The organism is Kitasatospora sp. NPDC088351, assembly GCF_040685575.1.
GTDB lineage: Bacteria > Actinomycetota > Actinomycetes > Streptomycetales > Streptomycetaceae > Kitasatospora.
In genome coordinates, this window is record NZ_JBFBIL010000041.1 from 1 (window position 1) to 57,671 (window position 57,671).

At 73.4% G+C, this 57,671-nt stretch carries 21 protein-coding genes (1 of these 21 running past the window's edge); 12 read left to right on the forward strand and 9 right to left on the reverse strand.

Features of this window, described 5'->3' with window-relative positions; genetic code table 11:
- Nucleotides 1-709: 709 nt before the first annotated feature.
- Nucleotides 710-1,501, reverse strand: coding sequence for an IclR family transcriptional regulator (locus tag AB0P06_RS25385; RefSeq protein WP_363611069.1), 792 nt, complete (start codon nt 1,499-1,501; stop codon nt 710-712).
- Nucleotides 1,502-2,129: 628 nt separating this feature from the next.
- On the opposite strand from AB0P06_RS25385, the gene AB0P06_RS25390 reads away from it, so the two are divergent.
- From AB0P06_RS25390 to AB0P06_RS25415, 6 genes are all read left to right on the forward strand, one after another.
- Nucleotides 2,130-3,659 carry an ABC transporter substrate-binding protein gene (locus AB0P06_RS25390; RefSeq protein WP_363611072.1) on the forward strand — a complete coding sequence of 510 codons (1,530 nt, stop codon included), beginning with the start codon at nt 2,130-2,132 and terminating at the stop codon, nt 3,657-3,659.
- Complete coding sequence (locus AB0P06_RS25395; protein WP_363611074.1) at nt 3,652-4,527, forward strand: ABC transporter ATP-binding protein; 876 nt, start codon at nt 3,652-3,654, stop codon at nt 4,525-4,527. Before AB0P06_RS25390 ends, AB0P06_RS25395 begins: the two co-directional genes overlap by 8 nt.
- A complete protein-coding gene (locus tag AB0P06_RS25400) occupies nt 4,524-5,567 on the forward strand; it encodes an ABC transporter ATP-binding protein (protein WP_363611076.1) in 1,044 nt (347 codons plus the stop codon). The genes AB0P06_RS25395 and AB0P06_RS25400 overlap by 4 nt, the downstream gene beginning before the upstream one ends.
- Entirely contained in the window at nt 5,564-6,511 is a 948-nt protein-coding gene (locus AB0P06_RS25405) for an ABC transporter permease (RefSeq protein ID WP_363611078.1), read from the forward strand. The genes AB0P06_RS25400 and AB0P06_RS25405 overlap by 4 nt, the downstream gene beginning before the upstream one ends.
- A gap of 15 nt (nt 6,512-6,526) precedes the next feature.
- A complete protein-coding gene (locus AB0P06_RS25410) occupies nt 6,527-7,438 on the forward strand; it encodes an ABC transporter permease (RefSeq protein WP_363611080.1) in 912 nt (303 codons plus the stop codon).
- An 88-nt stretch (nt 7,439-7,526) separates the two neighbouring features.
- Complete coding sequence (locus AB0P06_RS25415; protein WP_363611082.1) at nt 7,527-8,882, forward strand: serine hydrolase domain-containing protein; 1,356 nt, start codon at nt 7,527-7,529, stop codon at nt 8,880-8,882.
- A gap of 274 nt (nt 8,883-9,156) precedes the next feature.
- Here AB0P06_RS25415 and AB0P06_RS25420 read toward each other — a convergent pair whose 3' ends face one another.
- Entirely contained in the window at nt 9,157-9,798 is a 642-nt protein-coding gene (locus AB0P06_RS25420) for a polysaccharide deacetylase family protein (protein WP_363611084.1), read from the reverse strand.
- Between the two features lie 781 nt (nt 9,799-10,579).
- Here AB0P06_RS25420 and AB0P06_RS25425 point away from each other — a divergent pair.
- The 3 genes from AB0P06_RS25425 to AB0P06_RS25435 all read left to right on the forward strand — a co-directional run bounded on the left by AB0P06_RS25425 (nt 10,580) and on the right by AB0P06_RS25435 (nt 14,408).
- Entirely contained in the window at nt 10,580-11,506 is a 927-nt protein-coding gene (locus AB0P06_RS25425; protein WP_363611086.1) for a methyltransferase domain-containing protein, read from the forward strand.
- 33 nt (nt 11,507-11,539) lie between these two features.
- A complete protein-coding gene (locus AB0P06_RS25430) occupies nt 11,540-12,649 on the forward strand; it encodes a hypothetical protein (RefSeq protein ID WP_363611088.1) in 1,110 nt (369 codons plus the stop codon).
- A 181-nt stretch (nt 12,650-12,830) separates the two neighbouring features.
- Nucleotides 12,831-14,408, forward strand: a complete 1,578-nt coding sequence (locus AB0P06_RS25435) for a CehA/McbA family metallohydrolase (RefSeq protein WP_363611090.1) — start codon at nt 12,831-12,833, stop codon at nt 14,406-14,408.
- A gap of 90 nt (nt 14,409-14,498) precedes the next feature.
- Here the strand turns inward: AB0P06_RS25435 and AB0P06_RS25440 are convergent, their stop codons facing one another.
- Nucleotides 14,499-15,758 carry a serine hydrolase domain-containing protein gene (locus tag AB0P06_RS25440; protein WP_363611092.1) on the reverse strand — a complete coding sequence of 420 codons (1,260 nt, stop codon included), beginning with the start codon at nt 15,756-15,758 and terminating at the stop codon, nt 14,499-14,501.
- 158 nt (nt 15,759-15,916) lie between these two features.
- Between AB0P06_RS25440 and AB0P06_RS25445 the strand changes: the two genes are divergently transcribed.
- The 3 genes from AB0P06_RS25445 to AB0P06_RS25455 all read left to right on the forward strand — a co-directional run bounded on the left by AB0P06_RS25445 (nt 15,917) and on the right by AB0P06_RS25455 (nt 18,574).
- Nucleotides 15,917-17,068 carry a histidine kinase gene (locus tag AB0P06_RS25445; RefSeq protein ID WP_363611094.1) on the forward strand — a complete coding sequence of 384 codons (1,152 nt, stop codon included), beginning with the start codon at nt 15,917-15,919 and terminating at the stop codon, nt 17,066-17,068.
- Nucleotides 17,059-17,742, forward strand: a complete 684-nt coding sequence (locus AB0P06_RS25450) for a response regulator transcription factor (protein ID WP_363611096.1) — start codon at nt 17,059-17,061, stop codon at nt 17,740-17,742. The genes AB0P06_RS25445 and AB0P06_RS25450 overlap by 10 nt, the downstream gene beginning before the upstream one ends.
- A 331-nt stretch (nt 17,743-18,073) precedes the next feature.
- Nucleotides 18,074-18,574 (forward strand): hypothetical protein, encoded by a 501-nt coding sequence (locus AB0P06_RS25455; protein WP_363611098.1) that lies wholly within the window; start codon nt 18,074-18,076, stop codon nt 18,572-18,574.
- A 56-nt stretch (nt 18,575-18,630) separates the two neighbouring features.
- Here AB0P06_RS25455 and AB0P06_RS25460 read toward each other — a convergent pair whose 3' ends face one another.
- The 6 genes from AB0P06_RS25460 to AB0P06_RS25485 all read right to left on the reverse strand — a co-directional run.
- Nucleotides 18,631-20,235 (reverse strand): glycosyl hydrolase family 18 protein, encoded by a 1,605-nt coding sequence (locus tag AB0P06_RS25460; RefSeq protein ID WP_363611100.1) that lies wholly within the window; start codon nt 20,233-20,235, stop codon nt 18,631-18,633.
- 415 nt (nt 20,236-20,650) lie between these two features.
- Nucleotides 20,651-21,229 (reverse strand): sigma-70 family RNA polymerase sigma factor, encoded by a 579-nt coding sequence (locus tag AB0P06_RS25465; protein ID WP_363611102.1) that lies wholly within the window; start codon nt 21,227-21,229, stop codon nt 20,651-20,653.
- A gap of 226 nt (nt 21,230-21,455) precedes the next feature.
- The gene (locus tag AB0P06_RS25470; protein ID WP_363611104.1) at nt 21,456-22,658 is read right to left on the reverse strand and encodes a S8 family serine peptidase; all 1,203 of its coding nucleotides are present in this window, start codon (nt 22,656-22,658) and stop codon (nt 21,456-21,458) included.
- 35 nt (nt 22,659-22,693) lie between these two features.
- A complete protein-coding gene (locus AB0P06_RS25475) occupies nt 22,694-26,128 on the reverse strand; it encodes a right-handed parallel beta-helix repeat-containing protein (protein ID WP_363611106.1) in 3,435 nt (1,144 codons plus the stop codon).
- A gap of 91 nt (nt 26,129-26,219) precedes the next feature.
- Nucleotides 26,220-27,674 carry a hypothetical protein gene (locus tag AB0P06_RS25480; RefSeq protein ID WP_363611108.1) on the reverse strand — a complete coding sequence of 485 codons (1,455 nt, stop codon included), beginning with the start codon at nt 27,672-27,674 and terminating at the stop codon, nt 26,220-26,222.
- A 145-nt stretch (nt 27,675-27,819) separates the two neighbouring features.
- Nucleotides 27,820-57,671, reverse strand: the 3' portion of a protein-coding gene (locus AB0P06_RS25485; RefSeq protein WP_363611110.1) for an EndoU domain-containing protein. The gene runs 5,749 nt beyond the window's last position; 29,852 of the gene's 35,601 nt are visible here — the last part of the coding sequence; its start codon lies off the right edge, out of view — the gene reads right to left on this strand; the stop codon is at nt 27,820-27,822.

The following is a 57,671-nucleotide window of genomic DNA, read 5'->3' on the forward strand; positions in this document are numbered from 1 at the left end:
CCGGGCCCTCGGCATGCCCAACATCCGACGGCAGCCCCGCGACCTTCGACACAGGGATCACCCCAGATCAGCCGACGCGAACCGAAACACGGAGGTTAAGCATGCGCCTAACTATTCGACGCCGGCAGCGAATAGTCAAGCATCTGGTTAACCTTTCTTCCGCCAGGGGTGCGCCGTTCCCTCGCACACGTCTCGTCCGGGAGTACGCGCCCGGGCCCCACTTCTCACACATGGTCACCTGTGAGAGTTCCGCGAGAGGCCCGGAAGCGGTCACGTTTCACCAGGTGGCCATTCGCAGAAGTCCTCTCGAAACCCGCACCCTGGAGGCGCCGCCCCTCCTGCCCGCCACCGGCACGTCGCGCTCCAACTCGCCCTCGGTGCCCAGGCGGTCGACGGCCCCCGCGCCTTCGCCGTGCACGCCCGCCGGGCCGATTCCGAGGGCTGGACCAGGCACCCCTCCGGCACCCTCGACACGACGACCGGCAGCACGCCCGCGCCCGATACCGCCCGTCCGCCGTCCTGGCCCGTCCGGCCCCGGCCGCCGCCGCGCCCACCGAGCTCGATCTGGCGGACGACGACGAACTCTTCCGCCTCGTCGACGGCCGGCTCGGACCGGAGGAGTAAGCCCCACCCGCCCCGCACCCGGCCGGGCCACCGCGGCACCCACGCCGCGGCGGCCCGGCCGTTTTCGACGCAGCCCGGGTGATGGTCACGGAACGGCACCCAGGCGAGTGGAGATCTCGTTCGCGGCGGCGATCACCAGGGGCGCCAGCTCCGGCACCCGCTCACGCGGCAGGCGGTCCGCGGGCGCCGAGACGCTGACCGCGCTGGTACAGGCTCTGGAGTGGTCGAAGACGGGCGCCGCCACACACCGGATGCCTTCCTCGTGTTCGATGTCGTCGATCGCGTAGCCCCGCTGCCTGATCTCGCTCAGCGCGGCCCGCAGATCCTCGGCCGTCGTGATCGTGCGAGGCGTGTGCCTGGGCATACCGCTCTCGATCACCAGGTCGACCGTCGCCGGTGCGGCGTGGGCCAGCATGGCCTTTCCGACGCTGGTGCAGTAGACGGGTGCGCTGTTTCCGATCCGGGAGAACATGCGGACCGAATGCGGGCTGTCCACCTTGTGGATGTACACGATGTTCGGAAAGTCGGCGACGACGAGGTGGACGGTCTCGCGGGTCTGTGCGGCGAGGTTCTGCATGACATCGTGCATGCTGCGCGGGAGGTCCAGGCCGGTCAGGTACACGTTGCCGAGCTGGGCGTTGCGCCGTCCCAGACGGTAGCGGCCCGAGGGAAGGTGCTCGACCAGACGGGCCTCCAGGAGCGGCTGGATGAGGCGGAACAGCGTGCTCTTGTTCAGGCCGAGCCGTTCGCAGAGCTCGGCGATCGAGTACCCGGTCCCGTCGGTCTCGTCTCCGAGCTGCAGCAGGATGGAGATCGCGCGGCGCAGCGAAGCCGAGTTGTTGCGAAGCCCCGGTGTGGGGCTCAGCTCCGAGCTCACTTTTGGTGCCCCTCTCTGCCTGGAGCGCGCTGGGCGCCCGTGTCAATGAATTGTCATTTCCGAGCACGAAATCGCTTTGAGCGAGCATGCGGATCCCGCCGGCCGTGCGGCTGTTGCGCAGGTCGGCACGGGCCACGCCCTATTCCGTCGGGCGGCTGGCTATCAGGGTGCTGTTCAACCCTCCTTTTGTCCAGACCGGTTCGGCCGCAATCGAATGTGTGCGGGTTTTCCGCCCGGGGCACCCGGCCGGCGCTTTCCCCTGCACCGGCCGTCCGCCGACCGCCGATGTAGCAGGTGGAACCGGCCGCGGGGGCGGACAGGTACACCCGCCCGTCGCTGACAGGTTCCGCTCATGAATTTCAGCGAGGGGGGGCTCGTGGGTACGGGCGACCGGTCGGCCGCGGCCGGTGTGGCCAGCGCCTTTCTTCCGCGTGCTCGGGTCTTGACAGCACTATGGCGCGTCGGTAAACATTCTGCAATGCATGGCGCTGAATTGCATTGCAAACATCCCAAAAAGTTGCAATGCAAACCTCGCGGGAAGTTGCATTGCAAATCCTTTCCCCCTTGCGGCCTGCCGGCTCCCTGAAGTCAGAGCAGGGAACGCCGGCCCACCCTCGAAGAGGTCCGAATGAAGAAGCAGAACGGCTTTTCCTTGCGGTCCGCCGCGGGCGCCGCGGCCTGTGCGATGGTCGCCGTCGCGGTGGGGTGCTCACCGCCCGGCAGCAGCACGTCCGCGACGGGCATCACCGTCGCCGAGACCTCGGCGCCCTCGACCCTCGACCCTCAGGGTTCGGCGCTCTACGCCGACCGGTTCGCCTGGCAGCTCTCCTACCAGTGCCTGATGACCACCACTCCCGGAGGGAAGGTCGAGCCGGAACTCGCCACCGGCTACCAGCGCTCCGACGACGGGCTCACCTACACCTTCGACCTCAGACCGGGCGTCAGGTTCCAGAACGGTGAGACGCTGACGGCCGAGGACGTCGCCTTCACCTTCGACCGGTTGAAGAGCAGTCCGGACGGGATATCCGAGGAGCTGTTCCCCACCTTCGAGAAGGCCGAGGCGACCAGCGCCTCGACCGTCGTGTTCCACCTCAAGCGCCCCGACGCCGGCTTCCTCAACAACATGGCGAACCCGCTGGTCTGGGGCTGCGCGGTGATGAGCAAGAAGGCCGCCGCCTCCGAGAACCTGGCCACCCGCATGGTCGGCACGGGCCCGTGGGTGCAGGAGTCGTACCGCCCCAACAGCGAGTTGAAGCTCAAGCGGTTCGACGACTACTGGGGCCAGAAGACCAAGTCGGAGCGGCTCAGCGTCCTCTATGTGCCCGGCTCCGCTACGCAGGTCAGCGATCTGCAGGCCGGTGCGGTCGACCTGATCTTCACCGGCACGTCGAGCGCCAGGACGCTGTCCGGCTCCGACGGGCTCGAGGTCGGGACCGTCCCCACCGACTCCACGATCTTCCTTCAGATCAACAACCTCACCGCACCGTTCGACAACCTGAAGGTCCGCCAGGCCCTCGCCCTGGCGCTCGACCGCGACAGCCTCGCGGAGCACGCCTACAGCGGTGGCGGCGCCCGTGCCAGCCTCTACATCCCCGACGGCGAGTCCTGGGCGCCCAAGCCGGCCGAGGTGCCGTTCTCGACCCAGGACACCGCCAAGGCCAAGGCGCTCCTCGCGGAGGCCGGCTACCCCGACGGCTTCTCCACCTCGTTGATGTACATCAGCGGGTACGACCCCGGGACGAACGACCTGGCCGCGGCCCTCCAGGACCAGCTCGCCAAGGTCGGCATCAAGGTCAAGCTCGACCCGCTCGAACGCGGCGCCTGGGTCGACAGGCTCACCAAGGCGCAGTACCCGCTCAGTTGGAACGCGCAGTCGTACTACTCGAACCCCTACCAGTACGTGCAGCCGGCCGAGGGCCGTCAGGGGGCCGTCCCGGCCGAGTTGCAGAAGCTGCTCGACGACGCGCTGCGCGCCGGTGACCAGGCGGCCTACCAGGCGGCGCTGATCGCCGTCGAGAAGTGGGAGGCCGAGAACGTGTACCCCACCGTCACCCTGCTCGCGACGAACACCGTCGTCGCGTACCGCAAGGGACTGACCGGGGTGGAGCTGCCGCCGAGCCAGAGCCGCACGTTCCTGGCCCAGGTGAGCCGTGGCTAGCGCCCCGGAGACGGACCGTGCCCCGGCCGGCGCGGTCCGGGCACCGCGCGATCCGGAGCCGCTGCTCACCGTCGACGGGCTCACCGTGCGCTACGGGTCCGCGGAGCGGCCCGCCGTGGAGGACGTCTCCTTCAGCATCGCGCGCGGTGACCGGGTCGGGCTGGTCGGGGAGTCCGGGTCGGGCAAGTCGACACTGGCGGCGGCCGTACTGCGGCTGCTTCCGCCCTCGGCCTCGGTCAGTGGTCACATCGGTCTGGCCGGCCGGGACCTGACGACCCTGGGGCCGTCGGAGCTGAGGGCCCTGCGCAGCACCCGGATGGCCCGCGTTCCGCAGGACCCGCTCGGGAACCTCAACCCCGTTCTCACGATCGGGCGCCAGCTCTCGGACGTACTCTCCGCGCACCGGCCGCTCGGCCGCCGCGAGCGCACGGCGACCGTCGAGGAGGCGCTGCGCCGGGTCGGCATCGGCGACGCCGCGGTCAAACGGCGCAGTTACCCGCACGAGCTGTCGGGAGGGATGCGGCAGCGCGTCATGATCGCCATGGCGCTGCTGAACCACCCCGATCTGCTGATCGCCGACGAGCCCACCACGGCGCTGGACGTCACCGTCCAGTCACAGGTCGTCGAGCTGTTGCGCGAACGGGTCGCCGACGCGGGGATGACGCTGCTGCTGATCTCGCACGACGTGGGCGTGGTCTCCGAGCTCTGCACGACCGTGCTGGTGATGTACCGCGGGCGGATCGTCGAGAACGGGGCGGCATCCGACGTCCTGACCCGCCCCACGCACCCCTACACCCGGTCGCTGCTCGCCGCAGCCCACGGCCGGCTCCTCGACGACGTGGACGGCCGCAAGGAGGAGGTGGCATGACCGGCGAGCAGACGCCGTCCGGGATCTCCGAGGAGCGCCGGCCCCTGGTGCTCGACGTCCGGGACTCGGTCAAGCACTTCCGCATGAGACGGACGAGCCTGACGGGCAAGCGGCCGCAGGTGCACGCCGTGGACGGCATCAGCGTCCGGCTCCGCGCGGGCCGTACCCTCGGCCTGGTCGGGGAGTCGGGATGCGGCAAGTCGACGCTGGGCCGGCTGATCACCGGGCTCGATGCCCCGACGTCCGGCTCGGTGCTGGTCGGCGCGGACCAGCACGACGTCACGGCGGGTGCGGGCGGGAAGGTGCAGGCCGTCTTCCAGGACCCGGCGAGCGCCCTGGACCCCCGTATGACGGTGCGCGCCGCCATCGCCGAGGCGCTGGGCGGCGTTGCGAGGCCCGAGCGGGAGAGGCGCGTCGACGAAGCCCTCGCGGCCGTCGGTCTGCCGCCCGAGCTCGGAGCCCGCTATCCGCACCAGCTGTCGGGCGGTCAGCAGCAGCGCGTCTGCATCGCCCGTGCCCTGGTCGCCGGGCCGGACCTCATCCTGCTCGACGAGGCGGTGAGCTCGCTGGACGCCTCGCTCCAGGCCCAGGTGCTGGACCTGCTGGAACGGCTGCAGCGCGAGACCGGGACCGCGTACGTGTTCATCTCGCACGACCTGCGGGCGGTACGCCGGATCAGCCACGCGATGGCAGTCATGTACCTGGGACAGATCGTCGAGGAGGCACCGGCCGAGGCCTTCGACCGGCGGCTGCTGCACCCGTACGCGGTCGCGCTCCGTTCCACCGAGCCCGGCATCTTCCAGGGCGGGTCGCGCATCGAACGGGTCGTGCTGCGCGGGGAGCCGCCGAGCGCGGTCGACCCGCCGGCCGGCTGCCGGTTCGCGCCCCGCTGCCCGATCGCCGACGACCACTGCCGCCGCGTCCCGCCCGAACTCGTGGACGTGACAACAGATCACCGCGTGCGCTGCCACAAGCCGGGCGGGCTCACGCTGACAACGGCCGCCACCACGACCGTCGCGGACCTGGGAGGAGAGTCTTGATCCTCTACCTGGCCAAGAAGCTGACCAGTGCCGTCGGCGTCCTGCTGGCCCTCTCCGCGCTGGTGTTCTTCGCCGGTCGCGGGCTGGTACCGGGCAACGCCGCGGCGGTGATCGCCGGCGCCAAGGCCTCACCCGAGACGCTTGCCGCCATCGAGCACAAGCTGGGACTGGACCAGCCGCTCTACCGCCAGTACCTCGACTGGCTGACGGGCGCCCTGCACGGCGACTTCGGGGTGTCGCCCCTCTCCGGGCAGGACAACCTCCAGGTGATCGCCCAACAGGCGCCGGTCTCCTTCGAACTGGCGCTCATGGGGCTGCTCATCGCGGTGGCGATCGGACTTCCGGTCGGCGTGATCGCGGCGACCCGCTCCGGCAAGGGCCTCGACTGGGGTATCCGCATTCCGCTGCTCGTGGTCTTCGCCTTCCCCGGGTTCGTGTCGGGCTCGGTCGCGCTGTACCTGTCGGCGCACTTCCTGACCAACCTGTACTCGGCGAGCTACATCCCGTTCTCCGACAACGGCATCGGCAACCTCCAGACCATGCTGATGCCGGCGCTGGCGGTCGGGATTCCCACCGCACCGCTCGTGGCCCAGATGACCCGGTCGTCGATGATCGAGGTCCTCGCCCAGCCCCACATCACCACGGCGCGGACGAACGGCATCGCGGAGTGGCGGATCAGGTACGTCTACGCCCTGCGCACCGCGCTGCCGCCGGTGCTGACCCTGATCGGGTTCATCTTCGGCTTCCTCGTCGGCGGCCTGTTCATCGTCGAGGAGATCTTCAGCCTGCCCGGACTCGGGCGCGGCGTACTCGCCTCGATCTCGAACCGGGACTTCTCCCAGCTCACCGGCCAGGCTCTCGTCATCGCCGCCGCGTTCATCCTCGGCAACCTGCTCGTAGACATCGCGCTGCCGTTCGTCGACCGGCGCATCATCAACCGATAGGACACGGGAGCCAGCGTGACCAACACCGTCGCCCGCCCATCCCCTCCGACCTCCCCGCCTCCTCCCGCCCCGCTGTCCCCCGGGCCGAAGCGCGCCCGCCGCCGGCCGGTGCGCGGGCTCGTCGCCAACACCGCCGTCCTCCTCATCGTCGGGTACGTCCTGCTGGCGGTGTTCGGCTCCTTCCTGGCGCCGTACGGCCCGAACGAGGTCGGCGCCGGCCCGCGGCTGTCCGCCCCCTCGGCCGAACACTGGCTGGGGACGGACGCGCTCGGACGTGACCAGCTCTCCCGCGTGATCGCCGCCACCCGGCCGGCCCTGCTGTCGGCGACGTACGCGGTGCTGTTCGCCCTGGTGATCGGAACGTCGATCGGCATCGCGGCCGGGTTCCTGGGCCGGCTGTGGGACGGAATCCTCTCCCGGCTCGTCGACCTGCTGTTCGCCGTCCCCGAGTACCTGCTGGCGATCCTCGTGATCGCGGTGATGGGCAGCGGCCTGCTCAACGCCTCGCTGGCCATCGGCATCGTGAGCATTCCGCGGTTCGCGCGCATCGCCCGGGGCTCCACGCTGGAGATCGCGCGGCGCAGCTTCGTCGACGCGGCGCGGCTCTGCGGGCGGGGCAGGTCGTGGATCATGTTCCGGCACATCCTGCCCAACATCGCCTCGCCGCTCGTGATCATGACGGCGATCAACCTGTCGACCGCCGAGGGGGCGTACGCCGCGCTGAGCTTCCTCGGGTTCGGTGTCCGACCGCCCGACGCGGACTACGGCAGCATGATCTCCTCGTCCCAGCAGTACCTGCTCACCGATCCCTGGGTGGTCGCGTTCCCCGCGATCGCGTTCGTCCTGCTGGTCCTCGCGTTCAACCTGCTCGGCGACATCCTGCGTGACCGGCTGGACCCGCACACCCGCACCGCGGCCGGCGCCTGACCTCGGCTCGCCTCCGCTGTCCCCGTCCCCTCCCTTCCCTCCCCTCGCCTCCCCTCGCCTCGCCTCGCCTCGCAGGAGGAACATCACCGTGTCCGACCTCACCGGCCTGCTCGACAGCCAGGTCCCCGAAATCCTCGCGCGCCACGGCGTTCCGGGCGTCGCCGTGGGCGTCCTGGCCGACGGCGGGACGACACTGCTCGGCTACGGTGTCACCAACGTGGCCCACAGCCTCCCGGTCGACCCCGACACGATCTTCCAGGTCGGCTCGATCTCCAAGACGCTGCTCGGGTTCGTCGTCGGCCGTCTGGTCGACCGGGGCCGCGTGGAACTGGACGCTCCCGTGGCTCCGCTCTTCCCGGCCGGAACCGGCATCGACGAGCGCATCACCCTGCGGCACGTGATCACGCACACCTCGGGCATCGACGCCCAGAACATGATCGCCGACGCCCCGCGGCTGCTCGCCGACCACGCGGACGACTCCATCCAGGCGTCGCTGGCCCATTTCGTCCGCCGTCCTCTGCTCTTCCCGCCGGGCACGGACTACTCCTACAGCGGCCCGGGCATCATGCTGGCCGCGGCGGTGGTGGAGCGCGTCACCGGCCGGCACTACGCGGACGTCCTCCAGGACGAGGTTCTCGACCCGGCCGGCATGGCGGGGACCTTCACGACCGCCGACCAGGTCGTGACCCGGCGGGTCGCCGCGCCGCACGGCCGCGACCCCGAGGGCCGGGCGACGCTGCTCACCGACCAGGGGTGGCAGCGGCACTGGCAGCTCCCGGGCTGGGACGTGCCGGGCGGCGGCGTGCTCAGCTCGGTGCGCGACCTCATCCGCTACGCGGCGTACGTCACCTCGCCGGAGGCACCCGGCGGCCTCTTCCGTCCGCAGGGGCACCGGGGCAGCCCGGGGCGCGATGTCGGGCTCGCCTGGATGCTGGAAGAGCGTGCGGGCAGCCCGGTGATGGCGCACGACGGGCTGACCATCGGTTACGCGGCGCGCCTGGTGCTCATGCCGTCGCGGGGCCTCTGCTACACCGTCCTGACCAACTCGATCGAGGGAGCCACCGTGGCCGAGGAGATCGAGCGGCTGATCCTCACCGCGGTGCTCGGCGAGCAGCCCTCGCGCGAGTTGCGTCCGATCGGTGACGAACTGGCCGATGCCCTGCTGGGCACCTATGACTGCGGGTTCTACGGCACCGTCACGCTGGTCCGGGGCGCGGCCGAGGGCGAGATGGGCGTCATCGCGGACCAGGCCCCGGTGGATCCGGACCAGTACCTTGTCGAGCTCGCCTCCCCGGGCCGGCTCGTCCTGGCCCCGCCGGACACCCTCGTCGCCCTGGCCGAGGACGGCAGCCCGCTGGGTGACGCGCTCTCCTTCGTCCGGGAGCCCGACGGCACCGTGTCGGCGCTGAGGTACCACGAGCGGATCGCCCACCGGGTGTCCTGACGGTCCGTCCGGTCGGTCCGGTCCCGCCGGTCGGCCCGCTCCGACTCGCACCGGCTCGGGGCGGCCGCACCGCGGGGGCAGGGCGTGGCAGGGGTGCCCAGCGCAGGCCGGGCCGGTCCGTCGGAAAGCGCCGCGCCTGCCCACCGGACGGGCTGCCGATTCACCGCACCCGGTGGCGGACGGTCACCCCGGCCCGGCCCGGCACCGCCCCCGGCTCCGGGGCGCCTTCCACGGGTCTCGCCGGGCGTGACCGCCCGGACGGCCCGCTCGGGCGTCAGCCGAGGGCTTCGGAGAGCCGGACGAAGCGCCGGCCCGAGGCCAGCAGCGCCGGGACGGCGGCGGCGATGCCGGGGGCGGTGCCGCCGCCCGGGTGGTTCATATGGGCGATCACGATGGCACCGGGCGGAGCGGTTGTGACCTCCCGACGGACCTCGCTCGCGCCGAGGGTCGCGCCGCCGTCGCCGTTGACGGTGAAGCCCGCGACGCGTTCGCCCAGGTCGGCGACGATGCGGGTGGCGATGTCGTCGTAGTGGGCGGTGCCGGACCGGAAGAAGCCCGGCGGGTGACCGAGCAGCCCGGTCAGCTTCTCGGCGTTGTCCGCCACCTCGTCGTAGACCTCGCCCACGTCGCGGGTGCCCGCGATCCCGTACGCGGAGCGGCCGCGGACCGACAGCGGGCGGTGGACGGAGCCGTGGTTGCCGATCTCGAACAGCGGGTCGGCGGCCAGCCGGTCGAACTCCGCCGGGTTGGCGTCGATCCAGCGGGCGTTGAGGAAGAGCGTCGCGGGGACGTCGTGGGCCCGCAGGAAGTCGATCAGGTCGGCGTCGTAACCGTTCCCGCCGGGGCCGCCGCAGGCGTCGAAGGTGAGGGCCGTCGTGCGCTCGCCGCCCGGCAGCCCGGTGATCACCCTGGACACCTCCAGCCCCCACTCCTCCGGCGCCACGCCGCCGTACCGGGCCACCACCTCGGCCCGGCCCGGCCTCGGCGCGGGGGCGGTGGGCGCCGGGGTCTCCGCGGGCTCCGGCGAGGCTGCGGATGTCGTGGGGGGTGCCGTAGCGGGGGCGGGTGTCACAGTGGCGGACGCCGGGCCGGACGGCACGGCCGGCGCCGTCCCCTGGCCTCTCTGGCACCCCGCCAGCGTGCCTCCGGCCGCCACCACCAGTAACGCCCGCCGACTCAATGACACACCCGCCTCCATGGATATCGGACAACCCGACCATCTGTATCCATGAACCGGCCGATCACCACCCGCCGCAACCCCGCCCTGGCCGCCGGGATCGGCTCGCCACCGCCCGCCCCTACCCGGCCGAGTCCGGCGAGACGATGTCCCAGGTCCCGAATCGGGTCAGGCCTGCCGATCGGGCCGCCGCCACCGAAGCGTGGTTGTCGAGCTGGCAGCGGTACTGCGGCTGGTGTTTCCGTGCGAGGGCGTGCCGGGAGATCGCGCGCACAAGGCGTCGGGCGTGGCCCCTGCCCCGGTACGGCGGGAGCGTCAGCACGCCCGTCGCCCTCCCCGGACCCTGCTCGCCCAGCTGATGGCGGACCCCGGCCACCGCACCGTCTGGCGGCCCTTGGTGGAGATTGCGAAGTCGCACCAGTGGGAATACCTCAGCCAGCTTCTCGGCCTTGACCGCGCGGCTTCGGGGCAGGGCCGGCAACCGGCGCATGCGGCGCCGCGAGGACGGCGGAGAACTCTCATGACAGCTGACAGCGGGCAGATCCCCTATGAGCTCATCAACGGTCCCGTGGCCGACCCCTACCAGCCGCGGGTCGCAGAGACCTACAGCGACGCCACGCACCTGTGGCAGGACGTGATCGGCCCGGGCCTCTGGTTCCAGTTCGGCGTCTACGGCCAGGCCGACATGCCGGCCCCGCAGGACGAGTCCCCCGAGTCGCTGGACGCCTCCGGACGCCGCCACCTCGAACGACAACTGGACATCGCCGGGCTGAACGACCATGGCAGAGAGCCTGAGCGGATCCTGGACGTCGGATTCGGCTGGGGCACGGCGCTGGAACACCTCGCCCGCCGCTTCCCCCACTGCCCCCGACTGGACGGCGTCAACATCAGCCTCACCCAGACCGAGTACGCCGCCCGCCGAACGGCCGCGCTGTCCCTCGCCGGCCGCGTGAAGCTGTACCTGTGCAACGCTCAGGACCTGTGGCTCCTGCCCGACCCGGAGCAGCCCTACGACCTGGTCCTCATGCGCGGGAGCATCACCCACTTCTCCGCCGGACTGCTGGATGCGACCCTGCGCGCACTGGCATCCAGGATGAGCAGGGGAGGAACGCTCGTCATATCCGAGAGCCTGTACAACATTCCTCTTCAGGACTACACCTCCGCCCTGCCCGACGACGAGGACCGGCTCGCCTGCGGCCACCGCAAGACTCTGAACCTCCTGGCCGATGCGCTGATGAGGAATTCCTTCATGCTCCAGGACGCCCGCAGACTGCCCACCGACGAGGACGTCATCCACTGGCTGCAGGACGTGCGGGCCAACATCGAGCGGGTCTTCCCGCGGGAGATCCCCAAGGCGTTCAGAGAACTCCGCGACACGGCCGTCAACCTGACGGCCGCCCTGCACGAGGGCACCTATTCCGTCTACAGCATCATCGCGTCCCGCTGACCGGCCCTCCTCCGCGTGCGAAAGGGGGCTCTCATGCCCGCTGCCCCGTCCGGCGATCCGTCCGCACAGCCGCCCGCCGCCCTCCGGCTTCCCGCGTTCTACTGCCCCATCCCCCGCGCGGTCCATCCCGGCGCCGACGAGGCCGACGCCCACACCATCGCCTGGCTGGACCGTTTCGGGCTCTTCTCCGACCAGACCCAACGCGACCGGATGGCCACCACGCACTGTGGCCGGCTCGCCGCCCTCATGGCCCCCTTCTGCCCGTCGTCGGACCTGCTCAAGGTCTACGCGGACTTCTGCACCTGGGCCTTCGCCTTCGACGACGACTTCTGTGACGAAGGCCCTCTGCGCTTCCATCCGGCCGAGCAGGCCGACGCCTTCGGACGCATGCACCGCGCCATCGAGATCCCCGAATACCCCCTGGACCAGGCCGACAACTACGCGATGGCCCTGCGCGACATCCGCGTCCGGATCGACGCCCACGCATCCCCCGTCCAGGGCGACCGCTTCGCCGAGTGGATGCGCAACTACTTCATGATCGAACTACGCAAGTCGGGCAACTCCGCACGCGGTATCCGCCCGAACCTCTCCGACTATGCCGTCCACCGGCTCTACGGCGGGGGCGGAATGGTCTTCCCCCATATGCCCGCCGCCTTCGAGAACATCGACCTGCCCGCCGCCACCCGCGCCCGGCGCGACATCCACGCCCTCACCGAGATGGCCGCAACCGTCGTCACCTGGGACACCGACTTCTTCGCCTTCGTCAAGGAACGGGAACGCACCAACGACGGCAACAACCTCATCGAGGTCGTCGCCGCCGAATACGACCTCCCCGTCGACGACGCCCTCAGCACCGCCATGGCCATGCGCGACCGCGTCATGTGCCTGTACCTCAGGCTGGGAGACGCGGTCCGCGCCAAGGCGGACCCCCCACTCCACCGCTACAGCACCCTGCTGGACCACTATGTACGCGGCTCCCTCGAATGGGACCACGAGGCCGCCCGGTACCCCCGATACCTCCGTTCAGACGGCACCCTCCCCGTCACCCTCACGGGCTGGACCGACCACCCCGGCAGCGACGACCCCACCCCCCTGCCCATCCGCTCCATCTCGTGGTGGTGGCACCACGACCCCCTCGGATGACGACACGAACGGTCCGGTGCCGCGAGGAGCCCGCACCGGTCGGCCCCGGGGCTCCTTCACCGGCCCGACCGGCGCAGGCCGGGCATGGCTCACCCGGGGTTCACCGGGCCGGGTAGGAGGCGGGCGTACCGGCCGGGAGCCCGCCCGCCGCCGGTGTCCGCCCGAGCCCGGAGGCCCTCCGATGTCCGACCGCGACCACGACTCCAGCACCGGCCGGCCCGCCCTCGACCGCCGGCGCCTGCTCCGGAGCGGCCTGGCCACCGGCGCCGCCACCGCCCTCGGGACGGCCGCCGCCACCTCCGCCGAGGCGGCCGGCTCCCCCGCCCCCGACCGCGTCCTCACCCTCACCGGCCATCTGCCCACCGGCGCACCCGACTTCGTCCACCTCCCCTTCGACGTTCCCTCCGGTGTACGGGAGATCGCCGTCTCCTACGGCTACGACAAGCCCTCCGTCCCCGCCGGCACCCCCGGCAACTCCTGCGACATCGGCCTCTTCGACGAACGCGGCACCGACCTCGGCGAGAACGGCTTCCGCGGCTGGTCGGGCGGCTTCCGGACGGAGTTCACGATCGCCCGGGACCGGGCGACGCCCGGCTATCTGCCGGGGCCGATCCGCCCCGGCACCTGGCACGTCGTCCTCGGCCCGTACCAGGTGGCGCCGCAGGGGCTCGACTACCGCGTCCAGGTGACCCTCCGATTCGGCGCTCCCGGGCCGGAGTTCACCCCGTCCTACCCGCCGGAGCGGGCCCGGGGCCGGGGGCGTTCCTGGTACCGGGGCGACTGCCACCTCCACACCGTGCACTCCGACGGCCGCCGGCTGCCCGCCGAGGTGGCGGCGGAGGCACGGGCGGCCGGGCTGGACTTCATCGTCTCGACCGACCACAACACCACGTCCTCGCACGGGATCTGGGGGCCGCTGGCCGGTCCCGACCTGCTGATCGTGCTGGGCGAGGAGGTGACCACCCGCAACGGCCACTGGCTGGCGCTGGGCCTCCGGCCGGGCCGGTTCGTCGACTGGCGGTACCGCTCGCGCGACGAGGCGTTCCCCCGCTTCGCCCGCCAGGTCCGCCGCCAGGGCGGCCTGGTGGTGCCCGCCCACCCGTTCTGCCCGTATGTCGCCTGCCAGTGGAAGTTCGGCTATCAGGACGCCGACGCGGTGGAGGTCTGGAACGGCCCCTGGACGTACGACGACGAGTCGGCGGTGGACGGCTGGGACGCCCGGCTCGCCGTCGCGCTGCGGGAGGGGCGCTCCTGGCTGCCGGCCGTCGGCAACAGCGACGCGCACAGCGCCCCGCAGGTGATCGGCTCGCCGCACACCGTGGTCCGGGCCGACGACCTCACCCGGGACGCGGTTCTGGACGGGCTTCGGGCCGGGCGCAGCTGGCTGGCCGAATCGGCCTCCGTCCAGCTGGAGTTCACCGCCACCGGGCACGGCCGCCAGGCGGGGATCGGCGAGCGGCTGACCGTCCCGCCGGACGCGCCCGTGGACGTGCGGCTGGCGGTGTCGGGGGTGCCGGGCGGGACGGTCCGGCTGCTGACCGACGAGGGCCAGCTGCACCAGGAGTCGCTGCCCGCCGACGGTTCGGGCACGGTGGTCTGGCGGACGACGGCCTCGCTCGCCGCGTACGTCCGGGCCGAGGTCAGGCACCCGAGGGCGGACGGGACACCCGGCAAGGGCAACGCGATGGGCCCGGACCTCCCCTGGGGTCCGATGGCGGCGCTCACCAACCCGATCGTGCTGGGGTCCGAAGAGCGGTAACGCGACGCCCCGGCACGGGCTTTGGGAGGTCCGTGCCGGGGCGGCGGTCGCCGTACAGGCCCTGGGGCGCACGAAGGCCGGGGAAGGCCGTTACGTGTCCTGCCCGTTGCCGGGGGTGTCGCACAGCGCGTGGTCGACGAGGTCACTGGCGGCCCGCTCCTGTCGGAGTGCGCTGTCGGGCGAGTCGTTCAGGGCGGTGGACATGGAGACGGTGACGGTGCGGCTGCCGTCGTCGGTGGCGCCGTTCAGGGTGATGTAGCCGCCGTCGCCTCCTTCGTGGCTCCAGTAGCCGCCGCCGCAGGACAGGGGCCGGCCGACCAGGCCGAGGCCGTAGCGTCCGTGTGGCCAGAACGCCTGGATCTCCTCGCTGACCGGGACGGTGTCCCGCATCTCGGCCAGCCGTGCCCGGGGCAGGAGTTCGCCGCCGAGCAGGGCCTGGAAGAAGCGGTTGACATCCGCGGTGGTGGAGACGTAGCCGCCGGGGTCGGGGAGGATCACCTCGGTGACGTCGACCCGTTCGCCGGAGGGGAAGACCTGGTAGCCGTCGGCGTGTGGCCGGCGCAGTGTGGGGGTGCTGCCCGGCAGGTAGGTGTGGTCCATGCCGAGCGGTTTCAGGACCAGGTCCTCGACCTCCTGGTGCCAGGGGCGGTCCGTGACCTTCTCGATGATCATGTCGAGCAGGGCGTAGCCGGTGTTGGAGTACCTCCACCCGGTGCCGGGCGGGAAGTCCGGGCGGTGCCTCATCGCCGGCGCGACGATCTGTTGGGGTGTGTAGGTGTCGTACCGGCGCTCGTCGTACTCCTGCGGGGTGGTGAAGCCGGGGAGATCGTCGTCGTGGATGCCGCTGGTGTGCTGGAGGAGTTGACGGATGGTGATCCGGCGTCCGTCGTTGCCGTTGCCGTCCACCAGGCCGGGCAGCCGGCGGTCCACCGTGTCGTCGAGCGCCAGCCTGCCCTCGTCGACCAGTCGCAGGACCACGGTGGCCACAAGTGCTTTGCCGGTGCTGGCCATCCGGAAGTAGCCGTCGCGGGGCACCGGGCGGTCCGTGCCCGCCTCGGCGACGCCGCTGGTGGCAACCAGATCCCGGCCGGGGCCGGTGGTCACCCGTGCCTGGACGCCGGTGACCCCCAGCGCCCGGATGGCGTCGGTGTCCCGGCGCAGATCGTCCTGCCCGTATCCGGGCGCGGTCGCTTCGGCGTCGACCGGCGGCCGGAGGGCAACGGCCGCGCCGGCCAGGAGGAGGGCGGCCGCCGCCGCGGCCAACCACCGTCTGCCGATGCGGCGGTGCTGCCGGTCGGGCAGGGACGGGTCCGGGTGGTGCGGCGCTGCGGTCGGGCTTGTGGATCTCATGCCGCCACGCTAGGCAGGCGTCGGGTCGCGGGTCGCTACCACGGACTCCCGCAGGAAAGGTACAGCCACCTGTAGTGCCGCAGGGCCGCCCGGTTGTCTAGGGTGCATCAGGTGGGGCCTCCCACAATCCTCCTGTGCGACAAGGGAAAGCGAAACAAGTGCTCGGCATACCCGGCGCGGCCCGCGCGTGGTGGCTCAGGACGCGGCGCGGCGGGCGTTACCTGCTGGGCACCCTGGTGGCCGCGACGGTGACGCTCGCGGCGGCGCCCCTGCTGTGCGTTCCGTCGCTGGCGCAGCCCTGGACGGAGCGGCATCGCCGGCGCGCCGGGGCGCTGCTGGGACAGTCGGTCGAGCCGCGTCCGCGCGCCGCCCGCCGCAACGGTGGGTGGCTCGTGACGCAGGTGGTCACCGGTCTTCCGGCGGGCGCCCTCGCCCTGCTCTGCCTGGGCGGCCTGTTGCTCACTCCCGTCGTCACGGTGCTGTGGTGGGCCTTTCCCACGGCGCCGCGGCTGCCCGTGCTCAGCGTTCCCATCACCGGCTGGGGCACCGCGTTCTCGGTCGGCCTGGTGAATCTCGTGTTCCTGGCGGCACTGGCCGCCATCGCCCTCCCGCCGCTCGCCCGGGCGCACGCCCGGTGCTGCCTCGCGGTCCTGGCGCCATCGCCCGCGGAGCAACTGGTCGAGCGCGTCACCGAACTCACCCGGACGCGTGCCGACGTCCTGCAGGCGCACAGTGCGGAACTCCGCCGGATCGAACGGGACCTGCACGACGGCACCCAGGCCCGGCTCGTGGCCATCGCGATGCGGCTCGCCGTCGCCGGCGAAAGCCTCTCCGACGACCCCGCCGCGGCCGCCGTTCTGGTCCGGCAGGCCCACGCCGAGACCGAGGACGCGATGACCGAGCTGCGTTCCGTCATCCGCACCATCTATCCCCCGGTGCTGGCCGACCAGGGCCTCTCCGGCGCGCTCGGCACCCTGGCCACCAGGGCCGGGGTGCCGACCCGCATCGACATCGGCCCGCTCGGTGAGATCCCCGCAGCGGTCGAGGCGGTCGCCTACTTCGCCGTCACCGAGGCACTGGCGAACATCGCCCGACACAGCCGGGCCACCCATGCCTCGGTGCGCGTCACCCGCGACGGCGCGCTGCTCCGCGCGGAGATCGCCGACGACGGGACCGGCGGAGCGGACGCCGCCCGAGGGTCCGGCCTGGACGGAATGCGCCGCCGCGCCGCCGCTCTGGACGGCACCATGAAGATCAGCAGCCCACCGGGTGGGCCGACCGTCATCACCGTGGGGCTGCCGTGCGCGTAGTGATCGCCGAGGACAACGTCCTGCTGTCATCCGGGCTCGAACTCCTGCTCAACTCCCGGGGTTTCGAGGTCGTCGCGATCGCGGCCGACGCCCCCGGTTTCCTCGCCGCCGTCGAGACCCACCGACCGGACGTCACCATCGTGGACGTGCGGCTGCCCCCGGGCTTCCGCGACGAGGGCATCCGGGCCGCCGTCCAGGCCCGCCGCGACCGTCCCGGACTTCCCGTCCTGGTCCTGTCGCAGTACGTGGAGCAGGAATATGCGGGCCGCCTGCTCGCCGACGCCCGGGGCGGCATCGGATATCTGCTCAAGGACCGGGTGAGCCGCGTCGCGGAATTCACCGACGCACTGCGCCGTGTGGCCGGCGGCGGCACCGCCATGGACCCCGAGGTCATCGCCCAGCTCCTCGCCGCACGCAGCGATCCCGTCGATGCCCTGACCGCACGCGAGCGCGAGGTCCTCGCGCTGATGGCCGAGGGTCACGACAACGCGGCCATCGCCCGACGGCTCGTCATCACCGACAACGGCGTCCACAAACACATCGGCAACGTCTTCCTCAAACTCGGCCTGTCGGCCGGCGACAGCGGTCACCGCCGCGTCCGCGCCGTCCTGGCCCACCTCCGCCGCCATGGCGGTACCGCGCCCGGCCCCACGGCATCACACCCGCCGGCATGAACAGCGCCGTGCCCCAGGCGCATCGTCCCTTCTCGAACAGCTCGACCTGGCTGCCGTCCGGGCCTGTCGAGCGATCTGCCCTGATCGCTCGGGCCCGGGTCGGGGCCGGGTGGGACGGTCCGGCGGCGCTCACCGACCCGATCACGCCGGGGTCCGAGGAGCGGTTGGAGAGGACTCGGAGTACCGCCGTGGACTAGGTTGATCCCGAAAGCATTCAATCGTAGGAACGAGGCGGCCGACGGTCCGCACCGGGTCCGACCGACCCGCGCGTTCCGGCCGCCCGGCCTCCGCGCACCCGTTCCGACCCCGGCCCGCGAAGGGATCAGCAGCTGTGAACCGTACGACCGTAGGTGGGCCGGAGATCGGCGGCGGCCGGGGCGCCGGCGGCGTCGTCGTCCTCTCCGACCCGGCCGGGGCCGAGGCCGGGAACAGCGCGGTCGCACCCCTGCTGGCGGACGCGCTGCATCCGAGCGTGCATCTGCGCGCCGACGACTTCCGGCGGGCGGTCCGTCAGGGCTTCGTCCCACCGCACCTGCCGGAGGCCCGGCGCCAGAACGAGACCGTGCTGGCCGCCACCGCCCAGGCCGCCTTCGCGTACGCCACGGCCGGCTACCAGGTGGTGGTCGAGTGCGCGGTCGAGCCGGCCGCCCTCGGCGCCTTCCGCCGGGAGAGCCGTGCCACCGGCGCGGCGCTGCACTACGTCGCGCTCCGCCCGGCCGGCACCGGACCGCTGGACCGGCACGCCGTGGACACCACCGCGATGGACGAGGAGACGGCCGCCAAGTCCGTCCTCGACGGGCTGCCCGGGGGCGCGTACCTCCTCGGCTGGTGAGCCCGGCGAACGGCCCCGGTCCCGAGCGGGGACCGGGGCCGCGCCGTGACCAGCGGTCAGCCGGCCGCCGACTCTTCCGGGTCGCGCCGGCGGGTGCCGATCAGACCGAAGGTGCCGCCGAGCAGCAGCAGGGCGCCCGAGACGGTGAGCAGGGTGTTGGTGGCGTCGTTGGCCCCGGTGGAGGCGAGCGAGCCGCCGGTCGGCGCCGGGCCGGGGGCGACGACCTCGGCGGGCGACGGCCCGCCGGTGGGCTGCTCGTCCGGCGCGGCGCCGCCGGACGCGGTGGCGGTCCCGGACGTCGGGGCGCCCGGCGCCGTGGAGCTCCGGCCGGGGGTCGGCACGGCCGTGCCGGACGCCGTGGGCGAGGCCGTACCGGAGGCCGTGCCGGACGCGGAGCCCGACGGGTGCCCGGTCGGGCTCGCGCAGTCCGTCCGGCCGGACGTACCGGTGGGCGACGGGACGCGGCTGGACGCCGAGGGGGACGGGCTCCCGGTCTCCCGCACGGGGTCGGGCTCCAGCGTGCCCCGGCCGCCGGTCTCGTCGGCCGGGCGGGCGGTGCTCACCGTCGGGATCGGGATCTTGGAGCGGTTCGTGCCGGTGGGCGCGGGGCTGGTGGCGGACGGGCTGGGGCAGGAGGTGCCGCCGTCCCCCGGCCGGGAGTCGGCGTGGTAGCCGGCCACGATCCGGGTGAAGTCGTACGCGGCCTGCTGGACGCCGCTGCACGTCGCCGGGTCGTACGCGCCCCCCGTGCAGGGGCGGTCGCGGTTGACCGCCCAGTAGCCGAAGCGGGCGAGGTGGTGGGTGGCGGCGAAGTCCCGGATGGTGCGGAAGTCGGCGGGGCTCAACTGCTCCCCCTTCTGGTCGGTGCGGCCGTTCATCGACGAGAGGCCGGTGTGCCGCCAGGCCTTGTCGGCGTCCCAGCCGTAGGCGGCGGCGACGGCCTGCTGGAGGCCGGTGACGGCGGTGGTGGTGGCCGCCGCCATGGTGCCGTCGTGACCGGTGAAGTCGAACGGCATGGCCGTCCAGCCGTCCACCTCCAGGCCCGCCTTGGCGGCCAGCGCGATCAGGTCGGCGCCGTCCTTGTCGGGGCCGGTCGGGTCGACCGCGAAGGAGAGGAAGACCCGCAGGCCGGTGTTCTTGGCCTTGAGCGTCTTCAGCGCGTCGACGACCCGCTTGCGGACCTCGGGGGTGCTGAGCTCGGTGGACTCGATGTCGATGTCCACGGCCTTCAGACCGTAGGCGTCGACCACCTTCTGGTAGGCGGCGGCGAGCTCGGCGGCGGTGGTGCACCGCTCGCCGAGCTTGGCACCGTCCCAGCCGCCGAAGGAGGCCAGGACGTCCCCGCCCGCGGCCCGGATCTGCTTGATCTTCGCCTCGTCGGTGCCGCCGGTGAGCGCGCGGGAGCCGTCCCACTTCGGGTCGCACGCTCCGCCGGAGAGCACGTAGGAGAGGGCGAACTGCCGCAGACCGGTGGCCTTCATGACGGCGACCGGGTCCGGGGCGTCGCCCCAGCCGAGGTAGACGGAGGCGGCGTTGAGGCCGAGCGGGTCGGCGGTCGCGGCGGGGGCGTCGTTCTGCGCGAGGATGAGCACGCCGCCGGCGGCGATCGCCGTGGCGGCCACCGTGATCCGTCGGCGGCGGCTGAGCCGGTGTTTGGGCATCGGGACTCTCCTGGGCTGATGGCGGGAACGGACGGGCCGACCCGGTGTGGGGCGCACGACACGCGGAGCGCCCCGGCGGCGCCCCACAAGGGCACCGCCGGGGCGCCGGGGGGCCCGGATCCCGCCGGGGCGCGGAAGCCGGGAGTTCCTGGGCCAAGGGCCTGGTCCGAGCGGCGGCCTTCAGCTGTAGCTACGGACGGACGGGCCTGCCCGGTTCACCGGACCGCGAGAGACAGCCCGTCAGCCGCCTTGCCCGGAGCGCGAGTTGTCGGCTCCGGGCGGGGAACCGGCGCCCGCACGGGGGTGACGGGCGCCGGCGGCGGTACCGCCACCCCGTTCTACGGCCGGGGACCGCCGCGCGGTTCAGACCGGTGGACGCGAGTGGCACGGGGCGGTCCGGAGAGTTCTCGCCGGGTCAGCCGGCGGACGCCATGCCGCGGGCTTCGAGGATCGGTCGCAGCGCGCGGACGGCGTAGAAGCTGCGGGACTTGACGGTGCCGACGGGCACGCCGAGGACGGCGGCGGCCTCGGCCATCGAGCGGCCGTTCATGTGGAGTTCGACGAGGACGTCGCGGTGGTGGGGCTGGAGTTCGGCGAGCGCGACCGCGATGTCCCGGGCGGCGAGCACCTCGTCGTACGGGTCGTGGGTGCCGGCGTGCTCCTCGGGGGCGTCGTCGGCGACCTCCTGGGCGCGGGCGGCCTGCATCCGGAAGTGGTCGATGGCGATCCGGCGGGCCACGGTGAACAGCCAGGGGCGGCTGTGCTCGGCCCCCCGGTGGATGGCGGCCGGGTTCTGCCAGGCGCGCAGCAGGGTCTCCTGGACGATGTCCTCGGCCTTGCCCCGGTCCCCGCTGGTGACGCGGAGCATCGCCCGCAGCAGGTAGCCCCCGTGCAGGCGGTACAGCTCCGCCAAGGTGTGGTGGTCCAGGGTGGCGCGCTCCGGCCGGTCGGGCCTGGCGGTGTCCTTGGCGTGAGCGGTAGCGTCGATGGCCACGGCTGTTGAGCCCCTCGCAGCAGTTCGTCGGTACGGCGGGCGGGTGGTTCGCATGGGCCCACCCCCTTGCCCGGTAGACGTTTCCAGCCACCGCCAACACCGGACCAACGCTTCGCCAACGAAGATCAGGGCGCGGCGTTGGCGGGCCGGGGGCGCGGCGTTGGACCGGACGAAGGACCGGCGGCGGTCCGGTCCCCCCAGCGGGTTCCACACCCGCCCGCCGGGGTCACCCCGGGCACCGGCCGCGCCGGCGGCCCAGCCCCACGGCCACCGCGCCCAGGCCGACCAGCACCGCCGCCCCCAGGGCGGCCGCGGCGAGCGCCGAGGCCCGTTCGACGGAGGTCGGGTCCGCGGGCGGGGGCACCGTGACCGGATCGGCCGAAACCGGCGATTGGCCCCCACCGCCGCCGGGCAGGGCGGTGACGGCGGCCACCACGTCCAGGGTGCCCCAGCCGAGGGCCGGGTCCGGCAGGGCCGAACCGGGCTGGTAAGCCGTGGACTCCAGCCGTTGGACGAGCTGGTCGACCGTCAGGTCCGGGGTGCGGGAGAGCAGCAGCGCCGCCGCGCCGGCGACGAGGGCGGCGGCATAGCTGGGCCCGGAGCCGGTGGCGTAGCCGCCGCCCAGCCCGAAGCCGCCGACGGCGCCGCCGGGCGCGGCCAGGTCCACCCGCCCGCCACGGGTGGCGGTCACCCCCGGGCCGGTGGCCGCCCCGGAGGCCACGGCGCCGTCCGCGCCGACGCCGGTCACCGCGAGCACGCCGGGGTAGCCGGCCGGGTACACCGCGCCGTTGGTGCTCTGGCCGTCGGGCCCGGCGGGGGCGACCAGCAGCAGGCCCTTGGTGGCCGCGTAGGCGACGGCCTCGGCCAGTGCCGGGTTCGGGGCCGCCACGGGCACCCCGACCACGGCCACCCGGGCGCCGCCGTCGGCCGCCGCCCGGATGCCCTGGGCGAGCAGTTCGGGGGTGGTGCTCCCGGCGTCGTCGGTGACGGCCACGGCCAGCACCCTCGCCTCGGGGGCCAGGCCGGACGGGCCACCGTCGGGCGTACGCCGGCCGGCGATCAGTCCGGCCAGGAAGGTGCCGTGGCCCACGCAGTCGCGGCCCGCGTCGCCCTGGCCGTGCAGCCGGGGCCCGAGCCGGAGCCGGTCGGCCAGCATGCCGGAGCCGTTGTCCACGCCGGAGGCGATCACGGCGACGGTCACCCCGGCGCCCCGGCCGAACGGCCAGACGGCCTCGGGCCGCAGGTAGACCTGGGCCCAGGGAGTCCCCTGGGCGGCCCGGGCGGAGGGCTTGCGGCAGCCGCTCTGCCGGAAGTCGGGGAGGGTCTGGGTGACCGCCGCCTGATCGTCCGGGGCCGGGGTCTCGGCCCGGGCGGGCGCCGGCGGGCCGAGCAGGGCCACCGCCGCCGACAGCGCCAGGGCCGAGGACACCGCCGTCGCCGGACCGCCTGCGCGGGCCGGGCGGGTCATCCGCCGCTGCCGGGCCACTGCGGGCCGCTGTCCGGGCGCTCCGCGCCGCCGGGCCCGCCGGTGACGCCGAGCCGGTCCACCGCGATGTCCTGCGGCAGGAGCAGGCTGAGCTCGGAGACGTCGGCGAAGTCGAGCCGGCCGAGCCGGCCGGCCTGGCGGGTGATCATGCCCTCCAGCGTCTGCCGGGCGAAGCGCCCGTTGCCGAAGGTGCGGTCCCGCGGGACGGCCGCGAACAGTTGCTCCAGCGCCGCCAGGGTCTCGGGCGCGCAGGTGTAGCCGGCCGAGTCGGCGTGCCGGCCGACGATGGTGACGAGTTCGGCGTCGCTGTAGTGGCCGAAGTCGACCTGCCGGGAGAAGCGGGAGGCCAGGCCCGGGTTGGAGGCGAGGAAGTGGCGCATCTCGTCGTCGTAGCCCGCGACGATCACCACCACCTCGTCGCGGTGGTCCTCCATCAGCTTCATCAGGGTGTCCACCGCCTCCTGGCCGAAGTCGCCACCACCGCCGTGCCGGGGCGTCAGGGTGTACGCCTCGTCGATGAACAGCACACCGCCGCGCGCCCGGTCGAAGGCCTCCTTGGTGAGCTGGGCGGTGTGGCCGACGTAGCGGCCGACCAGGTCGGAGCGGGCGGTCTCGATCAGCTGGCCGCCCGGCAGCACGCCCAGTTCGGCGAGCAGTTGCCCGTACAGCCGGGCGACGGTGGTCTTACCGGTGCCGGGCGGCCCGGCGAAGACCAGGTGGTGGCTGATGGTGGCGGTGGGCAGCCCGGCCTCCTCGCGGCGGCGGACCTGGCGGATCAGGTTGACCAGGTCCTCGACCTGCTCCTTGGCGGCGGGCAGGCCGACCATGGCGCGCAGTTCGGCGAGCAGTTCGGTGCCGTCCCGCTTGGCCTCGGGCGGGGCGGTGTCCTCGGCGGCGACGTCCTCGGGCAGCAGCAGCGCCAGGTCCTCGTCGGAGATCTCGGGCTGGGTCGCGAGCCTGGTCGCCTGGCGGTCGACCATCTCCTCGAACACCTTGCGGGCCGCCCGGCCGTTGCCGAAGTCCTCTCCCCTGGGCATCCGTTCGAAGAGCGTGGTGAGGGAGTCGTGGGCGCCGTCCGCCAGTTCGTAGCCGTGCCCGACGGCGGCCCGCTCGACGATGGTGACCAGCTCGTCCACCTCGTAGTTGGCGAACTCCACGGTGCGGCTGAAGCGGGAGGCCAGGCCCGGGTTGGAGGCCAGGAAGTCGGTCATCTCGCCGGAGTAGCCGGCCACGATCACCACGATGTCGTCGCGGTGGTCCTCCATCAGCTTGACCAGGGTGTCGATCGCCTCCCGGCCGAAGTCCGGGCCGCTGCCGCCCGAACCCGCCGAGAGGGTGTAGGCCTCGTCGAGGAAGAGCACCCCGCCGAGCGCCTCCTTGAACACCTCGGTGGTCTTGATCGCGGTGCCGCCGATGATCGAGGCGACCAGGTCGGCGCGGGCCACCTCGGTGAGGTGGCCGCTGCGCAGCACGCCCAGCTCGGCGAGGATGCTCCCGTAGAGGCGGGCGACGGTGGTCTTGCCGGTGCCGGGCGGCCCGGCGAAGACCAGGTGGCGGCTCATCGGCAGCGCGGGCATGCCGGCCAGTTCCCGGCGCCGGGCGAGCTTGTTGAGGTTGACCAGGGTGGCGACCTGCTCCTTGACGCCGGCCAGACCGACCAGCGACTCCAGCACCTCCAGCGGGCCGGCCGCGGCGGCCGACTGCGCGGGCGCGCTCTCGGCGGCGGGCTCCCCGGCGGGTCCGTGGCCGGGGCCGGGGGCGGCTCCGGCCGGCTGCGCCGCCCGGTGGGCGGGCGCCGAGCCGGCGGTGGCGGTGCCGTGCGCGTCCGGCAGGCCGTTCTCCTCGCTGACCAGCTCCTCCAGGGCGAGCCGCTCGCTCGGCTCGCTCTGGCGCAGGCCGGAGCCCCGGTTGCGGGAGAGCGTGCAGCCGGTCAGCCGGACCGCCTCGGTGGAGTCGGTCCGCACGCCGTCGCCGATGTTCTCCGCCGCCGTGAGCTGGGCCAGCACGGCCCGCGCCCCGGCCCCGATCCGGACGCCGTGGCGGCGGTTGCCGGTCACCCGGACCCTGGTGCAGGTCAGTTCGGCGCCGTCCTCGGCCGTGATGCCGTCCTCGGCCGATCCGGACACCTCGCAGTCGCGCAGCGTCGCCGTGCCGACCCGGCCGAGCAGCACACCGGACCCACCGGCGCCGCGCACCACGGTGGCGCCGACCCGGGTGTCCGCACCCTCGGCGAACCGGAGCCCGGCCCGGCCCGCGTCCAGCACCTCGCAGTTCTCCAACTGCCCGCGTCCGTCCCGGAGCACGGTCATGCCGTCGCCCTTCGCGCGGTGGACGGCGACCCGGCGCAGGCGCGGGTTGGCGCCGTCGGTGATCAGCACGCCGGTGCCGGCGACGTCCCGCACCTCCAGCCGGTCGAAGTCGGCGGAGCTGTCGCCGGTCAGTTCCACCCCGTCGGTGCCACAGTCCCGGACGACGGTGCGGGCCAGCGTCGGGCCGGACGACTCGCCCACCCAGATGCCGGTGCCCTGCGCGCCGTCCACCTCGCAGTCCTCGAAGGTGCCACGCGAGCGGGCCGTGACGTGGATGCCGTGGCCCGCCGTGCGGGAGGCGCGGCAGCGGCGCAGCAGCGGGTCGGTGCCGGCGGCGAGCGCGATGCCGTGGCCGGAGGTGGCGGTGACGGTGCAGTCCTCCAGGACGACCTGGGCGGAGGAGCTGATGTAGATGCCGATCGTGGTGTCGCGGACGGCGGTGCGCACCAACCGCGTGGTGCTGCGCTCCTCCAGGGCGATGCCGGGCTTGTCGGTGACCGAGATCTCGCAGCCCTCGAAGGTGCCCCGGGCGTCGCCGTTGGCGCAGATGCCGTTGCCGCGCGCATCGCGCAGCACGCAGTTGCGCAGCAGCGGGTTGGCGCGCTCGCCGATCACCACCGCGGAGCTGCCGAGGTGTTCGATCACGCAGTCCTCGATGATGCTGGTGCCGCTGGAGGTCTCGACGATGCCGGCGCCCGCCGGGTTGGTGACGCGGCATCCGCGCATCGCCAGGGTGCCGTCCCCGCGGGTGAGCAGGGCCGTCCAGGAGCTGCCGACCACTTCGCAGTCCTGGACGGCGGCCTGCCCGCGCGGCACGTCGATGGCGGGCATCTCCTCGTCCTGCCCTTGCAGGATCAGGCCGGTCAGCTGCACCGCCTCGGCGGTGACCTGGACCACGCAGCCGCGCCGGGCGGTGATCCGGACGCTGCCCCGGGCCTCCGCGGCGGTGATGGTGACCAGCTTGCTGATCACCAGGTTCTCCTCGTACCGGCCGGGGCGTACCGAGATCACCGCCCCGCTGCGGGCCGCCGTCAGGGCGTCGCCGATCGTGCGGTACGGGCCGTCCCGCTGCTCCGGGCACACCGTCAGCACGTGGCGCGACATGGCGTGGCCTTCCTTTCCGTTGCTCCAGTGGTGGTGGTCGGCGGCGTCCCGCCGGTGCCCCGGCCGCACGGCGGCCGGGGTGGCGGAGCGGTCAGCCGGTGCAGTCCGCGCGGACGGCGGAGGCCGCGAGGTGCGCCTTGTCGGCGCCGCCGCCGCCCCAGTCGATGCCCCTGGAGTGCAGCATCACGGCGATCCGGCCGCCGCTCACCGGGAAGGTGCCGCTCGCGGTGACCCAGCCGCCCCGGTTCGCGGTCTGGTCGACGCTGAACGAGCCGATCGTTCCGCTGTTGGGCGAGGAGCTGTTCTGGACGGTGTAGTAGGCGGGCTTGCCGCCGACGGCCTTGCGGTCGCTGTTGTTCGGGACGTAGACGGAGATCCGGCAGGTGCCGCTGGTGACCGGGGCCGTGGTGAAGGTCCACACCACCGAGTTGCCGTCGTCCTTGGTCGCCGAGCCGGACATCGGGAGTGCCGCGTACTTGCCGTTGCAGCCCGAACCGGAGTACCCGCCGGCCGAGTTGATCGTCCAGCCGGTGGTGCCCTGCTCCCACCAGCCGTACTGGGCGTAGCCGGCGGCGGAGTTGCCGCAGTTGACGGCGCTGAAGCTCGGCGCGGCCGGGGGCTTCGGCGGCGCCGGCTGGCCGGGCGCGGGCTGCTGGGGCGCGGGCTGGCCGGGGGCGGGCTGCTGCGGCGCCGGCTGCTGCGGGGCGGGCTGGCCGGGCGCGGGCTGCTGCGGGGCCGATCCGCCGGGTGTGCCACCGGTCGTCGGCGGCTTTGCGCCCTGGGCGGGCGGGTTGGCGGGCCGGGCGAGCGAGTTCAGGTTCGTGCCGGATGCCGCGCCGGGCGCCGTACCTGGCGTCGTGCCGGGAGTCGTGCCGGGCACCGTCGCGGTCCCGTCCTCCGTCCCCTGCGGCGCGGTGGTCCCGGGGGCCGGGTCCTGGGCCGGCGCCGGGTCGGTGGGCGCCTCGGCGCCCGGGGTACCGGGCGCGGTGGGATCGGCCGGATCGGTGGGTGACGCGGAGACCGTGGGGTCGCCGAGCTCGGGGCCCTCGGCCAGCGGCTGGTCCGCCTGGCTCAGCCCGGCGCCGTCCACTGTTTTGTCACCGTCCCGGCCGCTGCCGGCCATCAGGAACGGCAGGCCCATCAGCACCACGCCCGCGGTGGCGGCGGCCACGAACACCGGTCGCTTCAACCGTGCCCGGCGGCCCGGCTGTTCGGCCGGCTCGGGCCCGGCGGGCGCCTCGACCGGGCCGGGGCCGACGGCGTGCGGCGTCATCGGGGGCGCCGGGGGTGCGGGAGCCGGGCCCGGCGGGGCCATCGGCGGCACGGCGGCGACCCGCCCGTAGTGCGGCACGGTGGCCGGGGCGGCCACGGCTGCGGCCACCGGGGCAGCGGCCACCGGGGCGGCCGTCTCCCCGGCGGGCGGCGTCGCGCTCGCCACCGCGACCGGCCCCGCTCCGCCGCTCTCCTCCATCTCCCAGGCCACCGAGGGCAGCTGAATGCTCGCCGCCCCGCCCTGAGCCCCGTTTCCACTTGTGCTCGTGCCCACCGCAGCTCCTCGGCTCCGCATGCAGTCCTGTCGGCGGAACCGCCCGGCCGACAGGGCCACGGACGCTTCCACTCCGTAGTCACGGCCCGGCCGGGCCCGACGGTTCACCTGCCGTCGGCGGACCTCCGGGCCCGGCCGCGCCGGCCTACCCGTTCAGCGCCCTGAAGATGTCGTCGGCCAGCGAGGGACCGACGTCGTTCAGCAGGTTCGGTGCCACGTCCGGGCCCGGGTGCGTCGGCGCGGCACCCGGCGCCGGCGCCGGCACGGGAACCGGCTCCACCGGGGTCGCGGCCCAGGCCCTGAGGTCATCGAGCGTGACGGTGCCCCCGTCGGCGGTCCGCTCTTCGATGAATCCGATCACCCTCCGCAGCACCTCGGCCCGCAACGACGCCCGGGGCGGCCATTCGAGCAGCTCCCGCACCAGGCGGGCCGCGGCGGTCGAGGAGCCGCCGGCCAGCTCGACCAGCCGGTGGGTCGCGCGGATGTGCTTGAGACCGTCCTCGTTCGTGCTCGTGAACTTCCCGTCGTAGGCCGTCCTCCCGACCCGGAACGTCCCCAGGAGCTGGTCGATCTCGGGGTCCGTCAGCTCGCTCTGCTGCCTCGGCTTCCCGCCCTCCCGCTCCGCCCTCGGAGTCTCCAGGGCCAGGTGGATCTCACGCAGGGCCGTCGGACTCTCGACGAAACGCAGCTCACCTCGCCGCTGCTCGCCGGTGAAGGTGGCGTAGGTGTCGTCCGGCACGTCCCGCTTGACCGTTTCCGCCAGCGGAATGTCGACCGTGAACGGGACGACCCCCTTCTCGGTGACCTTTTCGCGGTTTCCGTCGAAGAACGTCACCTCGATCTCGGCGGCCCCGGCGTAGCGGGCCATCGGGGTCGGGAACTTGCCGTTCGAGATCACCTGGCCCGCGTCGCCCAGCATGCCGCCGTCGCGCCACACCCGCTGGGCTCCGCCGGTGAGACCCGGGGTGTTGGTGATGTCGCCGGGGACCTTGAGGCCGACCTGGCCCTGGAGGCCCGCCTGCTTCGCGGACAGCTCGGTCAGTACGGAGCCGAAGGAGGTCCCGTTCGACGGGCTCAGCTCGACGGCGCTGTCGTTCTCCCGGTGTCGGAGCTCGACGAGCTTCACCCGGACCTCCACGCCCTTGTCCTGGCCCAGCAGCCATCGGCCCGGTGACGCCGTGGCGATCTCCATGCCCTGGCTCGCGGTACCGAACAGCGCCGACAGGTGGCTGTGGGAGGTGATGCTGCCGACCAGGTGGCCGATCCGGCGCCACGTCCCCGTGCCGAAGTACTTCCGCCCGCGCAGCCGCACCAGGTCCTGAACGCCTCCGACGTCGCCGAGCCAGCGCAGCACGTCGGTGTCGCGCAGTCCGGTCGTCCAGACCCGGTCCGGCGGGACCGTGGCGGTGACCGGCGCGGGCGGTTCCGCCGGGAGGGTCCGCGTCGGCTTGATCCCCGTGTTGGGTGCGGCGTTCTCCCTGGACGGGGGCACCGGCCGGGTCTCACCCGACTCGACGATGGTCTCGAAGCCGATCCTCGCGGTGCGCATCATGTGCACGGAGGCCCCGAACAGAGGCCGCCGGACGATCTCGAACTGCAGCTCCGCCTCGCCCTCGAAGGCGCTTCCCGCCACCTTGGCCTTGGTGGCGGAGCCGGCCGCGGTGGTCCGGCTCAGGAGGTCCATGTGGTCCTTGCCCCAGCCGAAGTTGCCCGACAGCCCGACCGTCACCGGCACCGCCCCCGCCACCGGGATGGTGCCCGTCACCCCGGCGGTGACGTTGTGGCCCTGGCCGGCACCGAAGTTGGTGACGCCGTCGGAGCTGGCGAAGGTGCGCTGCACCTGGGTACCGGCGTTGAACTCGGTGACCCCGGACTCGCCCAGGTGGACCATCCTGTCGCGGAGCACGGCGCTGACGCGCACGGTGGTCCGCCCGTGCCGCACGACGATCTCGTCACCGGCCGTCATGGCCTTGAGCCTCGCCTGGAGCCTGCCCGGGGTGAGCTCCTCCACCAGCTTCCGCCGGATGCCGTCCCAGTCGCTCCTGAAGGGGTTGCTCCCCGACTTCGCCGACGCCGACGCCGGCTTCCGGTCCGGATGCGGCCAGGGCTTCGACTCCAGCTGGTCCAGGATCGAGTCGCCCAGCAGGTGCTTGGCCTTGGCCGTCGTCCCGCCCGTCGCCGTTTCCTTCGTCCCGCCGGTCTCCCGGACCGGGAAGACATCGCTGACGATCGCCGAGGAATCCAGCCGGCGGCCGTCCAGGAAGCCCGAGGGCTGCTTCTCGGTGGACCGCTCCGACGACGCGTGCAGGGGTTCCGCATCACGCAGCGGGACGGCCACCCTCGCGGTCGCCGTCACGTGATCGGTGTACGAGCCGTCGTGCACGTTCAGCCACTTGTACCTGACCTCGACGTCGTACTTCGCGGCGACGTCGAAGAACGCGGCCGCCTCGGTGTGCTTGCCCCGGTTCGAGACGGATCCGACGGTGTCCGTGGCATCGCCGTAGGTACGGTCCAGCCGGTAGGTGTAACCGCCGGTGACATCGACGAACTTGGACTTGAACTTGCCCAGGAATCCGCCCTGGTGGCGGTTGAGGCGGTCCCACGCATAGCCCTGGCCGCTCGACGACTGGGTGCCGGACTCGAACTCGTACTTCCCCGCCATGGAGTGGTACTTGGCGTCTCCCAGTTTGGCCGTGACCGTGATCTCGGCGCTCCACAGCCGGCCGGCGACGGTCTCGGTGATCCTGCCGCCCCGGGTGAGCTGGGAGAGCTGGGTCCTGAGCGCGACCCGGTCGAAGGTCTCACCGATCCGCCGCTTCACCTCGTCGGACGGCTCACCGTACTTCGACCGCACGGCCTCCTCGATGGTGCTGCGCACCTTGCCGGCGTCGCTCAGACCGTGGACGACGTAGGAGGCGTTCAGCTCATGGTTCTCACTCATCCTGCGCGGCGCGACGTACTTGTCGGTCTGGTCCTCGCTCCGGTGGGAGCTGCTGGTGGACGTCTCCGTGGGGTGGCCGTCGCTCCCCCGGCTGCTGCCACCCGCGCTGGAGATCGTCCCGCCGTCGCCGGCACCGGTGTCGGTCTCCTTGGGTCCCTCGAAGACGGTCACCTTGTCGGACGTCCCCTCCTTGAGGGTCTCCCGGGCATCCAGGCCCACCTCGACATGCACGGGTGCCGAGACGTCGGGCTCGTCGCCGACCTTGCCCAGATGGATGTCCACCATCAGCTCGGCGCGGTAGATGACCTGCGCGACCGGGTACTTGCCGTTGGCGTACACCCGGTCGGCGTCACGGCCGCGCCAGGCGAAGCGGTCCCGCTGCTGGGTGCCGCCGGTGAGGACGCCCTCACCGCCCAGCGCCTCCCTCGCACCGCTGCCACCGAGTTGCCCCTGGGCGGCGTAGGTGCGCGCGCGCAGCCGGCGCTCGGCGGCGAAGGCGCCGGTCTCGTTCACCGGGTTCAGCTCGGCCTTGCCGTCCTCCCGCACCAGGGTCATCTTCTCGACCTTCGCGAAGGCGGTGACCACGATGCCGTCCTTGCCGTGCAGCTTCAGTTCCAGCGGCTCGCCCCGGGTCATCGCGGTGAGCCTGGACGCCAGCTTCGGCTGGCTGAGCAGGTGCATGACCTCCTCCCTGACCGAGTTCCACCCGCCCGGGAACTTCGCCGCGCCGCTCTTGTCCACCGCCTGGCGCAGCTCGGCGGTGCCCTCCAGGTCCCGGAGGACGACGGACTCGCCCAGCCCGTGCGATCCGGCCCCGGTGGGCCAGACGCTGTCCGGAGGCCTGATGACGTCGTACGTCGGCGGCACGACGGTCTGCTGGGAGCCGCCGGCCGAATCCGACGCCGGCTCCGGCGTCTTCGTGTCCGCCTTGTCGACGAGGATCCGAACACCGGCGTCGCCCGCCGCATACCCCGTGGTCATGTCCTTGAAGGTCACCTGGAATTCGACGCTGCCGTCGTAGATCACGCCGGGCACCTTGGACTTGCTGGTGAGCTGGGACACCCGGCTCTGCCCCGAGACCTCGACGAACTCCCGCCCCAGCCGCCCCGTGGCTCCGGCGCCGGCCACGGGACCGTCCAGCTTCGGACCGAAGGTGGGCACGATCGGCAGCTGACCCGCGTGGCCACGGTTCGTCAGGCTGCTGCGCACCTGCTGGACGGTGGTTCCGATGTTGAACTCGGTCTCCTTGGTGGCGCCGACCTGATGCAGGCCGTCGACCCTGGCGGTGATCTCGGCCGCGGCGACCGTCCGGCCCGAGCGGTCGGTCAGCACGACCGTGAGCGGCTCACCCGCCGTCATGCTCTTCAAGTCCCGCTGGAGACGGGCGAAGTCGACCTCGGCCAGGATCTTCTGCCGCAGCTCGGGCCAGTGGGCGGCGGCCTTCTTCCTGGCGGCCTCCTCCTGTTCCAGCCTCCTCGTCCTCGCCTCCGCGGATTCCTGCCGGCCCTCCTCCACAGGCTTCAGCCGGGACTCCTCCAGCGGCTTCAACAGGACCTTCTCCACATGGTCCAGCAGCACCTCCACCGGCCGTCGGCCCTGGCGCTCGCCACGGGGCGAGAGGTCCAGCACGATGTCCTGGCCGCCGACCCGACCGTCCTGGAGACGCTGCGGAGGTGTCTGCTCCGGCGTGCCCGGCGCAAGCGGTTCGCGCACCGGGACGGCCACGGTCACGCCGATCTCCACCTTCTCCGTGGTGTGGCCCTGCTCGGTGCGAACCGTGGAACCCTCGTGCCGGAGCTTGCTGTAGTCGATCTCCAGGCTGATCTCCGACGTGAACACGTTGGCGGGTTCGGAGGTCTTCGAACGCGCCACCATCCCTCCGCTGTCCAGACTGACCTCACCGTGGCCGCGGTCGTGGAAGTAGCCGGCGAGCTCGGCGAGGTCACCGGAGCTGCTCGAATGCTTGGCCTGGAAGCCGAGGTTGTACTGCCAGCGCACATCACCACGCGTCCCGGTCATGACCGACCGGTCCGCGCCGTTCTCGACCTCGATCTTCTCCTGACGCAGGAACGTCGACTTCTCGACCGTGGCACGCAGCGCGATGCTCCCGCTCCAGCCGTTGCCGTCGAAGGGAGCCACCCACACCTCGCCCCGGGAGAGTGCGGAGAGCATCGGGCGCAGCGTCGCCGGACCGAAGTAGGCGTCGGCGAAGGCCCGGGCCGCCATTTCGTCGCCCGCCATGATCCGCTTGATCACGGCGACGACCTTGTTCCGCGCCGCCGCCTCGTGGTCGGTCAGGCCGATCAGGAGGTCCGTGCCCGCGATGTGCCCGCCCTTGGCGGGGCCCACCGGCACCGGCGGCTTCTCCGGCTCGGGCATCGTCGGCAACGGCTCCTCGACGATCTCGCTCTGCGCAGGAGCCCGCTGCTCGGCCGGCTCGATGGGGTTCTGGTCCGTCGGCTTGTTCTCCGGCGACAGGTCGTCCCGGCGGGAGTCGGTCTCGTCCTGCTCCTCCTGCTTCGGCTCCTTCGGCTCCTCCGACTCGTCCTGCTTCGGCTCCTCCGACTCGTCCTGCTTCGGCTCCTCCCACTCGTCCTGCTTCGGCTCCTCCGACTTGTCCTGGTTCGACTCCTTCGGCTCCTCCGGCTTCGGCTCCTCCGACGCCTCCCTCCTGAGCCCCTCCGACTCGGCGGACCGGGACTCCCGGGGGATGGAGGTGCTGGCGTCGTAGCGGCTGCCGTCGCGGTGATAGACCGACACGATCTCACCGTCCCTGGGCCCGAGCTCCGCGACGAGCTCCACCCCGCCGGCGCTCTCGCGCACCACCTGGAGCCGGATACGGAGCGCATGCGCCAGCACGGCCGGCAGCACGGCCGCCTCCGGTCCGGCCGCCGTGACCGCCCAGTCGTCGACCATGGACCTCAGCCGGTTCCGGACGAGCACGTGCCGCAGTTCCTCCCTCAGCCCCGGCCGGTGGCCGATGTCGACGAGGTTCGCGATCTCCCTCGGCATCGGGCGGTACTCGGTGTTCACCCACTCCCAAACAGACTCCCGCAGGAGCGTCGCCAGCCGGTCCGGCAGCACCTGCGTCGGCGAGTAGCCGAGGATGCGCCGGACCATCTCGGGCGCGGTGCTCGTGACCGATTCCAGAAGGCTGAGGACGTCCTCCCCACCGACCGGCAAGGGTGCCCCGACCTGTGACGGAAGCCGCTCGTCCTCGGCAAGCCTGCGCGCCTCCTGCTCCTCCGCCGCCGCCTTGTGCGCCGCCTCCTGCTCGGCAGCCTTGTGCGCGGCCTCCTGCTCCTCGGCAGCCTTGCGCACCGCCTCCTGCTCGGCAGCCTTCCGCGCTGCCGCCTCCTGCTCCTCCGCCGCCTTGCGCACCGCCGTCTCCTCCTCGGCAGCCTTGTGCGCGGCCTCCTGCTCCTCCGCCGCCTTGCGCACCGCCTCCTGCTCGGCAGCCTTCCGCGCTGCCGCCTCCTGCTCCTCCGCCGCCTTGCGCACCGCCGTCTCCTCCTCGGCAAGCCTGCGCGCCGCCGACGAATCGGACTTCTGCTGCGACGACTCCCCGCCCGAGGTTCGCTCCATGAGCACGGGCGGCTCGATCGGCTTGCTGCCGTCGTAATGCCTACCGCGCACGTCGTAGTAGACCGCGACCCGTCGACCGTCCGCCGGCCCGTAGCCGCCGAAGTCGTGGACGCCGTCGTGGTTCATCAACCGGAGACGGACACCCAGCGCATGGGCCAGTGCCGGCGGAAGCATCTCTCCCGCGTCCGACGACCATTCGCCCCGCCAGTTCCGGATGGTCCGGAGCAGTGCCGCGCGTTCGTGGGGCGATACCGGCTCGGTGGCCGCGATGACGTGCTGCGCGGCGAAGTCCACCAGTTCGTGTCGGCTCAGTCCCACATACGCGTCCCGGGATTCGGCCGGAATGCGCAGGAGCAGCTCACTGTCACTCAACGCGTCGAAGCTGCCGAGCCGCTGCCAGCGGAGGGCGGACACGACCTCGGCCGGGAATTCCGCCGCGTCCAACTGCCGGTAGTGGTCCTCGACCTGACGCCGAAGGCCCTCGATCGGGTCGGTGGATCGCGCCGTCCACCGCTCGACCAGGTCGGGTGCGCTCACGGAGACCGCCCGCAGCAGGCAGAGGCCGTCGCCCGCCACCTTCACCCGGGGCCCGGCCGGTTCGAACTCCTCCACGTCGCCGGGCCTGCGGCTCGACTGCGGGGTGCCGTCCGCCCCGCCCGGGGACATGGTGTGCTGCAGGACGGGGTGCGTGGTGGCGCCGCCCTGCGTCACGGGCCTGGCCCAGAAGTCAGTGATCAGTCCGTTCTCCTGGCGGATGAACACCCGGTGGGTCGGGAACGAGTGCCCGATGACCGGGGCCAGCACCGCGCCGGGTGTCTGGAGCCGCGTCCGGGCGAGCTGGTTCTGCGCGTTCTCCAGCACGTGGAGGGCGAGGCTTCGCCGGTTCGGCTCCGACCAGTGGTCGGGCATGCCCCGGCCCGCGTCGGCGGCGGGGTTGGGCATCGCCGCGTCCACCCTCGGGGTGTAGGTCTCCGTCATGCTGGTGACGGCCTGCGGACGGACGCCCGTCCCGGGCTCTCCCGGCGCCCGCAGCGGAGGCGGCGGCGGGGTCGTCGGAGCCAGCTGGTGCAACTGGCCGGGGTTGTTCTCCGCCAGCCAGCGGATGTACCCCGGGAGGTCGCCGTTGGCCATCGCCCGGACGTCGGGCAGCAGGATGTCGAGCGCCGACTGGAGGGCCCCGTTGCGGATCGCTGCCGCTTGCTGGGGCTCCAGCTGACGGGCCTGGTGGTCCGTCGCCGCGAGCAGGGTGACGGCGTCGTGGCCGGTGGTGCGCAGGGCCTGCGCCGGGTCCTGGACGAAGTCCAGCCTCAGGCGGACCAGCGACGGTCCGGCGCTGCGGCCGAGGTACTCGTCCACCCGGCGCTGCAGGTCGGCCCGGGCGGGGGCCGAGTCCCCGGCGCCGAGGTGGATGTTGAGCGAGAGTTCGACGCCGGCCTGGCCGCTGTCGAAGCGCACATGACGGAACGTCGCCGGCACCCCCGGGGCAAGCTGCCCCACCCAGGGGGTGGACTGTGCGACCACGTCGCCGGCGCTCCACCGCTGGTGCGGTTGAACGTCGGTCGGGCGGTGGGTGAGGTGCCGGCCGTCCAGGGTGATCCCCTCGATCCGCACGCCGCCGGCCATCCCGATCCAGCGCTCGGGCGTGACCCCGGGCGGGGTCCTCAGCTGCGCGTTCGCGTACGCGTGCGCCACCGCCTGCTCGACCTGGGCGGGCGTCCAGTTCTTGGGGTAGAGCGTGTGCGTCTGCCAGTCGGCGCGCCGGTGCCAGGACTCCGGGAACCTGGCCTCCGGGGAGTCCGGGTGGACCTTGGGGTCGAGGAACCAGACCGAGGACCGGTAGGTGCCGTTGTCGTTCACCTTCCACGGTTCGTCGACCCGGATGCCGCGGAACGTGGCGGCCACCGGGTTCTGCTGGTGGTGCACACCGTCGAGCAGGTGGCGGTTGCCGTAGCGGACGTGGTCCTCGGTCGCCTGGGTGAACGTGCTGTCCGTACGACGCCAGGGCAGGTGCGCGGGCATGTCCAGCCCGTCCTGCCAGTTCGAGGGGCGGAACGAGACGATCTCCTCGCCCCGCGCCTCGCCCTCGATCCGCACCCCGGCGTACTCGCCCAGGAAGTGGTAGCTCACCTCACCCGACCGCTCGATCCCGACGGTCCGGCGGGCACTGAGCGGGTGCTCACCGGGGCGCGGGCCGTCGAGCAGCCCGGCACCCGCCGAGGGGACGAGCGGCGGGGCGTCACCGGCCCGCCGGGCGGCGAGGTGCGCCTGCTCGGCCGCGTACACGGCCTGCTCCGTCGTCCAGTGCTTCGGGAACATCGTCCGCGTCGTCCGGCCGGGCCGGATCTCCTCGATGTCGCCCGCCAGCCGACCGCTGTGCGTCGCCCGCTCGGTGGTCGTGGCCCCCACCTGGAAGGTGCCGTTGGGGTTCAAGGACCCCGCCACCTCGGTCGGCCGCGGCCGACCCGAGCCCAGCGGCGGGTACAGGTGGCCGCCGTCACCGTTCCGGGTGCCGCGCAGCGCGGTCTCGATGACCTCGCCGCGCAGGCCGACCCGCGTCGGCAGCCCCTCGGGCGTGAAGGTCGCCTCGGGCCGGCCGAGGACCCGGTCGATGCCCGTCCCCAGCTGCCGCAGGTTGCGCGGCTGCATGACCAGGTCGGTCGCGAGGGCCGGCGCCGCCCGGTAGCGGTTGTCGTTGTCGAGGTCGAAGCGGCCGTCGGGGATCAGGATCTGGGATCCCATCATTCCGCCGTCCGTGTACTGGGCGCGGCGCCCGTTGCCGGGCTTCGCCTCGCGGTACTCGTCGGGGAGCCCGAGATGGTGGCCGAGCTCGTGCGCGAGGACGAATGCCGGAGTGCCCAGGTGCCAGGCCCGGTGGTGCTCGCGCATCGACTCGGGGTGGATCACGACGGTCTGGGCGGCCGGACCGGCGGTGTGGACGAGGCCGGCGCGGATTCGCAGCAGGTCGCCGTTGGGCAGCCGCTGGCCGAGGTTGTACGCCTGGTCGACGCCTTCCGCCAGCCGCCCCTTCATCGCCTCCAGTGCCGCACGGATTTCCGGGATCCGAAGATCCAGCCGACTGGTGTCCAGGTGGAGCCGGACCGTCAGTACCGTCTCGCGGTCCCCTCCGGGCAGGTCTCGCCGGTGGACCTCGAAGCGCTGGCCGGCGCGTTCCTCCATCCCCCGGACGAAGGCGTCCGTCGGCGGCCGCACCGTTGCCAGCGGGGCCCCCAACTGCTCATCGACGGAGACCCGTCGGGCGAGCGGCTCGCCCCAGAAGTCGGTGATCCGGCCGTTCTCGGTCCGCACGTTGATCCGGACGTCGCCGAAGCTGCCGCGGTGCACCACCGGAGCCGGGGGTCCACCGGCCGGGGCCTCGTGGGCCGGTGCGCCCTCGCTGTGCGTCACGATCCAGTGGGCGGCGTACCGCCTCGTGTCCTGCGACCACGTGGTGGGCAGGCTGCGGCCGGCGCCGTCGGCGAGGACCGGGGCGAACCGCTGCGCGATGTCCCCGGCCTCCCCGTGCACCCAGCCGCCGGCCGAAGGCTGCTGCTGCTGCGCCACGGCCAGCAGTCGCGCGCCCGGGGCCAACGGCGGTGCGCCGGCCATGAATTCGCGCACCAGGGCGTCCAGCCCGGAGGTGCCCATGGCCTCCGCGAGGTCCGGGAACAGCTCATCGAACGAGGTGATGGTCTCGTGGGCGACGTCGACCTGCGGCGCGTCCTCGGAGCCGGTGACGAAGTTGAGCCGCATCCTGACCAGACCGGTGGCGCCCGGCACCCGCGGGGCGTCGTGGAGGTGGGTGTCGACGAGCTGCTGCAGGTGCTCCCTCATGGCCTGGACCTGCGGGGCGTCCATCCCGTCGGGGTGCAGCAGCTCGATGTCGGTGACGAGCTCCACGCCCTCCTGGCCGCTGTCGAACAGCACCCGTCGGACGTCGACCCGCATGCCGTAGTCCTCACCCTGTGCTTCGTGGAACTGACCACGGTGGGCGACATGGTTCTCCGACCAGGCGGAGTGGGGAGCGTGCGGCTGGTTCAGGGTCGGGCTGTGGAAGACCACCCGGCCGTCCACGGAAATGCCCTCGATCCGCACGCCGCCCGCCTCGCCCACCCAGCGCAGGACCTCGCCTGCCCCCAGCGGCTGGAGGTGGCGGCCCAGCGGTGTCTCGACCCAGTGCAGGGTGCCGGGGGTCTCGCGATCGGCGTAGATCCTGTTGGCGAAGGCCTCCTGGACCCGCTGGTCGGTGATCTGCGCCGTCCAGTCCAGCGGGTAGTACGCCTCCTTGCCCGGCGCGTCGGCCGCGCGGCGCAGGTTCCAGGGCAGGCCCGCCTCCACCGATCCGGGCGTGACCCCCGGGACCGGCGACCAGTCGTGGACGCGCACGACACCGTTGTGGTCCACCGTGTGGTTCGGGGCCGGCCAGGCACTCGGCCGCACCGGCTCGGGCGGCGCGCCGCCCGGGGTGCGCCGGTGCCAGACCCCGCCGGCCGGCTGCCCGATCGGCGTGCGCGCCGAGCCGGCCGCGTCGGCGGACCCCGCTCCGTGGACCGAGGCGGTGTGCAGCAGCGCCGGCTCGGCGTCCCCGTCCAGGAGTATCTGGCTGTCCGGGTACACGTCCTCGTCCGTGGTGTGCACCGGCGTGTGCTCGTCCGTGGTGTGCACCGGCGTGTGCAGCGGCGCCCCGGGGCCCGCCTGGTGCCAGGCCGCGGGGTTCGGTTCGGCCCAGAAATCGGTGATGAGACCGTCCACGAAACTCACCGTCACCCGATGGCTCGGGAATTCGTGCATGACGGTCCCCACCCGGGGGAGAGCCCCGCCCTGCTGCGCGCGCCGCTGCCGGAACTCCTCCAGGACTTCGAGGGCCACGTTCCTGCGGTCCGCCTGCGACCAGTGTGCGGGCATGCCACGCCCCGCCCCCGCCGCGAGACCGGGCATGGCCTGGTCGCTCACCCGCGCGGCGACCGACGCCGCCATGTCGACCAGTTGAAGATCCGCCGGACGCCTCGCCGTCCCGGGCAGGTCCGGCGTACGCAGCGGCTGCGTCTGCGGGGGGTCGTACGTGGTCCGGCCCAGGTGCGTCGGCATCTGCCCGGCGAGGCCCCGAACGACATCGGGCAGGCTGCGGCCGGTGATGTGCGTGATGTTCATGACGTCGGGCATCAGGGCGATCAGGGCGTCACGCCGGCCCCCGCCGAGGATGGCGGCCCGGTCCTGCTCCGGCGCCCCCAGGGCCCGGCTCTCCGACTCGCCGATGAAGACCATGGGGTTCAGCGCGAGGCTGCGGGCCTGCGCGGGGTCGTCGACGAAGACCAGCCGCACCCGGGCCAACGTCGGCCCCGCAGGTTCGGTGAGGTAGTCGTTGATCCGGTTCTGCAGCCGCGTCCGCTCCTGCGGAGTGACCTCGTTGGACACGTGGACGGGGACGTCGATCGTGACGCCGGTCTGTCCGCTGGGAAAGATGAAGTGGCGGGCGGTCAGACGCCGCCCGGGGGCGAGGTCCACCGGCAGGCCTTCGGAGCGCCACAGCTGGTTGGGGCTCCACCGGCTGTGCGGCTGCGAGGTCGCCGGCCGGTGCACCAGGTGCCGGCCGTCCTGGGTGGTGATGCCTTCGATGAGCACGCCGTCGCCGAGACCCCTCCACCGCTCCGAGCCGTCGGCCAGGAGCTCCCCCGGGCCCCTCCGCTGCTGGTAGGCCTCCGCCACCGCGGCCTCGATCCGGTCGCGCGTCCACCGCTCGGGGTAGAACGTGTGGCCCTCCTCGCCGGTCTGCCGGCGTTCCCAGTTGGCGGGGAGCCGGGCCTCGACCGAGTCCGGGTGGATCCCGGGCCTGAGGTACCACACGGTGGCCCGGTAGGTGCCGTTCTCGTTCATCGCCGACCGCGTGTGCGGGTCGACCCGCACACCGTGGAACCGGGCGGCGACGGGGTTCCGGTGGTGGTGGACACCGGTGAGCTCCCGCCGGTCCCCGTAGTGCTGGAACCGGTCGGCGGCGGTGGTGAACGTGCCGGCGGAGCGGTACGGCAGGTGGGCGGCCGCGTCCAGGCCGTCCTGCCACTCGGACGGCCTGAACGAGACGATCCGGTCGCCCCGGACCTCGCCCTCGATCCGCACGCCGCCGTACTCGCCCAGCCAGTGGTACGTGCTGTCCGCCCCCCGCTCCCGCGCGCTGCTCTCCGCGGTCGCCCGACTGCGCTGGTACCCCTCCTCCCGTCGGGCCGTGAGCGGGTTCCCGCCGTCCGGCATGCCGCCGTCCGACGGCCGTTCGCCCGCCCGGAGGGCGGCGTGGTGGGCCTGCTCGGCCGCGTAGGCGGCCTGCTCCACCGTCCAGTGCCTGGGGAACATCGTCCGCGTCGTCGGAGCGGAGCGGGGCACCTCGATGTCGCCGGCCAGGGTGCTGGTCCGGACCGTCCGTTCGACGGCCTCCCCCGCCACCTCGAAGGTGCCGTTGCGGTTCAGGGAACCGGCCACCACACGCGGCTGCTCCCGGTCCCCGCTCGACGAGGGGAACAGGTGGCCGCCCCGGCCGCGCGGTCCGTCCTCGCCGTGCAGCGCGGCGCGGATGACGTCGGCTCCGAGCTTGGCCCGCTTCGGCAGCCCGTCGGCCGTGTAGCCCTGGGTGACCCCGTCGAGGGTCCGGTCGATACCCGCACCCAGCTGGCGCAGGTTGCGCGGCTGCAGGACCCCGTCGGTCATGATGCGGACCGGCCCCCCGCCGAGGTGGTCCGCGCCGATCGAAGCCCGGCCGTCGGGCTCCGTGCGCAGGGATCCCATCAGGCCCCCGTCCGGATACACGGGGCGGCGTCCACGACCGGGCCTCGCCTCGGCGTACTCGTCGGGCAGCCCGAGGTGGTGCCCGAGCTCGTGGGCGAGCGTCGTCGCGTCGGTGCCCAGGTGCCACTGCTGATGGTGCTCACGCCCGTCCCTGGCAGTGATCGCCACGGTCCGGGCGGCCGGACCGGGGGTTTCGAGGAGTTGGGCCCGGACCCTCAGCAGATCGCCGTTGGGCAGCCGCTGACCGAGGTTGTAGGTCCGATCGACGCCCTCCGCCATCCGGGCCCTGAGCTCGTCCAGCGCCTGCCGGATTCCGGGATCCCTCAGGTCGAGGCCGCGGGTGTCCAGGTGGAGCCGGACCGTCACCACACTCTCGTGGTCCCCTCCCGGCAGGTCGCGCCGGTGCACCTCGAACCCCTGGGCATCGCGCGCCTCCAGTCCTCGGACGAACTCCCACTCCGGCGGTCCCACGGTGGTGAGGGGCCGCCCCAGGTCCTCCGTGACGGAGACGTTGCGGTGGTGTGCCTCGCCCCAGAAGTCGGTGATCAGACCGTTCTCGGTCCGGACGTTGATCCGGAGGCCGCCGAAGGAACCGCGGTGAACCATCGGGACCGCCGCCCCGCCGACGGCGTCGGCGAGGGGCGTGCCCGCGTTGTTCGTCCGGACCACGTGCGCGGCATACCGCCGCGCGTCCGCCGGCCAGTCCTGCGGCAGACGCCGGCCGGCGTCGGTGGCGAGGCCGGACGCGAACGACGACGCGACGTCCTCCGCCCGGCCGTGGACCCAGCCGTCGCCCGGCCCGGTCCCGGTGCCGTCGTGCGGCGACGGGACCGACACGGCGTGCAGCCGGGCCCCCGGGTCCAGCGGCGGCATCCCGTCGACGAGCTGGTCCAGCAGACCGTGCAGCCCGGCCTGCTCGACCTCCATGGCCAACGCGGGCGCCAGCTCGTCGAAGCCGGTCACGGTGTCTTCCCGCATGTCGATGCGCGGGCGGCCCTCCGACACGTCGTCGAACTCCAGCCGGAGCCGGACCGGCGGGGCACCGGGCGACCGGAGCGCGGCGTCCTGGACGTAGGCGTCGGCGAGCCCCTGCAGGTGCTCCATCATCGCCTGGGCCTCAGGGTGTTCGAGGCCTCCGGGGTGCTGCAGCTCGAACTCGGCGGTGACCTCCAGGCCTTCCTGGCCGCTGTCGAACAGCACCCGCCGGACGGCCAGCGGTGGTCCGAGGGCCACGGCGACCGGCACGTGGGCGTCGCCGACGTGGGCCACGTGGTCCTCACCGGGCCAGCCGGCATGCGGCGCGTGCGGCTGGTGCAGGGTCGGGCTGTGCAGGACGATCCGGCCGTCGACGGCGATGCCCTCGATCCGCACACCGCCCGCCTCACCGACCCAGTACTGGGCAGTGCCGTTGGGCAGCTGCTCAAGGCGTCGGCCCTGCGGCCCCTCCACCCAGTGCAGGGAGTCCGCCGGCATGTTCTCCGTCCGGAACCTGTTGACGAACGCCTCGACGGCATGCTGCGCGGTGGTCTGCGCCGTCCAGTCCCGCGGGTAGTACGCCCCCCTGCCCGCGGCCTGCGCCGGCCGGCGCAGGTTCTGCGGGAGGGCCGCCTCCGGCGACCCCGGGGCGACTCCGTCGACCGGCGACCAGTCGTACACCCGCACGACACCGTTGTGGTCCGTGCTGTGGCTGTCGGCCGGCCAGGCGGAGGGGCGCACCGGTTCGGTCGGCGTCCCGTCGAGGTTCGTCGCGGGGTGCCAGACCCCGCCGGCGGGGGGAACGGTGCGGGCCCGGGCCGGGCCGCCGGCGCCGGCGGGATTGCCGACCGACAGGGTGTCCGGCCCCACGGCCCCGACGATGCCGCTGTGCAGCGGGCCGCCGTCCGTGGTGCCCGGTGCGAAGTGCTGCGGGAGGTCCCCCGGGCCCCCCGTCAGCAGACTCGCCAGACCGTCCACCATCCCGGCCATGTGCTCGTCGTACACGCCCCCCGGCGGCGACGCCTCCGGACCGTCCCCCGCCAGCAGACTCGCCAGACCGTCCACCATCCCGCCCATGTGCTCGTCGTACACGCCCCCCGGCGGCGACGCCTCCGGACCGTCCTCCGCCGGCGGGTTCCCGGGCCCGACCTCCTCCGGATCGGGGTGTATGACCAGGGGTTCGACCGTCCCGGGCAGACCGGGCGCGCGAAGTGGCGCCGCCTCGACCGCCTGAGGGGCGCGCGGGAGCGGTACAAGGGCCCCCACAGGATGCTGCCCGGCCAGCGAGTGGATGTACTCCCCGAGGAACTGCCCCTGATGCTCCGAGAGGACATAGACGTCCGACGTCAGGGCGTAGATGAGGCCACGAGCATCGTTCCGGCTCGCGTTCGGGCTCTCCAGGCGTCCGAGCCAGGACACCACATCCCCGGCATTCCCCCCACGACTGTGCGCGGCCGCCGGGTCGTCGGTGAAGGCCAGCCGAAGCCGCGCCAGGTCACCTCCCTGGCCGAGGTACCTGTCCACCTGGTACTGCAGCCTGGCCTGGAGCCCGGCTGGGTCGGTCGCCACCTCGTCCGGACTCAGGTGGACCGGAACGGTCAGCTCGGTCCCCGTCTGGTCGCCGGCGAACTGGACTGCGCGCAGCCTCCCTTGGCGGCCCGGCGCGAGCGAGACGGTGTTCTGGGGCGACTCCGCGACGATGGTGGAGTCGTTCCACAACCGGTGCGGTTGGTCGAGGGTCGGGCGGTGGGTGAGGTGCCGGCCGTCCAGGGTGATCCCCTCGATCCGGACGCCGAGTGCCGTGCCGATCCAGTGCTCGGGCCCGGCACCGGGCGGGCTCTGCTGACGACGGTTCGCGTACGCCTCCGAGACCGCGTGCTCGACCGTGGAGGGCGTCCAGTTCCTGGGGTAGAACGTGTGGGCCTGCCAGTCGTCCCGCCGGCGCCAGGAGTCCGGGTGCCTGGCCTCGGGGGAGTCCGGGTTGATGCCCGGCTTGAGGAACCACACCCCGGCCCGGTAGGTGCCGTTGTCGTTCCTCATCCACGGCTCGTTGACCCGAATGCCGAAGAACTCGCCGGACTCCGCCGTCGGCTGGTGGTGCACACCGTCGAGCGTGTGGCGGTTGCCGTAGCGGACGTGGTCCTCGGTCGCCTGGCCGAACGCGCCCTCGGTGGAACGCCAGGGCAGGTGCGCGGGCTTGTCCAGCCCGTCCTGCCAGGTCGAGGGACGGAACGAGACGATCTGCTCGCCCCGCACCTCGCCCTCGATCCGCACGCCGGCGTACTCACCCAGGAAGTGGTAGGTCAGCTCGCCCGAGCGCTCGATGCCCACCGTCCGGCGGGCACTGAGCGGGTGCTCACCGGGGCGCGGGCCGTCGAGCAGCCCGGCACCCGCCGAGGGGACGAGCGGCGGGACGTCGCCCGCCCGGCGGGCGGCGAGGTGCGCCTGCTCGGCCGCGTACACGGCCTGCTCCGTCGTCCAGTGCTTCGGGAACATCGTCCGGGTCGTCCGGCCGGGGCCGGGCACCTCGATGTCGCCCGCCTGCCGACCGCTGTGCGTCGCCCGCTCGGCGGTCGTGCTCTCCACCTGGAAGGTCCCGTTGCGGTTCAGCGACCCGGCCACCTCGGCCTGCCGTGGCCGCCCCGAGCCCGGCAGCGGATACAGGTGGCCGCCCTCACCGTTCCGGGTGCCGCGCAGCGCGGTCTCGATGACCTCGCCGCGCAGGCCGACCCGCGTCGGCAGCCCGTCGGCCGTGAAACCCGCCTCGGGCCGGCCGAGGACCCGGTCGATCCCCGTACCCAGCTGCCGCAGATTGCGCGGCTGAAGGACCTGGTCGGCCGCGCGGCGCTCCGGCCACCCGTAGGGGTTGTCGCTCTCGACGTCGAAGCGGCCGCCGCGGATCACGGTCTGGCCTCCCATCAGACCGCCGTCCGGGTACACCGCGCGGTGGCCCCAGCCGGGCTTCGCCTCGCGGTACTCGTCGGGGAGCCCGAGGTGGTGGCCGAGTTCGTGCGCGAGGACGTACGACTCAAGGCCCAGGTGCCACGCCACGTGGTGCGCGCGCCCCGGCTCGGGGTTGATCACGATGGTCTGGGCACGCGGCCCGGCCGTGTCGAGGAACTCGACCCGGATCCGCAACTGGTCGCCGTTGGGCAGCCGCTGGCCGAGGTTGTACGCCCGGTCGACGCCCTCCGCGGCCCGCCCCTTCATCGCGTCCAGCGCCTTGCGGACCTCCGGGTTCCGCAGATCCAGGGGGCTGGTGTCCAGGTGGAGCCGCATCGTCAGCACGGTCTCGCGGTCACCGTCGGGCAGGTCGACCCGATGGACCTCGAACCGCTGCCCGTGGCGGGTCTGCATCCCCCGGACGAACTCGACCTCCGGCGGCCCCACCGTTGTCAGACGGTTCCCCAGGTCCTCGGCGGCGGAGACCCGTCGTGCGAGTGGCTCGCCCCAGAAGTCGGTGATCAGACCGTCCCTGACCAGCACGTTGAGCCGGACACCACCGAAGGTGCCGCGGTGGACCATCGCGACCGGGGTGTCGGCGGCCGGGGTCGCATGGCCAGGAGTGCCCTCGACCGGTACCTCGTAGCCCCGCTCACCCCTGGCCGGCATCGCGTGGTCCGGCAGGCCCTCGCTGTGCGTCATGACCCAGTGGGCGGCGTACTCCCTGGTCTCCGGTGCCCAGTCCTCGGGCAGGCCGCGTCGCGTCGCGGCGTCGACTCCGGGGTGGAACCGGCCGCCGATGTCGTGCGCCGGGGCCGGGATCCACGCCCCGGGCGGGAGTTCCGGTGCGTCGGTCCGCAAGTCCGCCCGAAGTCCGTCGAGGTCACCGATCGTCCTGTCCCACAGGGACGGCACGATCTCCTCCAAAGTCCTCGGACCCCGGCCGCCTCCGACGACGACATCGGCATCGCCGTCGCCGGGCACGTCGAGGAACTCCAGCCGCAGCCGGAACAGCGTGTCCCCGCGGTTCCCGGCCATGGCGACCAGGTGGTCGGCCTGCTCCTGCAGTTGGCGCTTCACCGCGTCAACGGCAGCCGCGTCCGTCCCGGCGTCCTGCGCCAGTCGGATCCGGGGGGACACCTCCAGACCCTCCCGACCGTTCTCGAACAGCACCCGCCGAGCGCGCAGCGGCACCTCGAACATGCCGTCGGCCACGGGCCCGGACGCGCCCTCCCGAACCACGCGGTCCGCGGGCCACGCCCCGGACCACTGGTCGGCCGCCGGGCTGTGGACGACCACCCGGTCGTCCACCGCGACGCCCTCGATCCGTACCCCGTCGACCTCGCCCACCCAGTGCACGGCCCGGCCCTGGGGAAGCTCGGCGGGCACCGGACCCTCCGGGCCGTCGGCCCAGTACAGCGCGCGGTCCGGCAGGCGGTCTTCACGGGAACGGTTCCCGAAGGCCTCCTGAACCCGCTGTTCGGTGCTCTGCGCCGTCCAGTCCCGCGGATAGTACGTGCCCTTGCTCGGCGCGTCCTCGGCCCGGCGGAGATTGGACGGCAGGCCCGCCTCGGCCGATCCCGGCTCGACCCCCGGGACCGGCGACCACTCGTGAACGCGCACCACGCCGTTGCGGTCGGTCGTGTGCCCGCCGGCCGGCCAGGCGTCCGGCCGTACCAGGTCCGGAGCGCCCATCACGTGCCAGGACCCACCGGCCTTCGGGACGAACGGCCGCACCGCGACACCGGGCGGCGGCTCAACGGCCTTCCCGTCGATCCCGGTCTCCGGGCGGACGTCGATGATCAGCCAGTCGTCCATCCGGCGCACGTACGTCATGGCGACGTTCTCGAACGTCACCCGGCCGGTCACCCGGTCCGGGTCGCCCGGGAGCACCCGTTCGGGTTCCGTCGTCCCCTTCGTCACCGCGTACATGGCGTCGTGGGCCGTCCAACCGCCCGGCAGATGCCCCTCGCGCGAGACGAACTCAGGGGCGAACGCCGGCTCGATCAGGCTCATTTCCTGCGGCGTCACCTGGGTCTGGACCTGCGGCCGCCGACTGGTCCCGGGCTCGATCAGATCCGACATCCGCACCTGGGGCTCGGGCAGCCACCGCGTGCTCGGCGCCCTGGCCGCCAGCTCGGCGAGGTCCCCGTCGGCCAGGCCGGTGAAGTCCGGAAGCAAGGTCGTCAGATCGACGTCGGCCTCATGGTTCTCCGGCGTGATCCGGGTGTCGGAGTGCGCACCCTCCGGTGACCCGACAAGTCGGACGGTGATCCGGGTCAGGCTGAAGCCCGGCACCCCGTGGTTCTCGGCGTAGGCGTTCGCGGCGAGCTGCACCCGCCGCACGTAGGCCGACTGTTCGCCCGCATCGAGTCCGTCGAACCGCAGCCGGACCGGAACGACGAACTCGACGCCGAACTCGGCGTTGTTGAAGCGGACCCGCTGCACGGCGACCTCGCGGTCGTTGTCCGCTCCGATCCCCTCCACGTGCCGCGGCGTGCGCGCCTCCACGGCATCCCGGTCCCAACTGCCCTGCTCGTACTGCAGACCGGCCGGGCGATGGACGACGTGCTGCCCGTTCCTGGTGACGCCCTCGATCCGGACGCCCTCTGCGGTACCGACCCAGTAGGTGCTCCCGTCGGCGCGCACGAAGCTGTGCTCCGGCGTCTCGGCAGCACGCTCCACCGCGGCGAGAAGCCGCTCGGACGTCCAGTGCTTCGGGTAGAACGTGTGCGCTTCCCCGTCCGCCCGGCTCTGCCAGCGGGTCGGGAACCGGGACGCCGGCGAGGACGGGGAGATCACGGGATCCAGGAACCAGACCCTCCCCTGGTAGGTGCCGTTGGGGTGCCGGCCACCGTGTACCGGCGGATCGACCCGGAGACCGTGCTTCTCGGCGACCCCGGCCTCCGGCGGGTGGTGGGCGCCCGTGAAGGTCTGCCGGTCGCCGTAGCGGACGACGTCCGACACCCGCTGCCCGAACAACCCGTCGGTGGCGCTCCACGGCACGTAGGCAGGCGTGTCGAGCCCGCTCTGGTCACGCGAGGGCCGGAACGAGGTGAAGTCGGCTCCCCGGATCTCACCCTCGATCCGCACCCCGGCGTACTCGCCGGTCCAGCGGTACGAGACCGGCCCGGTCTCGGTGACATCGCCGGTCCGGCGGGCGTGCAGGTAGGCCTGCTGCGCCGCGTACACCGCGTCGTCGGCCGTCCAGTGCTCGGGGAACATCATCCGGACCCGCCCGGGCCCCGAGAGGGCCGTGTCGTCCGCCACCCGGCCGCCCGGCGCCTCACCGGCGTCGGCGAGGAACGTGCCGTTGCGGTTGACCGCACCGTTCTCGCCGAGGAGCGCGCCATTGGGGTTGACGTCACGTTCCTCGCCGAGGTTCGGGCCCTCGCGGTTGATGTCACGCGGCAACGGCGACAGGCGGCGCCGCTCGGAGGCCGCCGGCGGGGTCAGGTGCCCGCCCCGGCCGTCCGGGCCGTCGAAGAGCGCGGCCCGCCGCACGGCCTCGGGGAACACCGCCCGCTCCGGCGGCTCGAACCCGTTCGGCTTCCGCGGGGTCGTCCCGAAGGCCCGGTCGAGCACCTCACCCAGCTGGATCAGGTTGCGTGGCATCAGCTGGTTCGCGCCGCCGAACTCCTCGCTCTGCAGCGTCCGGTAGTCCCAGTCGACCGCGTAGCGGCCGACGGTGTCCTTGAAGCCGCCTCCCATCAGCCCGGCGTCCGCGTACACCGGCCGCGGGCCCACCGACGCGGCACGGCGCTCGTCGTCCAGGCCGATCATGTAGCCGATCTTCTGAGCCTGGACGGACCACGGATCGTGCAGTCCCCAGTCACCCGGCTGCCGGCGTTCGTGGGGCTGCCGCACCGTGATCGTGTGGGCGGCCTCCGACGGGCGGTCGGCGAAGCGGACCTCGACCTTCAGCAGGTCCCCGTTGGGCAGCCGCTGGCCCCGGTCGAAAGCCTGGCTGACCGCCTCCTCGACCCGGCCCCGAAGGAGCGGCAGCTCCGTCGCGTAGGGCTCCGCGTTCGGGTCCGCCTCCTGCCCCACCCTGAGGTGCAGATTCACCGACAGGACGGTCTGCGTGTCGCCATCGGGCAAGGCGACCCGTCGGGCCTCGAAGCGCAACCCCGTGCGCTCCTGGATGGCGGCCGTGGCCAGCAATCGCACCGGCTCGGGCGAAGAATCGAACAGCCGCTGCCCGAACCGCTGTCCGGGCTCGCCCCAGACGTCCGTGATGAGCCCGTTCTCGTGGCGCACGTTGATCCGGACGCCGGCGAACTCGTCACGGAGCACGACCGGCGGCCTGCCGTCGGCGCCCGGACCGCCGACCACGTCGCCCGCCAGTGGGTAGTGGCCCTGGTCGAGAAGGCCCCTGCGGGCCCGGTAGATGTCGGCGGCGGCCCGGCGGACCTCGTCCGCCGTCCATTCCGCCGGCAGGCCGCGACGGGACTCCCAGGCCGGCCCGCTGAACAACAACCGGTCGCCCTCGACGGTCCCCCCGAACCCGTCGAGCAGGGCGGGCACCGGCTCGTCGGCAGCCGGCAAGCCCGGCTCGCGCAGGTGGAGCAGCGGGAGGTCTTCTCGCGTGGCCAGCCGTGGCGCCTGCTCGGTGAGCCGGTCCAGCGCGGCGGTCAGGCCCGGCCCGTCGGCGACGAGCTCCGCCGGCAGGTGGTCGGCCAGCAGCACCAGGAGGGTGTCGGCCGAAACCGTGCGGGTCAGCTGGGCGGCGGCCGGATCCTCGGTGAACTCCAGATCCACGGTCACCAGCCGGCCGTCGGCCCGGACGACGACATGATCGTCGGCCTGCCGTCGCAGCTGGTCCCTGGCCCCGGCCAACTGCTGGGGCGTCGCCCCCGCCTCCCCCTGCAGGTGGACCTTGACGGAGAACCGGACGGCCTCCTGGCCGCTGTCGAGCAGGTGGCGCCGACCGGTCAGGGTCAGTGCGCCGACCGCCACGTCCGCCGGCTCGGAGCGGTCCGCCACGCCGCGCGGGTCCCAGCGGTCGTACGGGGCGTGCGGCGTCGTCTCCGCCGGGCCGTGGGCCACGATCCGGCCGTCCCGGGAGATGCCCACGACCGGCATCAGGCTGATGTAGTCCCCCAGCCACCGGACGGTGCGGCCACCGTCCGTGGACAGCTCCCTGCTCCGGCTCTCGAAGGCCTGCTGGGCCACCTCCGCCATGATCTCGGGCGGGACCCACTCCGGGTAGAGCAGGTGCCCACGGTCGTCGGCCGACGTGTGCCAACGGGAGCCGAAGGCGGCCATCGGCGCCCCCGGCTCCACGGCCTCGTCCAGCGTCCACACGCGCACGCGTTGGAAATCGTGCACGTTCGCCGGAGGAAGATCCACCAGGTCCACGCCCCTGGCCTGCAGTTCCTCGGGCGTGGGACGGGTGTGGATCTCGGCGGAACTCCACCAGCCCCGACGGACCGTCGGTTCCCCGGCGGTGCGGGGCGCGGGGCGGAGCACCTCGTACGGCGGCGGTGTCAGGCCCCGCTGGTCGGCGGAGGGGCGGAAGGAGAGGAACTCGCCGTTCTCCCCCAGCTCGCCCTCGATCCGGACGCCGGCGTACTCGCCCTGCCAGTGGTGACCGGTCCCCGTCCCGACGACTCCGCCGTTGCGGCGGGCGTCGAGGTAGGCCTGCTCGGCCGCGTACACGGCCCGCTCCTCGGTCCAGTGCGCCGGGAAGCGGGTGTGCTCCCGGCCCGCGCCGGCCTCGTCGCTCCGGGTCCGCAAGGTGCCGTTGGCATGGCGGTGGACCACCTCGCCCAGGGCCGCTTCGCGCAGCACCTCCCTCCGGACGTCCGCTCCGAACGTCGCCCTGGCCGGCGGGTTTTCGGCCCCGTGGCCGGCTCCGGCGGGCAGGCCGAACGCCTGGTCGACCTCGGCCCCCAGCTCGCGCAGCCGCTCCGCGGACGGGACGGGGACGGCCCGGTCGGTGCCGCCGGCCAGGTGGTTCTCCACCGGCAGGCCGAGCAGGCGCCCCAGGTGGTGGACCATCGTCTCCCGCGAGGTCGTCACACCCCAGGAGGCCTCGTCGCCGGCCGCCGTCGTGGGGTTCAGCCGGACGGTGTGATGAGCGGTTCCGGGGGCGTCGACGAACTCGATTCGAACACGAAGCACCCGGCCGTCGGGCAGCCGGTGGCCGGTGTTGAAGGCCTCTGCGGCCTCCCTGGCCGTGACCTTCAGGTCCTCCGCCGTGCGGTTCCAGCCGGCGCGCTCCCACGGCTGCGCGGCCGACACGTCCAGGTGGGTGCGCAGGACGAGGACGGTGGCCTCCTCCCCGCCCTCGCCCAGGGTGCCGCGCCGCACCTCGAACGGCCGCTGCGGGCCGGCGCCGGGCGCGGCTGCCGCCAGGTGGCCGGGCTGCGGCACCAGCGGGATCTCGACCGACGCGTGGCCGGTCAGCAGCGCCGACCTCGGGTCGGGCGCGGCCGCGTGCTGCGCCGCGGTGTGCGCGACCGGCGCCGGCGCGTGCAGCATCTGCAGGTCCGGCCGCTCCGCGCGGGGGCGGGGCCGGTGCTGGGGCTCGAAGACCTGGTCCGGCGTCCCGTGGAAGTCGGTGATCTCACCGTTCGTCAGCTCGACCCGGAGCTCGGCACCGGCGAAGCGCCCGACGACGGTCTCCGACGAGCCCGGGGCGACCCCGGCCAGGTCCGCGACCCTCCGCGCCGCGTGGCGCTGTTCCACGACCGTCCACTCGGGGGGCAGGCCGCGGCCCGCACCGGCGGCGAGACCCGCCGCGATGGCCGGCCCGGCGCCCGCGTCCAGGCGTGCGTCCGTCTCCAGCCGGGTCACGGTCTGCGGGCGCTCACCGGTGCCGGGGGTCACCGGCGGGCGCAGCGGCGCCGCCGGCGCCACGTCGTCCAGGTGGAGGCGGTGGGCCCAGGTGACCGGATGCGCTCCGTCGAGTTCGGTGACGAGCCCGCGGAGGTTCCAGAGGCGCGAACGGAGATTCGTCTCGAATACGAAATCGATGGCCGGCGACAGTGGTGGGAGCCCCGGAGTGACAGCCTCGGGCCGGACGAAGTCGAGCCTCACCCGGACCGACGGGTCGCCGGGCTGGAGCGACTGCCGGGTGTAGGTGTCCGCGATCCCCTGGAGCGCCCTCCGCTGCTCGGGAGTCGTCTCGCCCGCCCGCACCTGGACGACCAGCTCGCTGCGCAACTCGCCGTTGCCGAGCAGGTCGCGGCGGAAGGTGACGCCGATGTGGTCACCGTCCTGCTGCAACGGGTGCGCCACGAAGGTGGTCACCACCCTGCCGCCGTCGCCGTGGCGGAACGGCTGCCAGGTGGTCGGCCGGTGGGCGAGGTGCTGACCGTCGCGGAAGATGCCCTCGATCCGGACGCCCTGGGACGTCCCGATCCAGTGCAGGCTCCCGTCGGCCAGCTCCGTCTCGTGCAGCCTGGCCCGGTAGGCCTGGTCCACCTGGTCGAGGAGCTGCTCGGGCCCCCATTCCCTGGGGTAGAACATCTGGCTCGGCTCGTCGGCGCGGCGGTACTGCCGGGACGGGAAGTCGCTCAGCGGCGCGTGCGGCGAGACCGCCGGGTCCAGGTACCAGACGGTCGCCCGGTAGGTGCCGTTGGCGTTCGCCGGCTGGGGCGGGTCGATGCGCAGGCCGTGGTCGGCGGGTGTCATACGCCGCCCGTGGTGGTGGACACCGGTGAGGGTGTGCCGGTCGCCGTAGCGGGCCAGGTCCTCGACCCGGTGGCCGAAGAGCGGCGTCTCCCTGGGCGGCAGCCAGTGCGGTGTGTCGAGCCCGCTCTGGTCGAGCGAGGGCCGGAACGAGGTGAAGTCGGCCCCCCGGATCTCGCCCTCGATGCGCACCCCGGCGTACTCGCCGGTCCAGCGGTACGAGACGGGGCCGGTCTCGGTGACGCCACCGGTCCGGCGGGCGTCCAGGTAGGCCTGCTTCGCCGCGTACACCGCGTCGTCGGCCGTCCAGTGCTCGGGGAACATCATCCGCAGCGACCGGGAATCGAGGCGCGCGTCCGGCGCGCCCGCCAGCCGGTCGCCGGGGACCTCGGCGCCTGCCACCAGGTAGGTGCCGTTGTGGTTGAGGGTCCTGGGCAACGGCTCCGGCCGGGGACGCTCGGAGGCCGTCGGCGGGGCCAGGTGCCCGCCCCGGCCGTCCGGCCCGTCGTGGAGCGCGGCCCGCCGGGTGTCCTCACCGAAGGACGCCCGGGCCGGGAGCTCGCCGGGGTCGGGCTGCCGGGGGGCGGTCCCGAAGGCCCGGTCGAGCACCGCGCCCAGCTCGTCCAGGTTGTGCGGCCGCAGCGCCACCGGGGGGTTGGCGGTCCTGTCGTGCTCCATGAGGGGGTGGTCCGCGTCGTACCAGACCCGGCCGCGCTGGTCGAGCGTGGGAGCGGTCATGAGGCCGGGCTCCGGGTAGACCGGCCGGGGGCCGGCCTCCGCACGCCGGTACTCGTCCCCGAGGCCGAGCAGGTGGCCCACCTCGTGGCCGATCACCCTCGGGGCGGAGTGCACGCCCCAGCTCTGCGCGTCCTCCTGCGTCTGGTCGAGCTGTACGTCGACGACGTGGTGGGCGTCCTCCGGACGGTCGACGAACTGGACCGCGACCTCCAGCAGGTCTCCGTTGGGCAGCCGCTGGCCCTGGTCGAAGACGTCCCGGACGCCCGCCTCGGCGGTGAGCAGCATCCGGTCGAGGTTCCGCGCGATCTCTGTCGGGCTCGTCCCCAGGTCGATCGGGCGCGGGTGGATCCGGACGGTCAGGACGGTCCTGGTGTCCCCGCCGGGCTCCGCCACCCGCCGGGCCTCGTAGGACTGGATGAACTGGGCCTGCAGGCCGGCGAGGAACGGATCGGTGGGCGGCCGGACCTCCGCCGTGGCCAGCACCCGCACGGGCGCCGGCGCCGGGGCCGCCAAGGCCTGGTCGCCGAGGCGCTGGCCGGGCGCGGCCCAGAAGTCCGTGATCATCCCGCGGTCGACCAGCAGCCTGAGGCCGACACCGGCGAACTCGCCGGTGAGGATCTCCGGTTGCGGGCGGCCACGGCCGCTGCCCCGAAGATCCTGGAAGACCTGGTGGGCTGCGTGGCGGGCCTCGTCACGTGTCCACTCCGGAGGCAGGCCGAAGCCGCCGTTGTCCCGGGCGGTGGGGGCGAACGGGCCCAGGACGCGCTCCGGGGCCGGGGGCGGCACAACGACGGTGTCGAGCGACGCCTCGTGGTCCTCGGCGGGGTCGCGCAGGCGGAGCAGTGGCGCGAAGTCGGGGTTCATGTCCCTCCGCGCGCGACGGGTGGCGTCGGACACGGCGTCGACCAGCTCGGCGGCCCGCTCCGGCCGGAGCGCCTGCGGCAGGAGGTCGGTGAGGTTCGGGCCGTCCCCGGGGTGGACGGCGGTGCTCCAGTCGGCGTCCCGCGGGTCCGTGGTGAACTCCAGCGACAGCGCCAGGCGCCGGTTCTCGAAGGGGTCGTCGGGGTTCGAGCGACCACGGTAGTCGTCGAAGTGCCGGCCTGCCCGGCGGGCCAGCTGCTCCTGCACCTGGTGGACCTGCTCGGGCGTCATCCCGACGGCCGGCCTCAGCTGGATCCTGAGGGTGACCAGGTGGACCTCGTGGCCGCTGTCGCGGAGGAGCCACCGTCCGCCCATGGCCTGGCCCTGGAACCGCACCTCCCTCTCGTCCGACAGGAAGAGCTCGCGGCTCTGCCTCCAGTACGGGTTGGGGTCGGGCCGGTCCTCGGCCGGTCCGTGCGCCACGACCCGGCCGTCCTGCGAGATCCCGGCGATCGGCAGCTCGTCGAAGCCGCCGAGCCAGCGGGTCCGGCCGTCCCTCAGGTCGATGCGGAGGGTCTGGGGGTCGGCCGCCACCGTGGCGGCCGCATGGGCGGCCTGCTCGGGCGTCCAGTGCTCGGGGTAGAGCAGGTGCCCGCGCGGGTCCGGCGACCGCTGCCAGCGTGACGGGAACTGCGCCAACGGCGCGCCCGGGGCCACGGCCGGGTCTAGCTCCCGGACATCCGCCTGACGGGCGCCGTAGTCGGTCTCCTCCATCCCGTCCGAGAACCGCACGCCCCGGCGCCCCGCACCCGGCAGGCCGCCGCCGTGGGTGGGCAGGTCCGGGGAGAACCCGGCCGCCGTCAGGCCGTCCTGGTCGGCGGACGGGCGGAACGAGACGAACCCGCCCGCGCCGTCCAGCTCGCCCTCGATCCGGACGCCCGCGTACTCGCCCTGCCAGTGGCGGCCGGTCTCGGTATCCTCGACCCCGCCGTTGCGGCGTGCGTGGAGGTACGCCTGCTCGGCCGCGTACACCGCGCCCTCGGCGGTCCAGCGGGCCGGGAACAGGGTGCTCTCCCCGCCCGTCTCCGTCCGGACCAGCACGGTGCCGTTGGCGTGGCGCCACATCACCCGGTCCGGGCCGATCGCCTCCGGATGGAGGCCGGCCGGCAGGTGGCCCGCCGTCCCGGGGCCTCCGGTCAGAGCCCTGGTGCGGACCGCCTCGTCGAACACCGCCCTGGTCGGCAGGGGGGAGGAGTCGGTCCGGAAGGGCCCGCCAGACACCTGGTCCGCGACGCCGCCCAGCGCGTTCAGCCGCTCCGGTGTCAGCGCCGGGACGACCCGGCCCGCTCCGCCGCCCGTGTGCACCTCGACCGGCAGGTCGAAGGCGCGGCCCAGCTGGTGGACCAGCTCCTCCTGGGAGATCCCCAGGTGCCAGTTCCGGTCGTTCTGACGGGCGCTGCCGTCGTGCAGGCGCACCGTGCGGTGGGCGTCGGCCGCGTTCTCCACGAACTCCACCCGTACCCGCAGCAGGCTGCCGTCGGGCAGCCGGTGGCCGGTGCTGAACTGCTCGGCCCCGGCCCTGACCCGCGCCTCCAGCGCGTTCACCGCGGCCGTCCGGTCGACCGGCCGGCCCTGCGCGTCGTGGGTCGGCAGGACCGAGCGGTCCAGGTGGGTCCGCAGGACGAGGACCGTGGCGTCCTCCCCGCCCTGCCGCAAGGTGCCCCTCCGCAGCTCGAACCGGCGCTGTGGACCGCCGGCCGGCGTGACCTCGGCCGAGGTGTGGCCCGGCCGCAGCTCGGTTGCCGGGTCTGGAGCCGCGTGCGGAACGGCACCGGCCGCCGACGACGAGGAAGAGGAGGAGGAAGAGGAGGACGTCAGCGGCGCGCCGCTCGGCTCGGGAAGGGGGTGGGTGCGCTGGGGCGGGAACGTCTGGTCCGGCAGACCGCCGAAGTCCACGATCCGGCCGCCCTCGGTCCGGATCTCCATCCGGACCCCGCCGTACCGGCGCTCGGTGATCCGCTGGTTCGGGTTGTCCGGATCCACCCGGCTGGAGACCAGGGTCGCGTTGGCCGCCGCGTACCTGGCTTCGGCCGGGGTCCACTCGCGGGGCAGGCCGCGGCCGGCGTCCGGGGCGAGCGACGCGGCGAAGGCCCGTGTGAGGAACGGCTCCGCCTCCGTCATCCGGCTGACGGTGGGCGGGCGTTCACCCGTCCCGGGTGTACCGGGCTCGCGCAGCGGGGGTGCCACCGGGCGCGGGGGCCCGCTGTCCGTCCAGCCGGCCCCTGGGGCGCCGTCACCGAGCGAGCGGACCAGCTCCGGGAAGGGGGTCGGGGCGTCGGTCAACTCGGGCAGGAACGTCCGCAGGTCGAGGACGTCCGGGTCGGTGTCGCTGCGGACCGTGGCCCTGAAGTGGGTGTCCTGGGCGTTCTCGGTGAACTCGATCCTCAGCTTCACCGGCGGATCGCCCGCCGTCCGCTGTGCGCGGACGTAGGCGTCGGTGGCCTTCTGGAGCGCCTTCGGGAACTCCGCGACCGGGCCGGGCCGCATGCCCTCCTCGAAGCTCAGGTGCACCTTGGCGGTGAGTTCGATGCCCTCCTGCCCGCTGTCGAACCGGGCGTGCCGGACGGTCACCTCGTGGCCGCCGGCGCCGACCCTCACGGAGGTCGGCGCGGACAGCTCGACCACACTCTCCTGGCGCCAGTGGGTGAGCGGCTGCTCGGTGGTCGGCCGGTGGACCAGGTGGAGCCCGTCCCGGGTGATCCCCTCGATCCGCACACCGCGTGCCTCGCCCACCCAGTGCACCGCACCGGAGTCCGTGCGCCGGGAGCTGCTCCGCGCCGCGTACGCGTCCCGGGCGGCGTCCAGGACGTCGCCCGGCGACCAGTTCTCGGGGTACAGCGTGTGCGTCTCGCCGTCGGCGCGGCGGTGCCAGCGTGACGGGAAGTTCTCCATCGGGGAGCCGGGGGCCACGGTCGGGTCGAGGAACCAGACGTCCGCCCGGTAGGTGCCGTTGTCGTGGGCCGGGGACGACGACCGCTCCACCTTGATGCCGTGGACCTGGGCGGCCGCCGGGGTCGGTGCGTGGTGGACGCCGGTGAGGGTCTGCCGGTCGCCGAAGCGGGTGTGCACCTCCGTGCCCAGACCGAAGACCCGGTTCGCGGGTCGCATCGGCTCGTGGGTCGGGGTGACCAGCCCGGTCTGGTCCTCGGAGGGCCGGAAGGTGCCGAAGTGACCGTTGGTCAGTTCGCCCTCGATCCGCACGCCGCCGTACTCGCCGACCCAGTGGTACGCGGCACCGTTCTCGGTGACCCGGCCGGTGCGGCGGGCCGTGTGGTAGGCCTGCTCGGCCGCGTACACGGCGTCGTCCGCCGTCCAGTGCTCGGGGAACATCGTCCGCTTGCCGCCCTGCGGCCCGTCGGTGGGCGCCGGACGGGGCGTCACCGCGAGATCGCCGGCCGACGCGCTGGTGACCACCCGCGGCGGCTCGACGGGCGGGGTCTCGACCCGGAAGGTGCCGTTGCGGTTCACCGGCTCGTTCGCCCGCT

Excerpts from the sequence above, each read along its gene's own strand:
- AB0P06_RS25390 (WP_363611072.1), top strand. The coding sequence starts at position 2,130 with ATGAAGAAGCAGAACGGCTTTTCCTTGCGGTCCGCCGCGGGCGCCGCG.
- AB0P06_RS25400 (WP_363611076.1), top strand. The coding sequence starts at position 4,524 with ATGACCGGCGAGCAGACGCCGTCCGGGATCTCCGAGGAGCGCCGGCCC.
- AB0P06_RS25425 (WP_363611086.1), top strand. The coding sequence starts at position 10,580 with ATGACAGCTGACAGCGGGCAGATCCCCTATGAGCTCATCAACGGTCCC.
- AB0P06_RS25430 (WP_363611088.1), top strand. The coding sequence starts at position 11,540 with ATGCCCGCTGCCCCGTCCGGCGATCCGTCCGCACAGCCGCCCGCCGCC.
- AB0P06_RS25435 (WP_363611090.1), top strand. The coding sequence starts at position 12,831 with ATGTCCGACCGCGACCACGACTCCAGCACCGGCCGGCCCGCCCTCGAC.
- AB0P06_RS25440 (WP_363611092.1), bottom strand. The coding sequence starts at position 15,758 with ATGAGATCCACAAGCCCGACCGCAGCGCCGCACCACCCGGACCCGTCC.
- AB0P06_RS25460 (WP_363611100.1), bottom strand. The coding sequence starts at position 20,235 with ATGCCCAAACACCGGCTCAGCCGCCGCCGACGGATCACGGTGGCCGCC.
- AB0P06_RS25475 (WP_363611106.1), bottom strand. The coding sequence starts at position 26,128 with ATGTCGCGCCACGTGCTGACGGTGTGCCCGGAGCAGCGGGACGGCCCG.